At 68.8% G+C, this 51,640-nt stretch carries 48 protein-coding genes, 1 rRNA gene, 5 pseudogenes and 1 riboswitch; of the genes and pseudogenes, 33 read left to right on the top strand and 21 right to left on the bottom strand.

What is annotated here, in order from left to right; translation table 11 throughout:
- The 11 genes from rrf to ACYVO6_RS40765 all read left to right on the top strand — a co-directional run.
- Positions 1 to 76: ribosomal RNA gene (gene rrf, locus ACYVO6_RS40815) — 5S ribosomal RNA — on the top strand; the annotation flags it as partial.
- A 152-nt stretch (positions 77 to 228) separates the two neighbouring features.
- Positions 229 to 837 carry a CDP-alcohol phosphatidyltransferase family protein gene (locus ACYVO6_RS40810; RefSeq protein ID WP_344393326.1) on the top strand — a complete coding sequence of 203 codons (609 nt, stop codon included), beginning with the start codon at positions 229 to 231 and terminating at the stop codon, positions 835 to 837.
- A 116-nt stretch (positions 838 to 953) separates the two neighbouring features.
- Entirely contained in the window at positions 954 to 3,449 is a 2,496-nt protein-coding gene (locus ACYVO6_RS40805) for a sugar phosphate nucleotidyltransferase (RefSeq protein ID WP_461070493.1), read from the top strand.
- Between the two features lie 98 nt (positions 3,450 to 3,547).
- Positions 3,548 to 4,441: a DUF881 domain-containing protein gene (locus ACYVO6_RS40800; protein WP_461070491.1), complete on the top strand. Its 894-nt coding sequence runs from the start codon at positions 3,548 to 3,550 to the stop codon at positions 4,439 to 4,441.
- The gene (locus tag ACYVO6_RS40795; RefSeq protein ID WP_033327114.1) at positions 4,438 to 4,770 is read left to right on the top strand and encodes a small basic family protein; all 333 of its coding nucleotides are present in this window, start codon (positions 4,438 to 4,440) and stop codon (positions 4,768 to 4,770) included. The genes ACYVO6_RS40800 and ACYVO6_RS40795 overlap by 4 nt, the downstream gene beginning before the upstream one ends.
- 5 nt (positions 4,771 to 4,775) lie before the next feature.
- Complete coding sequence (locus ACYVO6_RS40790) at positions 4,776 to 5,687, top strand: DUF881 domain-containing protein (RefSeq protein WP_461070489.1); 912 nt, start codon at positions 4,776 to 4,778, stop codon at positions 5,685 to 5,687.
- Positions 5,688 to 5,835: 148 nt separating this feature from the next.
- Positions 5,836 to 6,720, top strand: coding sequence for an FHA domain-containing protein (locus ACYVO6_RS40785; RefSeq protein WP_461070504.1), 885 nt, complete (start codon positions 5,836 to 5,838; stop codon positions 6,718 to 6,720).
- 42 nt (positions 6,721 to 6,762) lie between these two features.
- Positions 6,763 to 7,491, top strand: coding sequence for a transcriptional regulator FtsR (gene ftsR, locus ACYVO6_RS40780; protein ID WP_461070487.1), 729 nt, complete (start codon positions 6,763 to 6,765; stop codon positions 7,489 to 7,491).
- 85 nt (positions 7,492 to 7,576) lie between these two features.
- Positions 7,577 to 8,050, top strand: coding sequence for a bifunctional nuclease family protein (locus ACYVO6_RS40775; protein WP_033327106.1), 474 nt, complete (start codon positions 7,577 to 7,579; stop codon positions 8,048 to 8,050).
- A gap of 245 nt (positions 8,051 to 8,295) precedes the next feature.
- Positions 8,296 to 8,973 (top strand): MerR family transcriptional regulator, encoded by a 678-nt coding sequence (locus ACYVO6_RS40770; protein WP_461070485.1) that lies wholly within the window; start codon positions 8,296 to 8,298, stop codon positions 8,971 to 8,973.
- Positions 8,974 to 9,064: 91 nt separating this feature from the next.
- Positions 9,065 to 10,423: a DNA polymerase IV gene (locus tag ACYVO6_RS40765; protein ID WP_461070483.1), complete on the top strand. Its 1,359-nt coding sequence runs from the start codon at positions 9,065 to 9,067 to the stop codon at positions 10,421 to 10,423.
- Between the two features lie 205 nt (positions 10,424 to 10,628).
- On the opposite strand, the gene ACYVO6_RS40760 is transcribed toward ACYVO6_RS40765, so the two are convergent.
- Positions 10,629 to 11,000, bottom strand: coding sequence for a PRC-barrel domain-containing protein (locus ACYVO6_RS40760; protein WP_461070481.1), 372 nt, complete (start codon positions 10,998 to 11,000; stop codon positions 10,629 to 10,631).
- Between the two features lie 120 nt (positions 11,001 to 11,120).
- Positions 11,121 to 11,217, top strand: a riboswitch (glycine riboswitch).
- Between the two features lie 180 nt (positions 11,218 to 11,397).
- Here ACYVO6_RS40760 and gcvP point away from each other — a divergent pair.
- Complete coding sequence (gcvP, locus tag ACYVO6_RS40755) at positions 11,398 to 14,283, top strand: aminomethyl-transferring glycine dehydrogenase (protein WP_461070479.1); 2,886 nt, start codon at positions 11,398 to 11,400, stop codon at positions 14,281 to 14,283.
- A gap of 112 nt (positions 14,284 to 14,395) precedes the next feature.
- Here gcvP and ACYVO6_RS40750 read toward each other — a convergent pair whose 3' ends face one another.
- Both ACYVO6_RS40750 and ACYVO6_RS40745 read right to left on the bottom strand, forming a co-directional pair.
- Entirely contained in the window at positions 14,396 to 14,602 is a 207-nt protein-coding gene (locus tag ACYVO6_RS40750; RefSeq protein WP_461070502.1) for a DUF5999 family protein, read from the bottom strand.
- Between the two features lie 350 nt (positions 14,603 to 14,952).
- Entirely contained in the window at positions 14,953 to 15,546 is a 594-nt protein-coding gene (locus ACYVO6_RS40745; protein WP_461070477.1) for a hypothetical protein, read from the bottom strand.
- A 661-nt stretch (positions 15,547 to 16,207) separates the two neighbouring features.
- Between ACYVO6_RS40745 and ACYVO6_RS40740 the strand changes: the two genes are divergently transcribed.
- Both ACYVO6_RS40740 and ACYVO6_RS40735 read left to right on the top strand, forming a co-directional pair.
- Positions 16,208 to 17,728: a glutamate--cysteine ligase gene (locus ACYVO6_RS40740; RefSeq protein ID WP_461070475.1), complete on the top strand. Its 1,521-nt coding sequence runs from the start codon at positions 16,208 to 16,210 to the stop codon at positions 17,726 to 17,728.
- A gap of 245 nt (positions 17,729 to 17,973) precedes the next feature.
- Positions 17,974 to 18,774, top strand: a complete 801-nt coding sequence (locus tag ACYVO6_RS40735) for a CPBP family intramembrane glutamic endopeptidase (RefSeq protein ID WP_461070500.1) — start codon at positions 17,974 to 17,976, stop codon at positions 18,772 to 18,774.
- A 56-nt stretch (positions 18,775 to 18,830) separates the two neighbouring features.
- On the opposite strand, the gene ACYVO6_RS40730 is transcribed toward ACYVO6_RS40735, so the two are convergent.
- A complete protein-coding gene (locus tag ACYVO6_RS40730; protein WP_461070473.1) occupies positions 18,831 to 19,637 on the bottom strand; it encodes a PhzF family phenazine biosynthesis protein in 807 nt (268 codons plus the stop codon).
- 186 nt (positions 19,638 to 19,823) lie between these two features.
- Between ACYVO6_RS40730 and ACYVO6_RS40725 the strand changes: the two genes are divergently transcribed.
- Positions 19,824 to 20,447 carry a PadR family transcriptional regulator gene (locus tag ACYVO6_RS40725; RefSeq protein WP_461070471.1) on the top strand — a complete coding sequence of 208 codons (624 nt, stop codon included), beginning with the start codon at positions 19,824 to 19,826 and terminating at the stop codon, positions 20,445 to 20,447.
- Between the two features lie 107 nt (positions 20,448 to 20,554).
- Here ACYVO6_RS40725 and ACYVO6_RS40720 read toward each other — a convergent pair whose 3' ends face one another.
- Positions 20,555 to 20,986, bottom strand: coding sequence for a type II toxin-antitoxin system Rv0910 family toxin (locus ACYVO6_RS40720; RefSeq protein ID WP_352370741.1), 432 nt, complete (start codon positions 20,984 to 20,986; stop codon positions 20,555 to 20,557).
- 304 nt (positions 20,987 to 21,290) lie between these two features.
- Between ACYVO6_RS40720 and ACYVO6_RS40715 the strand changes: the two genes are divergently transcribed.
- The 3 genes from ACYVO6_RS40715 (at position 21,291) to ACYVO6_RS40705 (ending at position 24,130) form a co-directional block, all read left to right on the top strand.
- Positions 21,291 to 21,824 (top strand): Clp protease N-terminal domain-containing protein, encoded by a 534-nt coding sequence (locus ACYVO6_RS40715; protein WP_461070469.1) that lies wholly within the window; start codon positions 21,291 to 21,293, stop codon positions 21,822 to 21,824.
- Between the two features lie 123 nt (positions 21,825 to 21,947).
- Entirely contained in the window at positions 21,948 to 22,958 is a 1,011-nt protein-coding gene (locus ACYVO6_RS40710) for an EamA family transporter (protein ID WP_461070467.1), read from the top strand.
- A 194-nt stretch (positions 22,959 to 23,152) separates the two neighbouring features.
- A complete protein-coding gene (locus ACYVO6_RS40705; protein ID WP_461070465.1) occupies positions 23,153 to 24,130 on the top strand; it encodes a DMT family transporter in 978 nt (325 codons plus the stop codon).
- On the opposite strand, the gene ACYVO6_RS40700 is transcribed toward ACYVO6_RS40705, so the two are convergent.
- Complete coding sequence (locus ACYVO6_RS40700) at positions 24,112 to 24,786, bottom strand: pyridoxamine 5'-phosphate oxidase family protein (protein ID WP_461070463.1); 675 nt, start codon at positions 24,784 to 24,786, stop codon at positions 24,112 to 24,114. The two genes, ACYVO6_RS40705 and ACYVO6_RS40700, sit on opposite strands and share 19 nt — an antisense overlap.
- A gap of 83 nt (positions 24,787 to 24,869) precedes the next feature.
- Between ACYVO6_RS40700 and ACYVO6_RS40695 the strand changes: the two genes are divergently transcribed.
- Positions 24,870 to 26,201, top strand: a complete 1,332-nt coding sequence (locus tag ACYVO6_RS40695; protein ID WP_461070461.1) for an aminotransferase class I/II-fold pyridoxal phosphate-dependent enzyme — start codon at positions 24,870 to 24,872, stop codon at positions 26,199 to 26,201.
- A 9-nt stretch (positions 26,202 to 26,210) separates the two neighbouring features.
- Here ACYVO6_RS40695 and ACYVO6_RS40690 read toward each other — a convergent pair whose 3' ends face one another.
- The gene (locus tag ACYVO6_RS40690; RefSeq protein WP_461070459.1) at positions 26,211 to 27,155 is read right to left on the bottom strand and encodes a DMT family transporter; all 945 of its coding nucleotides are present in this window, start codon (positions 27,153 to 27,155) and stop codon (positions 26,211 to 26,213) included.
- 74 nt (positions 27,156 to 27,229) lie between these two features.
- Between ACYVO6_RS40690 and ACYVO6_RS40685 the strand changes: the two genes are divergently transcribed.
- Positions 27,230 to 28,126: a LysR family transcriptional regulator gene (locus ACYVO6_RS40685; RefSeq protein ID WP_461070457.1), complete on the top strand. Its 897-nt coding sequence runs from the start codon at positions 27,230 to 27,232 to the stop codon at positions 28,124 to 28,126.
- Between the two features lie 179 nt (positions 28,127 to 28,305).
- Here ACYVO6_RS40685 and ACYVO6_RS40680 read toward each other — a convergent pair whose 3' ends face one another.
- A complete protein-coding gene (locus ACYVO6_RS40680) occupies positions 28,306 to 28,773 on the bottom strand; it encodes a pyridoxamine 5'-phosphate oxidase family protein (RefSeq protein WP_461070455.1) in 468 nt (155 codons plus the stop codon).
- Between the two features lie 83 nt (positions 28,774 to 28,856).
- Between ACYVO6_RS40680 and ACYVO6_RS40675 the strand changes: the two genes are divergently transcribed.
- Positions 28,857 to 29,507, top strand: coding sequence for a cysteine hydrolase family protein (locus ACYVO6_RS40675; RefSeq protein WP_461070453.1), 651 nt, complete (start codon positions 28,857 to 28,859; stop codon positions 29,505 to 29,507).
- On the opposite strand, the gene ACYVO6_RS40670 is transcribed toward ACYVO6_RS40675, so the two are convergent.
- Positions 29,494 to 29,970, bottom strand: a complete 477-nt coding sequence (locus ACYVO6_RS40670) for a Rieske (2Fe-2S) protein (protein ID WP_461070451.1) — start codon at positions 29,968 to 29,970, stop codon at positions 29,494 to 29,496. The two genes, ACYVO6_RS40675 and ACYVO6_RS40670, sit on opposite strands and share 14 nt — an antisense overlap.
- A 95-nt stretch (positions 29,971 to 30,065) precedes the next feature.
- Positions 30,066 to 32,168: a S9 family peptidase gene (locus ACYVO6_RS40665; protein ID WP_461070449.1), complete on the bottom strand. Its 2,103-nt coding sequence runs from the start codon at positions 32,166 to 32,168 to the stop codon at positions 30,066 to 30,068.
- A 52-nt stretch (positions 32,169 to 32,220) separates the two neighbouring features.
- On the opposite strand from ACYVO6_RS40665, the pseudogene ACYVO6_RS40660 reads away from it, so the two are divergent.
- Together ACYVO6_RS40660 and ACYVO6_RS40655 are read left to right on the top strand one after the other, a co-directional pair.
- Positions 32,221 to 32,325 (top strand): annotated as a pseudogene (locus ACYVO6_RS40660) (HipA family kinase); the annotation flags it as partial.
- A gap of 312 nt (positions 32,326 to 32,637) precedes the next feature.
- A complete protein-coding gene (locus tag ACYVO6_RS40655; RefSeq protein WP_461070447.1) occupies positions 32,638 to 33,666 on the top strand; it encodes a hypothetical protein in 1,029 nt (342 codons plus the stop codon).
- Between the two features lie 240 nt (positions 33,667 to 33,906).
- Here the strand turns inward: ACYVO6_RS40655 and ACYVO6_RS40650 are convergent, their stop codons facing one another.
- Positions 33,907 to 34,491: a dihydrofolate reductase family protein gene (locus ACYVO6_RS40650; RefSeq protein WP_461070445.1), complete on the bottom strand. Its 585-nt coding sequence runs from the start codon at positions 34,489 to 34,491 to the stop codon at positions 33,907 to 33,909.
- Between the two features lie 492 nt (positions 34,492 to 34,983).
- Entirely contained in the window at positions 34,984 to 35,676 is a 693-nt protein-coding gene (locus ACYVO6_RS40645; RefSeq protein WP_461070443.1) for a lysophospholipid acyltransferase family protein, read from the bottom strand.
- Positions 35,677 to 36,275: 599 nt separating this feature from the next.
- On the opposite strand from ACYVO6_RS40645, the pseudogene ACYVO6_RS40640 reads away from it, so the two are divergent.
- Positions 36,276 to 37,144 (top strand): annotated as a pseudogene (locus ACYVO6_RS40640) (Tn3 family transposase); the annotation flags it as partial.
- A gap of 28 nt (positions 37,145 to 37,172) precedes the next feature.
- On the opposite strand, the gene ACYVO6_RS40635 reads toward ACYVO6_RS40640, so the two are convergent.
- Positions 37,173 to 38,279 carry an alkene reductase gene (locus tag ACYVO6_RS40635; RefSeq protein WP_461070441.1) on the bottom strand — a complete coding sequence of 369 codons (1,107 nt, stop codon included), beginning with the start codon at positions 38,277 to 38,279 and terminating at the stop codon, positions 37,173 to 37,175.
- 61 nt (positions 38,280 to 38,340) lie between these two features.
- Here ACYVO6_RS40635 and ACYVO6_RS40630 point away from each other — a divergent pair, with 61 nt between their 5' ends.
- Positions 38,341 to 38,742, top strand: coding sequence for a MerR family transcriptional regulator (locus ACYVO6_RS40630; RefSeq protein ID WP_461070439.1), 402 nt, complete (start codon positions 38,341 to 38,343; stop codon positions 38,740 to 38,742).
- Between the two features lie 819 nt (positions 38,743 to 39,561).
- Here ACYVO6_RS40630 and ACYVO6_RS40625 read toward each other — a convergent pair.
- Together ACYVO6_RS40625 and ACYVO6_RS40620 are read right to left on the bottom strand one after the other, a co-directional pair.
- Complete coding sequence (locus ACYVO6_RS40625) at positions 39,562 to 40,299, bottom strand: SAVMC3_10250 family protein (RefSeq protein WP_461070437.1); 738 nt, start codon at positions 40,297 to 40,299, stop codon at positions 39,562 to 39,564.
- Between the two features lie 157 nt (positions 40,300 to 40,456).
- A pseudogene (locus ACYVO6_RS40620) lies at positions 40,457 to 40,741 on the bottom strand (IS110 family transposase); the annotation flags it as partial.
- A gap of 76 nt (positions 40,742 to 40,817) precedes the next feature.
- On the opposite strand from ACYVO6_RS40620, the gene ACYVO6_RS40615 reads away from it, so the two are divergent.
- Complete coding sequence (locus ACYVO6_RS40615; RefSeq protein WP_461070435.1) at positions 40,818 to 40,967, top strand: hypothetical protein; 150 nt, start codon at positions 40,818 to 40,820, stop codon at positions 40,965 to 40,967.
- Positions 40,968 to 41,424: 457 nt separating this feature from the next.
- Positions 41,425 to 42,216, top strand: a pseudogene (locus tag ACYVO6_RS40610) (IS5 family transposase); the annotation flags it as partial.
- Positions 42,217 to 42,341: 125 nt separating this feature from the next.
- Here ACYVO6_RS40610 and ACYVO6_RS40605 read toward each other — a convergent pair.
- Positions 42,342 to 42,812 (bottom strand): hypothetical protein, encoded by a 471-nt coding sequence (locus ACYVO6_RS40605; protein WP_461070433.1) that lies wholly within the window; start codon positions 42,810 to 42,812, stop codon positions 42,342 to 42,344.
- Between the two features lie 125 nt (positions 42,813 to 42,937).
- Here ACYVO6_RS40605 and ACYVO6_RS40600 point away from each other — a divergent pair, with 125 nt between their 5' ends.
- The 5 genes and pseudogenes from ACYVO6_RS40600 (at position 42,938) to ACYVO6_RS40580 (ending at position 45,987) form a co-directional block, all read left to right on the top strand.
- On the top strand, positions 42,938 to 43,084 hold the full coding sequence (locus tag ACYVO6_RS40600) for a hypothetical protein (RefSeq protein WP_461070431.1): 147 nt from the start codon (positions 42,938 to 42,940) through the stop codon (positions 43,082 to 43,084).
- 30 nt (positions 43,085 to 43,114) lie between these two features.
- Positions 43,115 to 43,300, top strand: a pseudogene (locus ACYVO6_RS40595) (IS110 family transposase); the annotation flags it as partial.
- Positions 43,301 to 43,422: 122 nt separating this feature from the next.
- Positions 43,423 to 44,049 (top strand): hypothetical protein, encoded by a 627-nt coding sequence (locus tag ACYVO6_RS40590; protein ID WP_461070429.1) that lies wholly within the window; start codon positions 43,423 to 43,425, stop codon positions 44,047 to 44,049.
- 81 nt (positions 44,050 to 44,130) lie between these two features.
- Complete coding sequence (locus ACYVO6_RS40585) at positions 44,131 to 44,868, top strand: DUF6461 domain-containing protein (RefSeq protein ID WP_461070427.1); 738 nt, start codon at positions 44,131 to 44,133, stop codon at positions 44,866 to 44,868.
- Between the two features lie 612 nt (positions 44,869 to 45,480).
- Positions 45,481 to 45,987: a SigE family RNA polymerase sigma factor gene (locus tag ACYVO6_RS40580; RefSeq protein WP_461070425.1), complete on the top strand. Its 507-nt coding sequence runs from the start codon at positions 45,481 to 45,483 to the stop codon at positions 45,985 to 45,987.
- Between the two features lie 232 nt (positions 45,988 to 46,219).
- Here the strand turns inward: ACYVO6_RS40580 and ACYVO6_RS40575 are convergent, their stop codons facing one another.
- Positions 46,220 to 46,477, bottom strand: a complete 258-nt coding sequence (locus tag ACYVO6_RS40575) for a hypothetical protein (protein ID WP_461070423.1) — start codon at positions 46,475 to 46,477, stop codon at positions 46,220 to 46,222.
- Between the two features lie 154 nt (positions 46,478 to 46,631).
- Between ACYVO6_RS40575 and ACYVO6_RS40570 the strand changes: the two genes are divergently transcribed.
- The gene (locus ACYVO6_RS40570) at positions 46,632 to 48,323 is read left to right on the top strand and encodes a dolichyl-phosphate-mannose--protein mannosyltransferase (protein ID WP_461070498.1); all 1,692 of its coding nucleotides are present in this window, start codon (positions 46,632 to 46,634) and stop codon (positions 48,321 to 48,323) included.
- Positions 48,324 to 48,486: 163 nt separating this feature from the next.
- Here ACYVO6_RS40570 and ACYVO6_RS40565 read toward each other — a convergent pair whose 3' ends face one another.
- From ACYVO6_RS40565 to ACYVO6_RS40550, 4 genes are all read right to left on the bottom strand, one after another.
- Positions 48,487 to 49,542 (bottom strand): hypothetical protein, encoded by a 1,056-nt coding sequence (locus ACYVO6_RS40565; RefSeq protein ID WP_461070421.1) that lies wholly within the window; start codon positions 49,540 to 49,542, stop codon positions 48,487 to 48,489.
- Between the two features lie 178 nt (positions 49,543 to 49,720).
- Entirely contained in the window at positions 49,721 to 49,906 is a 186-nt protein-coding gene (locus ACYVO6_RS40560) for a hypothetical protein (protein WP_461070419.1), read from the bottom strand.
- Between the two features lie 367 nt (positions 49,907 to 50,273).
- Positions 50,274 to 50,924: a VC0807 family protein gene (locus ACYVO6_RS40555; protein ID WP_461070417.1), complete on the bottom strand. Its 651-nt coding sequence runs from the start codon at positions 50,922 to 50,924 to the stop codon at positions 50,274 to 50,276.
- A gap of 2 nt (positions 50,925 to 50,926) precedes the next feature.
- Positions 50,927 to 51,640 (bottom strand): alpha/beta fold hydrolase (locus ACYVO6_RS40550; protein ID WP_461070415.1); only part of this gene is annotated, 714 nt, incomplete at its 5' end.

Here is a 51,640-nt window from a genome sequence, read left to right as displayed (position 1 = left end):
GAACCCGGAAGCTAAGCCTCACAGCGCCGATGGTACTGCAGGGGGGACCCTGTGGGAGAGTAGGACACCGCCGAACTCCCTTTGGAGCTCCGGTCCTCGGACGATAAGTCCGAGGACCGGAGCTTTTTTGTTTCCAGGATGCTTCCCGAACCCCCTCCGCGCCGCAGGGAGATGCCTGCGGGTAAGGTCAGGTCGCAACGTCGGCACGTTCCCACAGGAGGCCCCCGGGTGGAGGTCCAAGAGACCCGCGTCCAGACAGACCGGGTCCTCACCATCCCGAACATCCTCAGCATGGCGCGTCTTGTTGGCGTACCCGTTTTCCTGTGGCTGATCCTTTGGCCTGAGTTCGGCGGGCCCAAGAGCGACGGCTGGGCACTGCTGGTGCTCATGCTGAGCGGGATCAGCGACTATTTGGACGGCAAGCTCGCCCGGCGCTGGAACCAGATCAGCAGTCTCGGCCGGCTACTGGATCCCGCGGCCGACCGACTCTACATTCTGTCGACTTTGGTCGGTCTCACCTGGCGCGAGATTCTGCCGTTGTGGCTGACGGCCGTCCTGTTGGCGCGAGAGCTGGTTCTGCTGGTGATGGTGGGCATCCTCAGGCGCCACGGCTATCCGCCGCCGCAGGTGAACTTCCTTGGGAAGGCAGCTACGTTCAACTTGATGTATGCCTTCCCGTTGCTGTTGCTCAGTGACGGAAGTGGATGGATCGCGTCACTCGCTGCTATTTTCGGATGGGCGTTCGCAGGATGGGGTACAACGCTCTACTGGTGGGCAGGGATCCTCTACGTGGTTCAGGTCCGCCGCCTTGTCCGCGCGGACGCCATGGCCGATTGAGCTCGCCGAATGGGCAGTCGTAGTGGCCTCTGATGGCCCGCAGACCGAATGTGCGGGACAATCTGGACGGGTGAAGTCGGCTAGACCGTCATCTCTTCAAGGAGGACGCTTCCGACATGAAGGCCGTCGTGATGGCCGGAGGCGAAGGCACACGCCTTCGCCCTATGACCTCAAGCATGCCCAAGCCGCTCCTGCCCGTGGCCAATCGCCCAATCATGGAGCATGTGCTGCGGCTGCTCAAGCGGCATGGGCTCAACGAGACCGTCGTAACCGTGCAGTTCTTGGCCTCGCTGGTCAAGAACTACTTCGGCGACGGTGAAGAGCTCGGAATGGAGCTCACCTATGCCAATGAGGAGAAGCCACTCGGTACTGCCGGCAGCGTCAAGAACGCCGAAGAGGCGTTGAAGGACGACGCTTTCCTTGTGATCTCCGGTGATGCTCTGACCGATTTCGATCTCACCGAGTTGATCAATTTCCATAAGGAAAAGGGTGCGCTCGTCACTGTCTGTCTGACGCGGGTCCCCAATCCGCTGGAATTCGGCATCACCATCGTCGACGAAGAAGGCAAGGTCGAGCGCTTCCTCGAGAAGCCGACCTGGGGCCAGGTTTTCTCGGACACCGTGAATACGGGCATCTATGTCATGGAGCCCGAAGTCTTCGACTATGTCGAGGCTGATGTTCCCGTCGACTGGTCCGGTGATGTCTTCCCACAGCTGATGAAGGAGGGCAAGCCAGTCTACGGCTATATCGCCGAGGGGTACTGGGAGGACGTCGGTACACACGAGAGTTATGTGAAGGCGCAGGCCGACGTCCTGGAGGGCAAGGTCGATGTCGAACTCGACGGCTTCGAGATCTCGCCCGGTGTGTGGGTGGCCGAGGGCGCCGAGGTACATCCCGATGCAGTGCTGCGGGGGCCGCTGTACATCGGGGACTACGCCAAGGTCGAGGCCGACGTCGAAATCCGTGAGCACACCGTTGTCGGCTCGAACGTCGTGGTGAAGAGCGGGGCCTTTCTGCACAAGGCCGTTCTTCACGACAACGTGTACATCGGCCAGCACAGCAATCTACGCGGCTGTGTCGTCGGAAAGAACACCGACATCATGCGTGCCGCGCGTATCGAGGACGGCGCCGTCATCGGCGACGAGTGCCTCGTCGGCGAAGAATCGATCGTGCAGGGGAACGTACGCGTCTACCCGTTCAAGACCATCGAGGCGGGCGCCTTCGTCAATACCTCGGTCATCTGGGAGTCCCGCGGTCAGGCACATCTCTTCGGAGCCCGCGGGGTGTCCGGAATTCTCAATGTGGAGATCACGCCGGAGCTCGCCGTCCGCCTGGCGGGGGCTTACGCGACGACGCTCAAGAAGGGCTCCACGGTCACGACCGCCCGCGATCACTCCCGGGGTGCTCGTGCGCTGAAGCGGGCGGTCATTTCGGCGCTGCAGGCCAGCGCCATCGACGTACGGGACCTGGAGAACGTACCGCTGCCGGTGGCGCGGCAGCAGACCGCTCGGGGCAGTGCCGGCGGGATCATGATCCGGACGACGCCGGGGGTTCCGGACTCGGTCGACATCATGTTCTTCGACGGGCGTGGGGCAGATCTGTCGCAGGCGAGTCAGCGCAAGCTGGACCGGGTTTTCGCGCGGCAGGAGTACCGGCGTGCGTTCCCGGGCGAGATCGGAGACCTGCACTTTCCGGCCAGCGTCTTCGACTCGTACACCGGCTCCCTGCTCAGGAATGTCGACACGACCGGGATCGCCGAATCCGGGTTGAAGGTGGTCGTGGATGCCTCGAACGGGAGCGCCGGACTAGTGCTGCCCAGTCTGTTGGGCAAGCTTGGTGTCGACTCGTTGACCATCAATCCCGGTCTCGACGAGTCAAGGCCCACCGAGACGGCAGATGCGCGCAGGTCGGGGCTTGTGCGGCTCGGGGAGATCGTGGCCTCGGCGCGGGCCGCGTTCGGGGTGCGGTTCGACCCGGTTGGTGAGCGGCTCTCGCTCGTCGATGAGAAGGGGCGGATCGTCGAGGACGACCGGGCGCTGCTCGTGATGCTCGACCTGGTGGCTGCCGAGCGGCGCAGCGGGCGGGTGGCACTGCCGGTCACCACCACGAGGATCGCCGAGCAGGTGGCGGCGTACCACGGGACTCAGGTCGACTGGACGACCACCTCGCCGGACGATCTGACGCGGGTCGGGCGCGACGACTCGACGATCTTCGGAGGCGATGGGCGCGGTGGGTTCATCGTGCCGGAGTTCAGCAGTGTCTTCGACGGTACGGCGGCCTTCGTACGGCTCATCGGTCTGGTGGCGCGCACACAGCTCACACTCAGCCAGATCGACGCGCGGATTCCGCGGGCACATGTCCTCAAGCGCGATCTTGCGACTCCCTGGGCTGTCAAGGGCCTGGTGATGCGGCGTGTGGTGGAGGCGGCCGGTGACCGGTTCGTGGACACGACCGACGGCGTACGGGTCGTGGAGACCGACGGGCGCTGGGTGATGGTGCTGCCGGATCCGGCCGAGGCGGTCACGCATCTGTGGGCCGAGGGGCCCGACGACGCTTCCGCCCAGGCGTTGCTCGACGAGTGGTCGTCCGTGGTGGACAGCGCCGGGCGCTGAGCACGCGCGCGTGCCGAACGGTGCCCCCAATGGGGCCCGTTCGGCACGTCGGTGGGGCCGTTCGGAGGTAGCGGTCGCGACGTGCGACGATGTGCGGCATGCCGCAGTACCCCCCTGTCCGGAGCACCCCCACGCGCCCTCCGCGCCCGGACGCCTCCATGTCGCTGCTCACCAACGTCATGGACCACAGCCTGGACGAGGGGTATGCGGAGGCGGCCGCCCGCAAGCAGGCCGAGCACGCTGGCGGCATGCCGAAGACGCTGCGGGCGAAGCTCGGTCTCGCGGCCGGCCTGGTACTCGCGGCCCTGGTGGTCACCGTGGGGGCAGCACAGGCGCGGATAGCGGCTCCGGTCGTCGCCAAGGAGCGCGAGGAACTCATCGACCGTATCGACCGTGAGACCGCGGTGGCCGACAAGATCGAGGACAGTGTCGACGAGTTGCGCGACGACGTGAGTGCTCGGCAGCGCGAGGCTCTGAAGAAACACGGCGGCGACCGGGGCGAACTGGTCGGCATTCTGTCCGGAGCGGTCGAAGTGCACGGTCCCGGCGTGAAGCTGGTCGTGAACGACGCGAAAGAAGCCGATCAGAGCGGTGACTCAGACGCGCGCGAGACGTCGGGCTTCTCCGACACGGGGCGCGTACGGGATCGCGATCTGCAGCGGGTCGTCAACGGCTTGTGGGCATCGGGCGCCGAAGCCGTCTCGATCAACGGGCAGCGGCTGACGGCGCTATCCGCGATCAGGGCGGCGGGTGACGCGATACTGGTCGACAACAAGCCGCTGGTGCCGCCGTACACGGTGCTCGCGGTGGGGGACGGCAAGGGGCTGAGCAGCGAGTTCCAGAGCAGTGCTGACGGGTTGTATCTGCAGGCGCTGCACGAGAACTTCGGGATCCGGACCGCCCTTTCCGTCGAGGATGACGTCCGGCTGCCCGCCGCGCCGAGCGTGATCGTACGAACAGCAGAACCGAGCACAGAGAAGGGCACATCGTGATCGCCGTACTGGGCCTCGTCGTGGGAGTCCTGGCTGGATTGCTGGTTCGGCCGGAAGTTCCGGCGGTGGTCGAGCCGTACCTCCCGATCGCCGTGGTCGCGGCGCTCGACGCCGTGTTCGGCGGGCTGCGCGCGATGCTCGACGGCATCTTCGACGACAAGGTCTTCGTGGTGTCCTTCCTGTCCAACGTCGTGGTGGCCGCGCTGATCGTCTTCCTGGGCGACAAGCTCGGCGTCGGCGCTCAGCTGTCCACGGGCGTCGTGGTCGTCCTCGGCATCCGCATCTTCTCCAACGCCGCGGCGATCCGCCGGCACGTGTTCCGGGCGTGAGGCCGATGAGCAACCAGGACGAGACCTCTGAGAAGGCCCCCAAGTCGGCCCCTGAGAACCCGCTGCGCAAGAAGCTGCCCGAAGAGGTGCCGGCTGAGGTCCCGGAGACACCGAAAACCGAGGCTCCTCAGACGCCGAAAACCGAAGCCTCGGAGGCTCTGGAGACCGAGCCGGAGCAGATCGAGCCGCCCCTGTCCGGTCGCCAGCGGCTGGTGAACGGCCTGTGGCCGCCACGCCTGTCACGTGCGCAGTTCATCGTCGCCCTCCTGCTGTTCGGCCTCGGCTTCGGCCTGGCCGTTCAGGTGGCGTCCAACAGCGACGGCGACGGTGCCCTGCGCGGCGCGCGTCAGGAAGATCTCGTACGCATCCTCGATGAACTGGACGACCGTACTCAGCGTCTGGAAGAGGAGAAACGAGGTCTCGAAGATCAGCGCACCGAGCTGGAGAACAGTTCGGACCAGGCCGAGGAGGCCCGCAAGCAGACGGTCGAGAAGGAGAAGCAGCTCGGCATACTTGCGGGCACGGTGGCGGCGCAGGGACCCGGCATCACGCTGACCATCGACGACACGAAGGGGACGGTCGAGGCCGACATGCTGCTCGACGCGATCCAGGAGCTGCGCGCAGCCGGAGCGGAAGCGATCCAGGTCAATGGCGTACGGGTGGTCGCCAGCACCTATCTGACGGACGCGAGCGGAGGTGGAGTGAGCGTCGACGGGAACAAGATCAGCCCGCCCTATCGTTTCAAGGTCATCGGCAGGCCGCAGGACCTCGAACCGGCGCTCAACATCCCCGGCGGGGTGGTGCAGACTCTGGAGAAGGAGCAGGCCACTGTCACGGTGGAGCGCTCCGACAAGATCGTCGTGGACGCCTTGCGACCAGCGAAGCAGCCTGACTACGCTCGGTCGTCCTCCCCGTGAGGCGGGGGCGCATGCGGGCCGCTCGTCGAGGGCATGACGTTGCGGGGGGTCGACGCACCGAATGGGTGGTGCGTGGTGGAAACTGTCTGGTGGATGCGGACGTTGTGAGGATGTCTGGCTCGACCGCTGTGTGTAATCAGGGTTCGTCCTGCCCCACGGGCGGGTCTGTTTCGGTCAAGGGGAATCGCCCGTGAAGTTGTTTGCGAAGTGGTTTGGCAAGAGCGCGAAAGAGGGCAGCGACAATGCCACTGCCCGACATCGCGCATCGCGCCATGAAGATGCCGAAGGGCAGGGGGAGCGCCCGCTGTTCCGAGATCAGCTCGGTGGCCCAGGTGGTGACATTTCCGGTGGTCAGGGCGCGCCGTCTGTTGACCCTGCCCAGTCCGGCCGCATAGGTTTCGGGGAACCGTCAACCTCAAGTGCGGGTGGAGGGTTCTCCCCCGACCCGTACGCGTCCAATGCCCAGGCAGGACAGCCGCGGCAGGAGGATCCGTCCATGTCGGCCCTGGTGTGCACGAGGTGCGGGAACCGCAACGCGGAGAACAGCCGGTTCTGCTCCAACTGCGGCGCGCCGCTGCGGGCCGGAGCGGCCGCCGAGCGCCCGTCGGAGACCACCTCGACGATCTCCATCTCGGGCCTCGAGGCCTATGACGCCGAGGCCACCGGCCAGACGCAGATGCCCATGCTGTCTCCCGAGGCGCAGGCAGCTGTGGACGCGCTGCCGCTCGGCTCGGCACTTCTGGTGGTGCGCCGCGGCCCCAACTCGGGCAGCCGCTTCCTGCTGGACAGCGACCTGACCACGGCGGGCCGTCATCCGCAGAGCGACATCTTCCTGGACGACGTGACCGTGTCGCGTCGCCATGTGGAGTTCCGTCGGCAGCCGGACGGCACGTTCACGGTGGCGGACGTCGGCAGCCTGAACGGTACGTACGTCAACCGGGAGCGGATCGACTCCGTCCCGCTGTCGAACGGCGACGAGGTGCAGATCGGCAAGTACCGGCTGGTCTTCTACGCGAGCCAGCGGGGAATCTGACCCTCCCCCAGAATCCGTCCGGGGGGACCCCAGGGAAGGGCCATGCTTCAAACACCGAGCGGCGGTGCCGGGAACGGCGCCGCCGCCAGTGGGCTGATGAGTATCGGCACGGTGCTGAACGTACTGCGCGACGAGTTCCCCGAAGTCACCATCTCCAAGATCCGCTTCCTGGAGTCGGAGGGGCTCATCGAGCCGCAGCGGACGCCGTCGGGGTACCGGAAGTTCAGCCCGGAAGATGTCGAGCGCCTGGGCCACGTACTGAGGATGCAGCGGGACCACTATCTGCCCCTGAAGGTGATCCGCGAGCATCTGGATGCCATGGAGCGTGGTGAGGCGGTGCAGTTGCCGTCGCTGGGGCGGCAGCGTGACGGCGAGGCCGTCGACGAGCCGGAGGGACCCACCGCGGCGCGGATCGGGCGGGCCGAGCTGCTGGCCGCGGCCGAGATCGGTGAGCAGGAGCTCGATGAGTGGGAGTCGTACGGGCTCATCATGCCGTTGCCGGACGGGGGTTACGATGCCGAGGCGGTGACCGTGGCCGGCCTTGTCGTGGAGCTCGGGCGCTTCGGAATCGAGCCGCGGCATCTGCGCGCCGTTAAGGCCGCCGCCGACCGTGAGGCCGGGCTCGTGGACCAGGTCGTCGCCCCGCTGCGCCTGCACCGCAATCCGCAGACCCGGGCACACGCGGAGGCGCGGACCAAGGAGCTGGCGGGGCTGGCGGTGAAGCTGCATGCCGCGCTGGTGCAGTCCGCGCTCGGAGTACGGCTGCCCTGAACCCGAGGCATGTGCCGAGGCCGGATCGGCCGCGCGTTCCGTGCTCGACTACCCAAAGATGCCGAGCACGGCCTAGGGTTGCTGTGTGAACGAGCTCGACGTCGTAGGTGTCCGGGTCGAAATGCCCTCCAACCAACCGATCGTGCTCCTGCGTGAAGTGGGAGGCGACCGTTACCTCCCCATCTGGATCGGGCCGGGGGAGGCGACGGCGATCGCCTTCGCACAGCAGGGCATGGCTCCCGCGCGACCGCTGACCCACGACCTGTTCAAGGACGTGCTGGAGGCCGTCGGCCAGGAGCTGACCGAAGTGCGCATCACAGACCTGCGGGACGGTGTGTTCTACGCGGAGCTGGTGTTCGCCAGCGGAGTCGAGGTCAGCGCCCGGCCGTCTGACGCCATAGCGCTGGCGCTGCGCACCGGGACGCCGATCTACGGCAGCGACGGGGTGCTGGACGACGCGGGGATCGCGATTCCGGACGAGCAGGAGGACGAGGTGGAGAAGTTCCGCGAGTTCCTCGACCAGATCTCGCCCGAAGACTTCGGGACCAACAGCCAGTGACCCGGCCTGATCCTCCATAACCAGGGCCCCGGCTTCGGGGCGAATATCCAGTGACCCTCCGGGACCGCCGGACGACAGGGCGTGCGGCGGTCGCGCCGAGAGTATTCGGCTAGCCTTTCCCCGCGGTGGGGCACGGGAAACCACTCCTAGGGTGATTATCACTCGGCGTGCCGAGTGCGGTGGTCGTTGACGCACCCCCGGTGACTGCCTACCGTCGAGAAGGCAGGTCAAGGACGGAGGTCGGCGTGAGAAGCAGCGGCGACGGTACGGCTGGGGGTGCCCCCGGACGCAGTCCGGTGGAGAGCGGCCCGTACCCTCCCCCCAGCTCGCGGCTCCGTTCGAGCAGGGGGTACCCCCATCAGGGCAGCGCGGCCGACCACGCTCCGCAGCAGCGGCCGGCGGCGGTGCCGGACGGTGTCGGGGTGGTGTCCGAGGAGATCGGCTATCGCGGTCCCACGGCCTGCGCGGCAGCAGGCATCACCTACCGGCAACTGGACTACTGGGCCCGCACAGGCCTCGTCGAGCCGAGTGTGCGGCCCGCTTACGGGTCGGGGACGCAGCGGCTGTACAGCTTCCGTGACGTTGTCGTCCTGAAGATCGTCAAGCGGTTTCTCGACACGGGTGTGGCGCTGCAGAACATCCGTACCGCGGTCCAGCACCTGCGGGAGCGCGGATTCCGTGACCTCGAGCGCATGACGTTGATGAGCGACGGTGCGACGGTGTACGAGTGCTCCTCGCCCGACGAGGTCCACGCGCTGCTCCAAGGTGGGCAGGGGATCTTCGGGATCGCCGTGGGTGTGGTCTGGCGGGACGTGGAGAGCGCGCTCTCGCAGTTGCACGGCGAGCGCGTCGACACGGGCGAGACGCTCGTCGGACATCATCCCGCGGACGAGCTGGCGCGGCGCCGCAACCGCGCGGTTTGAGCGAGCGGTCGGAGGGGCGAGGGCCCTACACGCCGGGGCGAGGCTCCTGTGTACGGGGGCGTTGTCAGTGGCGTAGGGCAGCATCGGATATGTGAGAACCGCGCCCACGATCCTGCATCTCGACATGGATGCCTTCTTCGCCTCGGCGGAGCAGGCAGCCAAGCCGAGCCTGCGCGGGAAAGCAGTCATCGTGGGTGGACTCGGGCCGCGGGGTGTCGTCGCGACCTGCTCGTACGAGGCCAGGGTCTTCGGGGTCCATTCCGCGATGCCCATGGCGCAGGCGCGACGGCTGGCGCCGAACGCCGCGTATCTGGTGCCCCGTTTCGGGTTCTACCGCGAGATCAGCGAGCAGGTGATGGGGCTACTGCGGGAGCTGTCGCCGCTGGTGGAGCCGCTGAGCCTGGACGAGGCGTTCGTAGATCTGGAGGCCCGGGGAGCGGCCTGGGACGAGGCTTCGGCGCGGCTGGCGGGGGCGAAGCTGCGTGCGGACATCCGGGCCGTCACCGGGCTGACCGGGTCGGTGGGGCTCGCCGCCTCCAAGATGCTCGCGAAGATCGCTTCCGAGCAGGCCAAGCCCGACGGTCTGGTAGTGATAGAGCCGGGGACGGAGCGGGAACTGCTCGCTCCCATGACGGTGCGCATCTTGCCCGGGGTGGGGCCGGCCACCGGGGACCATTTGCGGCGGGCCGGGATCACGACAGTCGGGGAGATCGCCGAGGCGGGTGAGGACGAGGTCGTGCGGCTCCTCGGGAAGGCCCACGGGATCGCGTTGTACGCCATGGCGCTGGCGCACGACGAGCGGCCCGTGGTGGCCGAGCGGGATACCAAGTCGGTGTCCGTCGAGGACACGTACGACGTGGACATCCACGACCGGGTGCGGGTGCGGATGGAGGTGCAGCGGCTCGCCGACCGGTGTGTGCGGCGGCTGCGCGGCGCGCATCTGTCGGGGCGGACCATTGTCCTCAAGGTGCGGCGGTACGACTTCTCGACGCTGACCCGTTCCGAGACGCTGCGGGGTCCCACGGACGACCCCTCGGTGGTGCGGGAGGCGGCCGCGCGGCTGCTGGAGTCCGTGGACACCACTGGCGGCGTACGGCTGCTGGGGGTCGGGGTGTCGGGGCTCGCCGACTACACGCAGGAGGATCTCTTCGCGCAAGTTCAGGCGCAGGCCGAGGCCCAGGCTCACGCGGATGAGCCGGGACATCAGACGCAGGACGAGGCGGAGGAGTCGGCCGAAGAGCAGGAGGCGCCCGCCGTGCGGCGGTGGTCCGCGGGGCATGACGTACGGCATGCCGAGTTCGGGCACGGGTGGGTGCAGGGCAGTGGCATCGGGCGGGTCACGGTGCGGTTCGAGACGCCCGACTCCGAACCCGGGCGCGTACGCACCTTCCGGATCGACGATCCGGAGCTGGAGTCGGCGGATCCGCTGCCGCTGCGCTCCGCTGGGTAACGCGGGCTGGAATCTGCGGGTCCGTTGTGGCTGGTCGCTCCCCCACTCTCGGCTTCGCCCCACTCTCGGCTTCGCTCGAGCGGGGGGACCCCCATGAGCGGGGGGACCCCCATCGCGGCGGAGCCGCATATGTCACAGCCCCGCGCCCCTAAGAGGCCTGCGGCCTCCGGGGCGCGGGTACCGCACCGGGCTTAGGCAAGCCCGCTTAGGACTCGTCCGAGCCTGCCAGGTGGCCGAAGTCGCGGTCCGGGGGCGGGGGCGGGGGTGTCACGTCGAGGCCGTAGTGGTGGTAGAGCTGGAGTTCCTGCTCCGGGGAGAGGTGGCGGCCGACGCCGAAGTCGGGGGCGTCCTTGATCAGGGCGCGGTCGAAGGGAATCCGCAAGGTTCCCTCGACCAGTTCGCTGGGCTCCAGGGGCACGAAGGCATCTCTGCCGAACAGGCCGGTGCGTATGGCCGCCCACTCCGGAGTACCGGTCGCGTCGTCGAGATAGACCTCGTCGACGGTGCCGATCTTGTGGCCGTTGCGGTCGAACGCCTTGCGGCCGATCAGGTTGCGCGGATCGATGTCGGTCTGCACGGGCCCTCCAGCTGGTCACAACTCATCCGTCAGCACTACGCATCCATAAGCACTACGAAAGAGCACTTTGCGGTGGGCGGCCACTCGGAGGGTGCCCGCTGGTACGCTGTCAACGGCCGCTGACCCCGTGCGGGAGAGTCCTCCAAGGCTTCATTGGAGGCGCCGAAGGAGCAAATCCTCCCCGGAATCTCTCAGGCCCACGTACCGCGCGGACGAGGCCACTCTGGAAAGCAGAGCGGGTGTCGACGGCTTCCGCTCTCACCGACGGTGAAAGCCGGAACGCCGTACAACCGGCGGGCCGGTGAAGCTCTCAGGTTGAGATGACAGAGGGGGAGGCCGTCCGGGCACCGCTCCGTGGTGCCCTCGAAGGTCGTGGCAGACCAGGAGGCCTCCGTAAATGACCGCCCATCGCATTCCGCTTTCCGAGCTCGAACGGGGAATCCCCTTCGAGCAGCGCCACATCGGGCCCGACACCGAGGCCCGGGCCAAGATGCTCGCGCAGGTGGGGTACGGCTCGCTCGAGGAGCTGACGGCCGCCGCGGTGCCGGAGGTGATCAAGGACGCCGAGGCGCTCGCGCTGCCGGCCGCGCGCTCCGAGGCCGAGGTCCTCACCGAGCTGCGCTCCCTCGCGGACCGTAACGAGGTCCTCGACTCGATGATCGGGCTCGGTTACTACGGCACGTTCACGCCGCCGGTGATCCTGCGCAACGTCATGGAGAACCCGGCCTGGTACACCGCGTACACCCCGTACCAGCCGGAGATCTCGCAGGGCCGCCTGGAGGCGCTGCTGAACTTCCAGACCATGGTCGCCGACCTCACGGGTCTGCCGACGTCGGGTGCCTCGCTGCTCGACGAGGGCACCGCCGCCGCCGAGGCCATGGCGCTGTCGCGGCGCGTGGGCAAGGTCAAGAACGGCGTCTTCCTCATCGACGCCGACGCGCTGCCGCAGACCATCGCCGTCATCGAGACGCGCGCCGAGCCGATCGGCGTCGAGGTCGTCGTCGCGGATCTCGGCGAGGGCATTCCGGCCGAGGTCGCCGAGCGCGGCGTGACCGGCGTGCTCCTCCAGTACCCGGGCGCCTCCGGTGCCGTACGGGACATCAAGCCTGTGATCGAGCAGGCGCATGAACTGGGCGCGATCGTCAGTGTCGCCGCCGATCTGCTGGCATTGACGCTGCTCACCTCGCCGGGGGAGCTCGGCGCCGACATCGCGGTCGGCACGACGCAGCGTTTCGGCGTACCGATGGGCTTCGGCGGGCCGCACGCCGGATACATGGCGGTGCGCGAGAAGTTCGCCCGCAACCTGCCGGGCCGTCTCGTCGGTGTCTCGCTGGACGCGGACGGCGACCAGGCATACCGGCTCGCCCTGCAGACGCGGGAGCAGCACATCCGTCGGCAGAAGGCGACCAGCAACATCTGTACGGCTCAGGTGCTGCTCGCCGTGATGGCCGGGATGTACGCGGTCTACCACGGTCCGCAGGGCCTCAGGTCGATCGCGCAGCGCACCCACCGGTACGCCACGATCCTCGCCGCGGGTCTGAAGGCGGGCGGGGTCGAGGTCGTCCACGAGGCGTACTTCGACACGGTCACCGTCCGGGTGCCGGGAAGGGCTGCCGAGATCGTCGCAGCGGCGCGTGAGGGCGGGGTCAACCTGCGTCTCGTCGACGCCGACCAGCTGTCCATCGCCTGCGACGAGACCACCACGCGGACCCAACTGGGCGCCGTCTGGACCGCGTTCGGCGTCGAGGGTGACATCGAGGCGCTGGACGCCTCCGCCGCGGACACGCTGCCCGCCGCGCTGCTGCGCACCGACGAGTACCTCACGCACCCGCTGTTTCACCAGCACCGCTCCGAGACCGCGATGCTGCGCTATCTGCGCCGCCTCGCCGACCGTGACTACGCGCTCGACCGCGGCATGATCCCGCTTGGCTCCTGCACCATGAAGCTCAACGGGACCACCGAGATGGAGCCGGTCACCTGGCCGGAGTTCGGGCAGCTGCACCCCTTCGCGCCCGCCGAACAGGTGCAGGGCTACCTCACGCTCATCCGTGAGCTGGAGGAGCAGCTCGCCGAGGTCACCGGTTACGACAAGGTGTCGCTCCAGCCCAACGCCGGTTCGCAGGGCGAGCTGGCCGGCCTGCTCGCCGTACGCGGATACCACCGCGCGAACGGCGACGAGCAGCGCACGGTCTGCCTCATCCCGTCTTCCGCGCACGGCACGAACGCGGCGAGCGCCGTCATGGCCGGCATGAAGGTCGTCGTCGTGGGCACCGCCGAGGACGGCGAGATCGACGTCGAGGACCTGCGCGCCAAGATCGAGCAGCACCGTGACGAGCTGGCGGTGCTGATGATCACGTACCCCTCGACGCACGGCGTCTTCGAGGAGCACGTCGCCGACATCTGCGCGCAGGTGCATGACGTGGGCGGTCAGGTGTACGTGGACGGAGCCAACCTGAACGCGCTGGTGGGCCTCGCCAAGCCGGGCCGCTTCGGCGGTGATGTCTCGCACCTCAACCTGCACAAGACGTTCTGCATCCCGCACGGCGGCGGCGGTCCGGGCGTCGGCCCGGTCGGTGTACGCGCGCATCTGGCGCCGTATCTGCCGAACCACCCCCTGCAGCCCGCCGCGGGCCCCGAGACGGGCGTCGGCCCGATCTCGGCCGCTCCCTGGGGCTCGGCCGGGATCCTGCCGATCTCCTGGGCGTACGTACGCCTCATGGGCGGCGAGGGGCTCAAGCGGGCCACGCAGGTCGCCGTGCTGAGCGCGAACTACGTGGCCAAGCGGCTGGAGCCGCACTATCCCGTGCTCTACACCGGTCCCGGCGGGCTGGTGGCGCACGAGTGCATCATCGATCTGCGACCGCTGACCAAGACGACCGGCGTGAGCGTCGACGACATCGCCAAGCGACTGATCGACTACGGGTTCCATGCGCCGACGATGTCCTTCCCGGTGGCCGGGACGCTGATGATCGAGCCGACCGAAAGCGAGGATCTGGCCGAACTCGACCGGTTCTGCGAGGCGATGATCGCCATTCGTGCGGAGATCGAGAAGGTCGGCTCGGGGGAGTGGCCGGCGGACGACAACCCGCTGCGGAACGCTCCGCACACGGCGGCCGTGCTCGGCGGCGCGTGGGAGCACGCGTACAGCCGTGAGGAGGCCGTCTTCCCGGCAGGGGTGTCGGCCGCGGACAAGTACTGGCCGCCGGTGCGGCGGATCGACCAGGCGTACGGCGACCGGAACCTGGTCTGCTCCTGCCCTCCGATGGACGTTTACGACGAGTAGCCGGCGTAATCGCTCCCGGGCATACGTCGGGGCCGGTTCCGGGATCTCCCGGGGCCGGCCCCTCATATGTCCGAGCAGCGTGCCTGGCGTCGCCGGTGGTGCGCCGCGCGGCTCAGGCGGCGGTCATCACCTGCGCGCTGATCATCGGTCGGTGCGGGTCGATGATCCGGCCGTCCGGCAGGAGCTCACCGGTGTCCTCGAAGAGCAGGACGCCGTTGCACAGCAGGCTCCATCCCTGCTCCGGGTGGTGCGCCACGAGGAGCGCTGCTTCCCGGTCGGCGGAGTCGGCTGTCGGACACGGTGGCTGGTGCTGGCACATTGATGGGATCTTTCGCTGGGTAGTGAGATCGGTGATCGTCGTGGTGTCTGTCCTGCGGCTCGATGTGGTGTTCATGGCCGCCCCCCGTTTGTCAGTCGGTACGGAACCCAGTGTTGCCCTATAAACGTCCATCCGCAGGGATTTCGCGGTGACGCTTCTCACAGGTTGATGACGCACCACCCGTGCGGATGGTTCATTCCAACTGGGCTGCCCGTTTGGGTGGTTCCAGGGGGTCGGATAGGTCTAGTTCGAACGGGCCGGGCGTGCGCTGTGTCCCCACCGCGTCACTGCGTGCAGCAGTGTGCCCCGTGGCCGGAGTGGGACCACGGGGCACGGAAGCCGAGGTGTGTTCAGGCGGGTGAGCCGAGCAGCGGGGGAGCGGCGGCGGGGGTGAGCCGGTTGGTCAGGACGGGTAGCAGTTCGGCCACGCGGTGCGGGCGGTGCGAAGCGATGCCGGGCGGCGCGGGCGCCAGGGGCACCAGCAGATCGGTGGCGGCGGGATGGCCTTCGGCGCCGTCGGCCGTGCAGTCGCCGTGCAGCCAGAGCGTGAGCATGTAGAGCTCGGGTACGGAGAGCAGGCGGGCCTGGTACGACTGCGTCATGGCCTCCGCCTGGCGCAGCGCGCGCTCGGTGGCGGAGACGTACGGACCCTCGAAGAAGTGGGAGAAGGCCCAGCCGTCGGGGGTCAGCCTGGTCTCGGCAGCCGCTACGGCAGACCCACCGCAGCGGATGAGGAAGCGCCACCCCGCGAGACGGGTGGCCGAGGCGCCCGCCGGCGTGATCCGGTCGAGCACGTGGACGGGCAGCGGGAGGTCGGGTGTGGCGGGCCCCTGGGCGTTGCGCAGGGATGGGGTGGGTGCCTCGCGGACGGCGGTGGGAGAACCGAGGGCCGTGAGGACGGTACGTACAGCGGGCGCGGGAGCCGGAGGGACATGCAGCGGCATGGTGGGTCGCCTCTCATTCGACAGGCACAGGTGGCGCGAGGACGGGGGCGGACGACGCTGTCAGCACTCGGGGGCAGAGGGGCGGGGGTCCCCGGCCTGTGGGTCACCGTGCTGCCTGTCGCGCGGCGTCTGGCGCGTACGCTCGCATCGAGGATCTGCTGTCGCTTTGCGATCGCACGCATCAGACGCTGCGCGGCTCACCTTTCGGTGGATGACGTCACTGTGACGACAGGGCCAACGACCGCGAGCGCCGACTCTCTGCCTCGTTCGCGAAGTTTATACGACCCGTGTTCGGACAGTGTTTCGTCTAGCCGTTGCGTGGATTAAGGGCAAGGCACCATTCGGCCGTCGATAAGTGCCTTTGATCCCGATTCTTCGGAGGTATCAGGCGACGACCTCGGCATTCGTCACCGAAACGGTCGGCTGGATGTCGTCGGCGTTTTTCACGAGACCGCAACTCGTCGGAGGCGAGGTCACTGCTCGGCGAAAAACCGTGCATTGCCTCATGCCGCGTGAATGTGCCTGGATGGCCTGCGTTCAGAGTAGCGCGCAACAGGCTTGTCCAGGACGTTATCGATCGCATTGCCTGGGCATCATCCCCCGTGACCCGGGACGTCAGCGGCCGGTTCGTCGGGCTGCCCAGTCGAGGAGGGACGCTTCGATGGGGGAGAAGGTCGAGGCAGCGTCGTTCGGCCTGTCCGATCGCCAGCGCTACCGAGGCAAGCTCCGGCAGTGCCTGGCGGGGCTTGAGCGGCTGTTGGCGGAGGAGCGGTTCGACCGCCCGAAGAATCTCATGGGTCTGGAGATCGAACTCAATCTCGCGGGCCCGGACGGCATGCCGCGCATGATGAACGCTCAAGTACTTGAACGTATCGCCAGCCGTGATTTCCAAACAGAACTCGCCATGTTCAATCTGGAAGTCAACATTGCCCCACATCGATTGGGAGGCCGGGTATTCGACCGCCTCGCCGAGGAGCTGCGGACCTCACTCGCATATGCCCATCGCAAAGCGAACGAGGTCGACGCGGGCATCGTGATGATCGGCATTCTGCCCACGCTCGCACGCGACGACCTGGTCTCCGCGAACCTCTCCGACGTGGACCGCTACACCCTGCTCAACGACCAGATCGTGGCGGCCCGCGGCGAGGACTTCACACTCGACATCGACGGCGTCGAGCGGCTCAGCTGCACTTCCGCGTCCATCGCGCCCGAAGCCGCCTGCACCTCCGTGCAGCTGCACCTGCAAGTCACGCCCGGCCGTTTCGCCGACGTGTGGAACGCCGCGCAAGCGATCGCCGCCGTACAGGTCGCGGTCGGCGCCAACTCCCCGTTCCTGTTCGGCCGTGAGCTGTGGCGCGAGTCCCGGCCGCCGCTGTTCCTGCAGTCCACCGACACCCGTCCGCCCGAGTTGCAGGCCCAGGGCGTCCGTCCGCGCACCTGGTTCGGAGAGCGGTGGATCTCGTCGGCGTACGACCTCTTCGAGGAGAATCTGCGCTACTTCCCGGCGCTGCTGCCGATCTGCGACGAGGAGGATCCGCAGCGCGTCCTGGACGACGGCGGCATACCCCGGCTCGGCGAACTCGTACTGCACAACGGCACCATCTACCGCTGGAATCGCCCGGTGTACGGCATTGACGACGGCGTCCCGCATCTGCGTGTCGAGAACCGCGTACTGCCCGCCGGTCCCACCGTCACCGACGTCATCGCCAACACGGCCTTCTACTACGGGCTCATACGAGCCCTCGCCGAGGACACCCGGCCCGTGTGGACGCGGCTGCCCTTCGAGGCTGCCGCCGCCAACTTCGACCACGCGTGCCGGTACGGCATCGACGCACACCTTCAGTGGCCGCGGCGTGGCCGGTACGGCGGGACGACGCGGGTGCCGGCGGTGCAGCTGGTGCGGGACGAACTGCTGCCGCTCGCGGAGGCGGGCCTGGACGCGTGGGGCGTCGAGCCGGCCGACCGGGACCTCTACCTCGGTGTGATCGAGGAGAGATGCAGACGGCGGGTGAACGGGGCGGCCTGGCAGTCCAGTACGTTCCACCGGGCGCTGGAGACCGGCATGGACCGGGAGGCGGCGCTGGCCGCCACGACGAAACGTTATTGCGAGCTGATGCACCTCGGTGAGCCGGTGCACACCTGGCCGGTGGGGCTGCCGGAGCCGGCGATTCCGCTGGTGTGAGCTCGCGCCCCCGCTGCCTTCGCGATTTGGTCGACCTCGTCCTCGATCGCCGCCACGGTGCCCCCGACGACGGCGAGAACAAGCGCCGCCGTGCGCGCGGAAGGGGGTCGGCTGTCCTGCCCCCGTGCCGGTCGGGCAAGCTGTGACGTCCCATGCGGTGGTGCCCTCCCCCCTGCTTGATCCGTGAGCCGTACGGCGCGGGGCCAGGATGGGGACGAGACGGGATGACACAACTGGAGGCACATGTGCAGTCGGAGGCGGGGGCGGTGGCCGATTCTTATCCGGCGGAGCGGCCGGCGCGGCGAGTTTTTCGCGATGAGATGCTGCTTGTGCTGGGGGTGTCGCTCGGTGCGAGCGGGGTTTCCGCGCTGATCAGCTTTGTCGGATCGGTGACGAAACCCGGGGGACTGAAGGATCAGGCGGCCAATCTGAACGCCTCGGCAGCGCCCGGGCGGCCATGGCTTGATCTGGCCTGGCAATTGTTCGGGATCACCTCGGCTTTGGTGCCGGTCCTGCTCGTCGCGCACCTTCTGCTCCGCGAGGGGGCAGGGATGCGCACCATCGGCTTCGACCGGAGCCGTCCGTGGCCGGATCTGGGCCGTGGTGCGGCGATCGCGGCGGTGATCGGCAGTACCGGGATCGCCTTCTACTTGGCGACCCGCAGCCTCGGCTTCAACCTCACCGTCGTCCCGGAATCGCTGCCCGATGTGTGGTGGAAGTATCCGGTGCTGGTCCTCTCCGCGGTGCAGAACTCCGTCCTGGAGGAGGTGATCGTCGTCGGGTATCTGCTGCGCCGCCTCGGCCAGTTGGGCTGGACGCCGGGCACCGCGCTGATGGCCAGCTCCGTGCTGCGCGGCTCGTATCACCTCTACCAGGGCATCGGCGGGTTCATCGGGAACATGGTCATGGGCGTTGTCTTCGTGTACCTCTACCGCCGCTGGGGTCGCGTCGGACCGTTGGTGGTCGCCCACTCACTGCTCGACATCGGGGCGTTCGTGGGGTACGCGCTGCTGGCGGGCAAGGTGGGGTGGCTGCCCACTGCATGAGCGCTACGGAGCACAGAAGGGGCGTACGGGGATGTCGTACGCCCCTTCTGTGCTGTTCACGCGTGGAGTTCGCCCTCGATGACGGTGACCGCGCGGCCTGTGAGCAGGGTGCGGTCGCCGTGGAGGTGGGTGTGGACCAGGCCTGAGCGGGCGGAGGCCTGCAGGCCGGTGAGGTTGGGGCGGCCCAGGCGGTCGGACCAGTAGGGGGCCAGGGCCGTGTGGGCGCTGCCGGTGACCGGGTCCTCGTCGATGCCCATGTTCGGGAAGAAGCAGCGCGAGACGAAGTCATAGCCCTGCGAGGGGTCTTCGGCGCGGGCCGTGGCGATGATGCCGCGCTCGGAGTACCGGGAGAGGGCCTTGTGGTCGGGGGCGAGGCCCCGGACGGTCTTCTCGTCGGTGAGTTCGATGAGCAGGTCGCCGACGCTCGGGCCGGTGTCGTGGATGGTCAACGGCTCGGCGCCCAGAGCCTCGGCCACGCCTGACGGGACCTCGACCTGGGTGAGCTGGGCGGTCGGGAAGTCCAGGGTGATGGAGCCGTCGTTGGTGGTGGCGGTGAGTACGCCGCTCCTGGTCGCGAACCGTACGGGCCCCTGGACGGCGTCCGTGGTGGCCAGCACGTGCGCGGTGGCCAGCGTCGCGTGGCCGCACATGGCGACCTCGGTGACCGGCGTGAACCAGCGCAGCGCCCAGTCGGCCTCGCCGTCCTCCGGGAGGGGGTGGGCGAACGCCGTCTCCGCGTGGTTGACCTCCAGGGCCACGTTCTGGAGCCAGGCGTCGTCGGGGAAGGCGTCGAGGAGGAGGACCCCGGCCGGGTTGCCGGCGAAGGGGCGGTCGGTGAAGGCGTCGACGATTCGAATCCGCATGGAGCTGACGCTAGGGCTGGACCGAAGTCGCAGGCCAAGGCCAATTCGGGGTGGGTGGACCGGGAGTGGGCTGGTTCGGGGCGGGGTGCGGGCGTGATCGGTGGCAGGCAGGGGCTTGCCAGGCGAGCTGTTCCGATATATCGTTGACGCATCGCGACCGATCAACGATGGAATGGAGTGATTGCGATGCGTTCCCACGGAGAGGAATTCGGACCGGGCTTTGGACCTGGTCCTGGACGTGGACACGGTGGACCCGGCCCGCATGGCCGGGGAGGCTTCGAAGGGCGCCGCGCCGCCTTCGGGCCCTTCGGGCCGGGCTTCGGTCCGGGGCCCTGGGGTGGCCGCGGAGGTCGGGGCGGTCCGCGGGGCAGGGCGCGGCGCGGCGACGTACGCGCGTCGATCCTGGCTCTGCTGAAGGACCGGCCCATGCACGGCTACGAGATGATCCAAGAGATCGCCGAGCGCAGTGGCGGGGCATGGAAGCCCAGCCCCGGCTCGGTGTACCCCACCCTCCAACTGCTGGAGGACGAAGGCCTGATCACCAGCGCGACCGAGGGCGGCAAGAAGCTGTTTTCGCTCACCGAGTCGGGCCGTACCGCGGCCGACGAGGGTCCCGAAGCGCCCTGGGAAGAGGCCGGGCGCGGGGTCGACTGGGAGGCGCTGAGCGATATCCGGCAGGCCGGTTTCGGTCTGATGGAGGCGTTCGGCCAGGTCTGGAAGACCGGCAGCAAGGAGCAGCGCGAGAAGGCGCTGTCCGTCATCAACGAAGCCCGGAAGAAGCTGTATCTGATTCTCGCCGACGAGGACTGACGGGATGAGGGCTGATGGCCCGACTGCCCGGTGGCTCGCACCAGGGGGTACTTCGGCAGCGAAGTACCCCCTTCGGCATGGAGTGATCAGGTCTGGGGCGACGCGCTCTAGGTCACCAGCCCGCCCAGTTTGCGCAGCGATTCGTTGAGGGCCGCCGTTGCCGAGTCCTTGAGCTTGCCCGCCATCAGTGAGACGGCGGCGCCCGTGAACTCCCCGTCGATACGGACCTTGGTGGCGGCCTCACCCTCAGGCGTGAGTGTGTAGCGCGTGGCGACGGTCACGGACATCGGTCCCTTGCCGCGGATCGCCAGCGTACGGGCGGGCTCCAACTGCTCGATGGTCCAGTCGACTTCAGCGGGGAAACCCATCAGCTTCATGTGTTCCTCGAAGGTGCCGCCGACTTCGAGGGTCTCGGGGCCGCCCTTGGGGAAGCTGGTGTGCGTGGAGTTCCACTCCCCGTAGGAGGAGAAGTCCGTGAGCTGCGCCCAGACCTTCTCGGCCGGCGCCTCGATCCGTGCTTCCGCGCTGACTTCGGCCATGTGACCACCCCTTCGTGTCAGGCGCTGCGCCGGGCGCAGCTACGGTGTCGCGGAACGTAGCCGCCGGGCCCGCAACATTCAATACTGATGAACCGTCAGAAAGTTGGGGCCCCGTGGACGTGCGCCGGAGCAGGGTGGTCGCGCGTGGGGCGTGAGGCAAGGCGGCGCGCGCTCCGTCAGGGGCAAGGGAGTGATGTCATCCGTAAGGAGGAGAATCCGCCTACGCCCACCCAACCTGTGTCGGACGCGAAAATGCTTCCCGCCGAGGATGACTCGGCTCGAAGGGACTGATGGGGTAAGGGGTGTGCAACCCCGTATTCCCCGGCAGCAGGCCGCCGATCGTGGCTTGAAGCGTATGGACATCGAGGCCGGGCTCAGTGAGGAGCTGGCGGCGGTGGTCGCCGGTGCGCGCAGAAGGGCGCTGCGGGACGGGGACCGGCAGATCGACACGGCTCATCTGCTGCATACGCTCCTGGAGTCCGACCCCGAGGTGTATGCGGTCTTCGACGGCGGGCCTCGGATCGCGCGGCTGCTCGGCTATCTCGTACAGCGCAGCATCGGCTACGGCCTGCGCTGGCAGAGCGGCGTGGAGGACTCCGGTGCCGTGCCGACCGTACGGGAGGATGGCTGGTCCCCGGTGGCGGCCGGCGCCATGGAGTACGCGTGCGCGCTCGCCGCACGGCGAGGCGGCGAACTGGCGGACGGCATCGATCTGCTCGCGGCCATCGTCGCCGATCCCGAGTCCCGGGCCGTGGAGGTGCTGGAGCGGGCGGGAGTCGACGTGGCGACGCTACGGGCCCGTCTCGACGCCGCGGTGGAGCCCGGCGTCGAAGCCTGAGGGGCGGCGAACGCTCCAGGGTTGGGCCGCGGGCGGTTTCCGGGGGTACGTCCTAGTCGTGCGCGTCCAGCCGTCGAGACAGGTGTCATTGAGGGTGACGCTCCTGTCGTCGCCTGTCATCATGTGCCGGTGCGTACGTCTGAGAGCAGTCACGGCAACCAGGGAAGAGGCGTTGGGCTGGGCCTTGCGCTCGTGTCGGCGGTCGCCTTCGGGGGATCCGGTGTCGCGGCCAAGCCCTTGATCGACGCGGGCCTCGACCCGCTCCATGTGGTGTGGCTGCGCGTCGCGGGCGCCGCCGTGGTGATGCTGCCGCTCGCCGTCCGCCACCGGGGGCTGCTGCGCACGCGCCCCGCGCTGCTCGCCGGGTTCGGGCTGCTCGCCGTGGCCGGCGTCCAGGCCTGCTACTTCGCAGCGATCTCCCGGATCCCCGTCGGGGTCGCGCTGCTCGTCGAGTACCTCGCACCGGCGCTGGTCCTCGGCTGGGTGCGGTTCGTGCAGCGCCGGCCGGTGACCCGTGCCGCCGCCCTCGGAGTCGTACTCGCCGTCGGCGGGCTCGCCTGCGTCGTCGAGGTGTGGTCGGGGCTGAGCTTCGACCTCCTCGGACTGCTGCTCGCGCTCGGCGCGGCCTGCTGCCAGGTCGGCTACTTCGTCCTGTCCGACCAGGGCGGCGACGCGGGCGACCAGGCCCCGGACCCGCTCGGCGTCATCGCGTACGGCCTGCTCGTCGGAGCGATCGTGCTGACGCTCGTCGCGCGCCCCTGGGGCATGGACTGGTCGGTCCTCGGCGGCGGCGCGGACCTGAACGGCACGACGGTCGCCGCCGGATACCTGCTGGTCTGGATCGTGCTCGTCGCCACCGTCCTCGCGTACGTCACCGGCGTGCTGGCCGTGCGCCGGCTCTCCCCGCAGGTCGCCGGCGTCGTGGCCTGCCTCGAAGCGGTCATCGCGACTGTCCTCGCCTGGATCCTGCTCGGGGAGCACCTGTCGGCGCCGCAGCTCGTGGGCGGCGCGCTGGTGCTGCTCGGCGCGTTCATCGCTCAGTCGTCGACGCCCGCCAAAGGCTCGGACGGGCCGGTGACCAGTGGCGGAGGCGACGCCGAAAAGGAGTTGTCGGCGCGGAGGGGCGCCGCCTAGGCTGCCGATCATGCATTCGGACGCACTCGTTCTTCCTCCCCCCGCCGCCTGAGGCGGGCCCTCCGGAATCCACGTCCGACCGCCGGTCGGGCGGAACGGTGCTGCCCGCAGACGAGTCCGAGGACCTTCCACGCGCCGCTGATCTCTGCGCGTGACGTGGTCCTTTCCGAACTGCGTATCTGCGGAGAGAACACGTGTCGAATGCTGCTTCCGGCCTGCCCATCGGGCGAGGCCTCCTCTATCTGACTGTCGCCGGCGCCGCCTGGGGCACCGCCGGCGCGGCCGCCTCGCTCGTCTACCGGGCGAGCGACATGGGCCCCATCGCCCTCTCGTTCTGGCGCTGTGCGGGCGGACTCCTCCTGCTCCTTGCCGCCCGGCTGCTGCGGTCCCGGCCGCGTCGTACCGAACGGCCGCGCCTTCGTCCTCGTACGACCCTGCTGCGGATTGGGATCACCGGTCTCGGTCTCGCCGTCTTCCAGACCGCGTACTTCGCCGCCGTCGAGGCGACCGGGCTCGCCGTGGCCACCGTCGTCACCCTCGGCGCCGGTCCCGTGCTCATCGCGCTCGGGGCACGGCTGACCATGGGGGAGCGGCTCGGGCGGGGCGGGAGCGCCGCCGTCGTCGGGGCGCTCGCCGGACTCGCGGTGCTGGTGCTGGGCGGCGAGGGTGCGACGGTGCGGCCCTGGGGTGTGGCGCTCGCGCTCGTGTCCGCCGCCGGGTACTCCGTGATGACGCTGCTGACCCGGTGGTGGGGCCGTGACGGCGGGGCCGACGCGTCCTCCACCACCGTGGGCGCGTTCGCCGTCACGACGCTGTGCCTGCTGCCCTTCGGCCTGACCGAGGGCCTGCTGCCGCAGACCGACGAACTCGCCCAAGTCGTGGCCTTGTTGACGTACATCGCCGCCATTCCGACCGCCCTCGCATACGCCCTGTACTTCGCGGGAGCCGCCGTCGTCCGCTCGGCCACCGTCTCCGTGATCATGCTTCTGGAGCCGGTGAGCGCGGCGGTACTGGCCGTGGGGCTGCTCGGCGAGCGGCTCACCGCGGCGACGCTCGTGGGTACGTTGCTGATGCTCGGCTCGGTCGCGGGACTCGCGGTCGCGGAGGCGCGAGACGGCGCGGAGCGTATGCGGGAGGCGCCCGAGGAGGAGCCTCAGAGCGTCGTCAGGTAGTCGGGCAGTTCGACGCCAGGGGCCAGGTCGTCGGCCGGGACGGGGGTGCCGTATCCCTTGTGGAGCGGCACCACTCCGGTCCAGTGCGGGAGGGCCAGGTCCTCGGGTTCGTCATTGGGACCGCCCGTTCGGAGCTTGGCGGAGACCTCGCCGAGGTCGAGCCGGAGTACGGCGGTGGCGGCCAGCTCCTTGCTGTTGGCGGCCCGGGAGTCCTGCGAGCGGCCCGGGACCACCTGGTCCACGAGGGCGTCGAGGGCTGCGCGCTTCTCGTCGGGGTCCGTCACCTGGTGGGCGATGCCGTGCACCACCACGGAGCGGTAGTTGAGCGAGTGATGGAAGGCCGAACGGGCCAGCACCAGACCGTCGACGTGCGTGACGGTGAGGCAGACCGGGAGCCCCGGCTCGGCCTGGCCCGCCATCCGCAGCGGACGCGAACCTGTCGAGCCGTGCACATAGAGCCGCTCACCGATCCGGCCGTACAGCGTGGGCAGCACGACCGGTGCTCCCTCGCGGACGAAGCCCAGATGGCAGACGTACCCCTCGTCGAGTATCGAGTGCACCGTCTCGTGGTCGTACGCGGCACGCTTGCGGGAGCGGGTGGGGACGGTGCGGTCGGTCGGGGTGTAGGCGGCGGGCCGCGGGGCCGTCTGCGTCATGGTGCTCTCCAGCTTTCCGTGTCGTTCGCGTGCTCGCCGTGCACGCTTGCCTGAATATATTGCACTAGTGCATAATCTTCTTTGTGCTAGGAGAGTATCGGATCGAGGGAAGGCGCGCAGCCGAGATTGCGGCCAGCGTGGAGCGCGCGGTGGGCTCCGGAGGCCTGGAGCCTGGTCAACTGCTGCCGGCCATGCGGGAGTTGGCGGCCGATCTTGGCGTGAATCCCAATACCGTCGCGGCCGCGTATCGCACGCTGCGGGAGCGTGGGGTCATCGAGACCGCGGGCCGCCGCGGCAGCCGCGTACGACCCAAGCCGGTCACGACGGCGCGAGAGCTCTCGCGCCTGGATGTGCCGCCAGGGGTCCGGAACCTGTCCGACGGAAACCCGGATCCGGCCCTGCTGCCCGCCCTCACCGAGGCGTTCGCGGCGGCAGCAGCCCACTCGGACCGCGAGCCGGTGCTCTACGGAGAGGCCGCCGTGGAACCGGGGTTGGCGCGACTCGCGCGCGCGGACCTGGACGCGGACGGCGTACCGGACGGGCCCGTCACCGTCACCTCCGGAGCGCTCGACGCCATCGAGCGCGTGCTGGCCGCTCACCTCAGGCCCGGGGACGCGGTCGCCGTCGAGGATCCCGGCTGGCGCAGCGTCCTCGATCTGGCCCCGGCGCTCGGGCTGCGTACGCTCCCGGTCGGCGTCGACGACGAAGGGCCGCTGCCCGACGACGTACGGGGCGCGCTGCGCTCGGGTGCCCGAGCGCTGATCGTCACCGACCGCGCGCAGAACCCGACCGGCGCCGCCGTGAGCGCCACGCGCGCGCGTGCCCTGCGTTCCGTGATCGAGGAGCACCCTCAGGCCCTGCTCATCGAGGACGACCACGGCCATCGCATCGTCGACCTGCCGCTGCACCCGCTGGCCGGCGTCACCCAGCACTGGGCCTTCGTGCGCTCGGTCGCCAAGGCATATGGCCCCGACCTGCGGCTCGCCGTGTTCACCGGCGATCCCGTCACTGCCGACCGCGTCCAGGGGCGGCAGCGGCTGGGTCCGGGCTGGGTGAGCCATCTGCTGCAACGGGCCGTGGTGCGACTGTGGGCGAGCGGTGCGGTGGATGTACGGGCGGTCGCGGCGGCGTACGGGCGGCGGCGTGACGGGCTGATCGGCGCGCTCGGGGAGCGCGGCATTGAAGCGTACGGACGCAGCGGGATGAACGTATGGGTGCCCGTGCCGGACGAGACCGGGGCCGTCGCACGGCTGCTGCATTCCGGTTGGGCCGTCGCTCCGGGCGCCGGCTTCCGGGTGAACTCGCCGCCCGGCCTGCGGATCACCGTCTCGACGCTCGCCCCGCACGACATCGGGCCGCTGGCGGACGCGGTCGCCTCCGCCATCGGCCCGGCGCCCGCGCGTCGTTACGTCTGAACTCGCCCCCTAGGCCCCCGACTTGGGCCTGGACTGGGTGAGTGCCGCGCCCGCCAGCACGATGGCCGCGCCCACCGGTGTCGACCAGGTCAGCGACTCGCCGAGGATCGCGACGCCTGCGGTCGTGGCGATGACCGGGATGAAGTACGTGACCATCTGGGCCGTCGTCGGGCCGACCTCGGCGACCAGGCCGTACTGGACCAGCATGGCGACGCCCGTGCCCAGCGCGCCGAGCGCGACGATCGCGAACAGCGGCAGGACCGCGAACCGGTTCGGCAAGGTGGTGAACAGCGGCGTGACCACGGCCAACTGGACGGTCGCCAGCAGTAGTTGGGCGCCGGTCAGCGAGAGGTTGGAGTGGCTGGAGCCGGCCAGGGTGCGCCGGAGGTAGATCCAGCCGATCGGGTAGCTGAGCGAGGCCAGCAGGGCCATCGCCGTGCCCGTGGCGTCCAGGCCCTGGAAGCCCTGCCAGGCGCCGAGCACAGTGAGCACACCGAGGAAGCCGATGCCGAGACCGGCGACCCGGCGGCGGGTGGGCCGGTCCTCGGAGAGGGCGACCAGCGACAGGGCCATGCCCCACAGCGGCGAGGTCGCGTTGCATATCCCCGCGAGCGTGGACGGGATCGTCAGCTCGGCGTACGCGAACAGGGAGAACGGCAGGGCGTTGAGAAGGAACGCCGCGACCGTCAGATGCCCCCAGGTCCGCGTCCCGCGCGGCAGCCGCTCCCGCTTCCAGGCCATCGCGGTCGCGAGCACCAGGGTGCCGAACACCAGCCGTCCCAGCGTCACTTGGAAAGGTGCGTACCCTTCCGTACCGACCTTGATCAGCAGGAAGCTGAAGCCCCAGATGAGGGAGAGGACGCCGAAGCGGATGCGCCAGTCGAGGGTTCGGCGCTTCGATGCGGCGACGACGGGTTGGGCCGTACGGGCGCGGGGTGGGGTGACGCTGCTCATGTCGGCCACGATGGCGGAGATGATCTCGTAGCACAAGCGAGATTTTTCTCCCTGTATCTCGTAGAATTGCTTACATGTTGAACCTGGAGCGCCTACGTACCCTCGACGCCCTCGCCCGGCACGGCTCGGTCAGTCGTGCGGCCGAGGGGCTGCATGTCACTACCTCGGCCGTGTCCCAGCAGATGTCCAAGCTGGAGCGGGAGGTGGGGCAGCGGCTCGTCGCCAAGAACGGGCGGGGGGTGCGGCTCACCGATGCCGGGCGGTTGCTCGCCGAGCATGCCGCGCGGATTCTGTCCCAGGTCGAGCTTGCGCAGTCCGATCTGGAGGCGCAGCGGGGGCAGGTGGTGGGGGAGTTGCGGCTTTCCGCGTTCCCGACGGCCGCGCGTGGGCTGTTCCCCGCGGCGCTTGCCGCGCTGCGGGCCGAACATCCTGGACTACGGGTTCGCTCGCAGGAGCTGGAGCCCCAAGAAGGCGTTTTCGCGGTGGTTCGGGGCGATGTCGACATGGCGGTCGTGCTCGACTGGTACAACAAACCGTTGCCTGTGCCGGAGGGGCTGGTCAAGGCTTCGCTTCTTGACGATGCCGCCGATGTGGCGATGCCCGCCGGGCATCCGCTTGCCGAGCGGGACGAAGTGGATCTCGAGGAGTTCGCCGACGACGAGTGGATTGCCTGGCCCGAGGGGGAGTTCTGCCACGAGTGGCTGTTCTTCACGCTCCGTGCCAAGGGGATTGAGCCGGTTGTCGCGCACCGGGCGGAGGAGCACCACACGCAGCTTGCGCTGGTTGCTGCGGGGCTCGGCGTGTGCGTCGCGCCTCGCCTCGGGCGCGGGGCGGTGCCGGCCGGGGTGCGTACGGTGCCGGTTCGCCAGCGCGTCACCCGGCATGTGTACGCGGTGTGGCGTGCCGATGGGGATCGGCGGCCGTCTGTTCGGGCGGCTGTGGAGGCGTTGCGGGTGGCGGGGGGTTCGTAGGGGGTTCTTTCCCCAAGCCCGCCCCTTCCCGAAACGGGGGGCTGCGCCCCCAGACCCCCCACAAGAGGGGCATGTTGCGTCTCGGCTGCGGGTTCGTTGTGGCTGGTCGCGCAGTTCCCCGCGCCCCTGAAGGGGCGCTCCCGGAGCCGCCAGCTCCCATCGGAGCCGTTGAACCTACGTCACAGCGAGGCGAGTTTGCGGAAGTCCCAGGACTTCACCGCCTCCGGCGTCAGCCGTATCCATGCGTGCCTGCCGTCGTGCGGCATCTCGTCCAGGCCGAAGTTCTTGCGCGCGAACAAGGGCTCCACGGCGTCGAGTTCGGGACACGGCTCGCCCGTGCGCGGGGCCTCGCCGATGAACTCGACGGTGCCTGACAGCTCCACGCCTCGCAGCTCCCCGTACTCCTCACCCGTGTCGACCACCACGGCCACACGGGGGTCGCGTCGTAGGTCGGACCAGCGTTTGCTGCGGGTGATCGAGTACAGCCAGAGGGAGGTGTCGTCCCAGGCGTACCAGAGGGCGCTGAGATGGGGGGCGCCGTCCGCTGAGACGGTTGCGACTCGGCAGGTGCGTTGGGTTCTCAGGAACTCGTCCAGCTCGTCGGGGGTCATCATGATCTTTCGGCCCCGGCGCTGAGTGGCGGTCATACGGTTCCCTCTCCTCCGGCTCGGCGTCAGGAAAGCATGAGCCGTCTTCCGTCCGCATGCAATGGCCGTTACGCTCGCCCGCCATGCCGTCGTACGAAGAGCTCAGTGAACTCCTCGACCCCGCGACCACGGTCCTGCTGACCGTCGAGTGCCAGCAGGGTGTCGTCGGCCAGGACAGCGCGCTGCCCGAACTCGCCAAGGAGGCACGTGCGTCGGGTGTCCTGACCCGCATCGCCCAGCTGGTCGCCGGGGCGCACGAGAGCGGAGTACAGGTGATCCACGCGATCGCCGAGCGTCGCCCCGACGGGCGCGGCGCCAATCACAACGCCCGGCTGTTCCGGGCCGCCGAGCGGCTGCCGGTGCAGCAGCTGTCGGGGACGATGGCGGTACGCGTCGCACCGCCCATCGAGGTCGCCGACGAGGATCTCGTCGTACGCCGACTGCATGGACTGTCACCGATCGCGGGCACCGACGTCGACCCGCTGCTGCGCAACCTGGGCTGCCGCACGCTGATCGTGACCGGCGTCTCGGCCAACGTGGCCATACCCAACGCAGTGTTCGACGCCGTCAACCGCGGCTACACCGCCGTCGTGCCCAGGGACGCCATCGCGGGGGTGCCTTCCGACTACACCCCCGCGATGGTCCGCAACACGCTCGCCCTGGTGGCCACCATCACCACCACGGACGAGGTGCTGGCCTGCTTCAGGCGTCCGCGCAGGATCACGCGAGCATGATCGAGTCTCCCTCGACGGTGATGTTCGCGGTGGCCAGCGCACTGGTCGCGGGCCCCTTCTCGACACTGCCGTCCGTGACGCTGAACTGGCTGCCGTGAGCGGGGCAGGTGATCAGGCCGTTGTCAACGGCGTTGACTTGCTGCTGCTGGTGCGGGCATGTCGTCGAGAAAGCCTTGAACTCGCCGGCCGTCGGCTGGGTGACGACCACCTTCTGGTCGGCGAAAACCTTGCCGCCGCCCTCCGGGATCTCGCTGGTCTTGGCCAGCGCATCACCGCCGCCGCCCGAGCCGGAGCCGGCGGAACTGGATGATTCGGATGCGCCCGATGAGCCGGACGAACTGTCGTCGGAGCCTCCGCACGCGGTCAACGCGGCGGCGGCACCGGCCGCGCCGAGTGCCGCAAGGATCGTGCGACGGCAGATTGCAGGGGCAGGTTGGGCAGACTGAAGCGATTCGCTGGACATGTGGCGGTCCCTTCCACAGATGTACAGATGTGCTTTGGATCAACGCGGAATGCGCTGATCCACACCAAGGTGTACGCGGACGTCACCAAGGTCGTTCACAAAGTACTTGAGTTCTTGATGAAATCGAGATCAAGCCGGAGCAGGGTGTCTACCACGCCCTCCTGTGTGACCAAGTGGGTCGAACCGGGCAGCGGCAGCACGCTGTGCGGACGGCCCGCCGCAAGCAGCGCCGCCGAGAAGCGCAGCATGTGCGCGGGCGCCACGTTGTCGTCGGCCATTCCGTGGACGAGCATCAGGGGACGCATGAGCTTGTGCGCGTGCGCCACCAGGGAGCAGCGCTCGTAATTCTCCGGCTGGACGTCCGGATGTCCAAGGAAGCGCTCCTTCCAGTGCGTGTCGTACAGGCGCAGATCGGTCGGTGCCGCGCCCGCGACGGCCGCGTGGAAGACATCGGGCCGGTGCAGCACGGCGCCCGCCGCGAGATAGCCGCCGAAGGACCAGCCGCGGATCGCCACCCGGCTCGTGTCCAGCTCCGGGAAGAGCTCCGCCGCCGCGCCCACGGCGTCCGCCTGGTCCTCCACCACGGGCGTCAACTGGTCGCCGTGGATGGCCGTTTCCCACGCCCGGTCACGCCCCGGCGTGCCCCGCCCGTCGACGGTCAGCACGGCGAAGCCCTGCTCGGCGAACCACTGGTTCACCGCGTGCCACCAGGCCGCCGCCTTCACGACGGTCTGCATGCCGGGCCCCGAGTACGAGTGCACGATCACGGGCAGCCGACGTGTCCCCGGCTCGTACGACTCCGGCAAATAGAGCGCCGCTCGCAGCTCCCGCTCGCCGAGCGTCAGGAAGCGGGGCCGCGGCTCGATCATGGGCCGCTCGGCCAGCACCCGGATCCTCCCGGCCGGCCTGCCGTCCCGCAGCACCGTCACGGTCTGCCCGTCGAGCGTCCTGCTGTCGAGGACGACCGTCCCGCCTCCGACGGCGGCACTGTGCACGCCCGGCTCGTCGGTCAGCCGCACAAGGCCGCCGACCGGGTCGTACGACCAGACGTGGAACTCGGTCGGCTCCTCACTGGCGACGAAGAAGATCCGCTCACCGACCACGCCGACCAGATCATGGACGTACATGTCCTCGGGCGTACACATTCCGGTCGCAGGCATCCACAGTCCGCGGATCACGTCCTGCGTGGTGAGGACAGGACCGGCGGCGGTATGGACCGGCGTTCCGGGCACGAACTCCAGCCAGGCGGCGTCGCGTTGGTAGTGCAGCGTCTCGGTCGCACCCGACCACGGATCGATCCGGAGCAGATACGCCGAGCGCTGGTCCCTGGTCTGTACGACGGCGAAGGGGCCCGCATCGCCCCAGCCCGCCTCCACGACGTACTCGAAGGCCGCGTCGGTCCACTCGCCCGCCGGATGCGCCTCGGCGGCCTCCTTGGGGAGCCGTACCTCGACACGGTCGCCGTCGAGTCCCACCACGTGCAGCGACAGGTCCGCGTTGGCGGTGCCCGCCGCCGGGTACCGGACCGCGCGCGGCGGGCGCGTGGGATCCGACGGATCGCTGATGTACCACCGCTGGACGGGCGAGTTGTCGGCCCGCACCACCAGTAGCTCCTCCCCGTCCGGCGACCACCAGAAGGACCGCGTACGGTGCAGCGACTCGGCAGAGACGTGGTCGGCGAGTCCGTACGTCACCTGCGGGTTCTCCGGCCTGGCCAGCGCGCGGTCGGCCGTGCCGTCGATGCGTATGACGCGGAGGGCGCCGTCACTCACGTACGCGATGCGGGAGCCGTCAGGGCTGGGGCGCGGGGCGACGACCGGGCCCGCCGTGGGGATCCGGCGCGGTACGCCCTCGTCGGTGCGCACGGTCCAGAGGGCGCCCGAGAGGGCGAACACGACCAGGCGGACGGCCTCGTCGGTGGTGTACGAGACGATTCCGCCGGTCGTCTCGCGTGCCCGCTCCCGGCGGATCCGCTCGGCCTCCGGTACCTCGCCGCCGTCGCCGAGCGCGAGCGGGTCCGCGAGCAGGCGCTCCTCGCCGTCCTCGTACAGCCACAGGCAGCCGGCCGTGGAGCGGCCGCTCGTGGTGCGCAGGAAGAGCACACGGTCGCCGTCGGGGGAGACGATGAAGGCGCGGGGCACGCCGAGTGAGAAGCGTTTCGTGCGGGCGAGTTGAAGGGGGAGGTCTTCGGCGGTCACAGTGATCCTTTCGTGCGGGTGGAAAACAGGAACGCCCCAGTAGCCTGGGGCGATGCTCAAGGAAGTCAGTGCGACCCGTTACATCACGCCGCTGCGTGAGGGCGGCTCGCTGCCGGGGCTCGTCGAGGCCGATGACCTCGGAACGTACGTCATAAAGTCCTCTACCAGGTGGCCCTGACCTGCGGCAATGCGGTCGATCAGGTCTCTGACCTGCGCTGATCCTTCTTTCGCGTTCTTTCAAGCTCGTGCCCGGTTAGACAGTCGATTCTCCCCACGCGCTCCCCACAGCCGCCCATACTCCCCAGATCCTCTTCATCAGGCGATACCTGGGCGGCGAGGCGACCGCCGGCAGGATCGCACACGAGCTGGCCCGGCACTTCGCGGCCCAGTACCGCAACCCGCTGGGCTTCGCCTACGGGCTGCACGGCGGCATGGACGCTCGCCTGGAACGGACAAGCGGAGGTGAAGCGTGAGCCGTGCTGCCGCGGTCGCGGCCGTCGACCTGGATGAGAGCGGCTGGCTGCTCGATTCCGCCACGGGTGAGCCGGTGCCTGACCACCGATTGCGCAACTACTTCACGGAGCACCTCGCCCCGCCCGCCTGGGCGACGGACATCTTCGTCTACGTGCATGGCTGGCAGACGTCCCCCGACGCCGCCCATCGCACTGCCGAACGGCTGCTGAACCTCGTGCACGCCAACTGGGAGGCGGCCCCGGACAGGTATCCGGCCCTAGCGGCCGAGGGCTTCAGCCCGTGGTGTGTCGTGGTGCGCTGGCCGTCGTCCAGCCCGATCACCCCGACCGGCTACCGCAGGATCCGGGACCGCGCACACGCAATGGGCGCGCGTGACGGCTACGGACATGCCGCGTACATCCTGGGCCAGCTGCTCGGCTATCTGGACGCCGAGCGTGCCGACCCCGGGGCGGCACCGGTGCTGGCCAACCGTGACGGGCAGCACCTCCACCTGGTCGGACACTCCTTCGGCTGCCGGCTCCTGTGCGAGGCGGTGCAGTGGACGGCGGATGCCCGGCTCGAAGACACCCTCGGCTGGACGGCGGCAGCCCGTTCACCGTCTCGGCCGTTCACCGCGGACAGCATGCTGCTGTTCCAGATGGCTGCGCGGCGTGACGCGTTCCTTTCACTCTTTCCCTGCATCCTGCCGAGCGACGGGCACGACGGCGCCCCGCTGAGGGGTCCGGTCGTGGCCACGTACTCCCGCCACGACCGGGCGACAGGGTTCTGGCACCTGCGGGCAGAGCGTCAGCCAGGCATTGGGCACTCCGGGATCGGTCCGGCCCCTGCTCCAATGTTCACTACACGGCTGCTGCCACTGGACGAGCGGTATCCGCTCTCCGCACTCGACCATCGCTTCGTCAACGTCGATGCCTCCGACGTGTACGTGCGCGGTCGCCGTCTCAGCCCGGCGGGGGCCCACTCCGACCACGTGCGCCCGGAGTCGGCCCACCTGGTGCTTACCCTCGCGGACTATTCGCGCTGAGCGGCCCGCGCCAGCAGAACCTAGACGGCTCCGCGATCTCCATCGAACGGTGCTCAGTAGCGCCACGTACGTACCCGACACACCATCGCGGAGCAATGATCAGAACCTGTGGATGGCCCTCGGCGGGGACGTGAAGGAGCGCACCCTCCCGAGGGCGGCCAAGAGACCGGTCGGCATGTCGGTCAGCGGGAACTTCCGGTCAGGTTCGGCTGCTTGACGGGGTGGGGTGCATGGACGGACTCAGCCATGCAGGGTGGGCCGGTAGATGAGCTCTTGGATGTGGCCGTCGAGCGTCCGGCGCTCGATCAGCTCGAGGTCGAAGTCGGCCGCACCCTGGAAGATCGGCTCCACCCCGGTCTGACCGGTGATCACAGGGAAGAGCGTCACCTGGACGCGGTCGACCAGACCGGCGGCCATCAGCGCCCGGTTCACCGACAGGCTGCCGTGCGAGCGCAACGGCACCTCGGACTCCTCCTTGAGCCGCGCGACGACGTCGACGGCGTCACCGCTCACGAGGGTCGCGTCCGGCCAGTCGAGGGGTCCTTCCAGTGTGGTCGACACCACCGTTGCCGGCAGGCTCCTCATCCGCGTGACCCATGGGTCACGCACCTCGGACTCCTCGGTGCTCGAGGCCAGCATCCGTGCGAACGCCCGATACGTGTTGGCCCCGAAGACCATCCGCTGTTCCTGGTCGTACAGGGCGAGGCGGTGGTCGAGGAGCTCGGGGCCCTGCTTGCCCCAGTAGCCGCCCCAGTCGCCGTCGGGGCCGTAGGAGCCGTAGCCATCGAGGCTGGAAAAGACGTCGAAGGTGTAGGTAGCGGTCATGATGCTCTCCTTGAGTGCGGTTGATCGCCTGTTGGGGATACAGACTGGCAACCACGGCGAGACTCATCGCCCTTGGACTCCTGGAGTCCGGCCGCCCCGGATGCGGCCCCAGGGGCTGTACCCCGGCCAAGAAGGGGGAAAGTCAGCGTGATCGGCGACACGGCGGGCGAGAAGAAGAGCGTGGCACGCCGATCCACAGGTCTTCCGACGAGAAGCGCGCGAGAACGCGGAAATCTCCCGAAACTCTCACGTCAGACGATCTACACCGCCGACACCCGCCCACCACCAGTGCGAGCACCGGACCGTCGCCTCACACCAGCCCCGTGACCAGCAACTTCAGCTTGAACAAAGCCCATTCAACTCCCCGCCGTAGATCGAACACCTGCGGCTCATCGAGAGAGCGCCGGATGTGACCGCCACCGGGGTGCGCATGAGCGGAGACGAGTTCTACGGCGGCCGTTCGGACCGGATCGCACCCAAGTGCGGCGGACGTCAGCCCCGCCGCGCCGTCGCCTGTTTGGCCTTCACGTCGGCCGCGTACCGATCCACGTACTCCTGGCCCGACAGCCGCAAGATCGCGTACGTGATCTCGTCGGCGACGGCCCGCAGCACCGTCCTCTGGTGCGCCATCCCCGTAAAGCGTGAGAAGTCCAGCGGTTCCCCGAAACGGATCGTGACCGGCTGGCGTCTCGGCAGGACATATCCCGGAGGCCAGATCCGGAACGTCCCCACCATCGCGCACGGAATCACCGGTACCTGCGCGGCCAGCGCCAGCACCGCCACCCCGACCTTGCCCTTGTACAGCCGGCCGTCGGGGGAACGCGTGCCCTCCGGATAGATCGCCAGCAGTTCTCCCTTCGCCAGTACCCCCAGCCCCTTTCGGAGCGCCGCCTGCCCCGCGGCCCTGCCTGACCTGTCCACCGGAATCTGCCCGGCACCGCGGAGAACGAGCGCGATCAGTCGGCCCCTCAGGCCCGGCGCCGTGAAGTACTCCGCCTTGGCCAGGAAGGTGATGCGCCGTTTCAGGACCGCGGGCATGAGGAGGGGGTCCGCGAAGGACAGGTGATTCCCGGCGACGATCGCCGCGCCCTCCGCCGGAACATGCTTGAGCCCCTCGACCCGCGGCCGGAACAGCAGCCGCAGCAGCGGCCCCAGAAGGACGTATTTGAGCATGTAGTAGAACACGGCGGCACCCCGCTGCCGAATCGGCCCCCCGGTACCTCTGAGTCGGTTTGACAGGTCAGGTCCTCCCACCCCGGAACCGGTGGGTGCACTCAGGCAAGCCATCTGGCGGACCGGGCGAGCGAAGGCGCTGCGGTTGAACCCGCGCGGCCACTCGCCCGCGCCCCGCCATCCAGCCTGCCTCGCCCGCACCCGTCACCCGGATCGCCGTCCCCGACGTCTTCACCGGCTACCTCATGCAGTCGGCCGACCACAACAAGACGCAGAACGCGGGACGAGCCCTCCACGAAGCCATGAGTCACCGGTGACCGGTTCAGTCCTGGTCGAATTGCCGCCCACAACAAGGGGGCCAATCCTGAGGGGGGAGCCGCGCCGGGCGTCCGACCGAGGCCCGTTAATGGCGACAGCGAGGGCGTTTTACGTGGAAACATCTTCGTTCAATGATTGGGCGCTTGGCTGGGCGATCAGGGCCAGGAAGGTCTCGCACGGCGAGGTTGTAGCTGGACTTTTGGTGGATCTTGCGGCTGACCCCCGCGACGCGCAGAGCGCCCCGACAGTGGTCTTCCCGTTGGATCCCGCCGCCCGGGCCCTCGGGGTCCCGTCAGGTCGCCGGGATCGGTGCGATGGTCGTGCGCGGCACCCCGCGCGACAGCCTCTACACTCTGGACAGCCTGCTGAACCTGGACGGCGGGGTGAAGCCGGAGATGGTGGCGACCGACAACGCCTCGTACTCCGACATGGCCTTCGGTCTGTACAAGATGCTCGGCTTCCGCTTCGCCCGCGCTTCCGAGACCTGGCCGACCAGAGGTTCTGTCGGGCCGACCTGCTCGGCGGCGAGGAGCCGGCCGCCGGGTACGGGCCGCTGGAGGCCGTGGCCTGCAACAAGGTGAATCTCAAGCGGATCGCCACGCACTGGCCGGACATGCTCCGGGTCGCCGGATCGCTCATCACCAACCAGGTCCGGGCCTACGACCTGTCGCGGATGTTCGGACGCGAGGGCCACCCCATCCCACTCGGTGCCGCGTTCGCCGAGTACGGGCGGATCGACAAGACCATGCACCTGCTCGCTCTGGTCGACCCGATGGACGACACCTACCGGCGCTTGATGAACCGGCAGCTCACTGTCCAGGAGTCCCGCCATCGGCTTGCCCGCGCGATCTGCCACGGCGGCCGGGGCCAGATCCGCCAGGCGTATCGCGAGGGCCAGGAAGACCAGCTCGCCAGTCTGGGTCTTGTCCTCAACGCCGTGGTTTTGTGGAACACCCGCTACCTGGATGCCGCCGTGGCCCGGCTCCGCGCCGAGGGCCACGACATCAAGGACGAGGACGTCGCTCGCCTCTCCCCGCTCAAGGACCGGCACATCAACTTCCTGGGCCGCTACCTGTTCAACATCCAGGCCAGCGGCCCCGGCCAGGGCCTGCGTCCCTTCCGCGACCCGGAGGGCGAGGAGGACGATGAGGCCCTGGGTTGATCGGTCAACTGCCGGCCAGGGGCCTGGGTCAGTTGTGGGTGAGCAGGGTGGGGTAGTCGGTGTAGCCGGTGGGTCCGCCGGTGTACATCGCGTACTTGGCGCGGACGGCGTTGATCGGGGCGCCGGTGCGGATCCGCTGGACGAGGTCGGGGTTGGCCAGGAACGGGCGGCCCAGCGCGATGAGGTCGGCGCCCGTGGCCAGGAGGCGTTCGGCGGCTTCCCGTCCGCCGTCGGCGGGGATCTGGTCGGCGGGCAGGACCGGGTTGGCGATCAGAGTGCTGGTCCAGATCTCACGCAGCCGGGCGAACAGCGACTGCGCGGGGTCGGCGAAGGCGACGTGCAGGTAGACCAGCCCTTTGCCCGCGTTGGCCTTCACCAGGGAGGGGTACAGCTCGTCGGCGTCGCTGTCGGTGATGCCGTTGACGGTGTTCCCTGGGGAGATGCGCAGGCCGGTGCGCTCCGCGCCGATCGCGTCGACGACGGCGTCGACGACCTCGGTGGTGAAGCGGATGCGGTTCTCGACGCTGCCGCCGTAGGCGTCGGTGCGCTGGTTGGTGTTGGGCGCGAGGAACTGGTGGAGCAGGTAGCCGTTGGCGCTGTGGACCTCGACCCCGGCGAAGCCCGCGTCGACGGCCCGGCGGGCGGCAGCGGCGAAGTCGGCGATGGTCTGCCGGATGTCGTCGGACGTCATCTCGCGCGGGGTGACCGCCGCTTGGAAGCCGACCGGGGTGTAAATGGGCTCGGGCAGCGGGATCGGCGAGGGGGCGATCGGGGTGAGGCCGCTGTTGTCGGGGTGGCCGACGCGTCCGCCGTGCTGGATCTGGAGGAACACCGGTCCGCCGCCGGCGGCCTGGACAGCCTTGGTGACCTGGCGCCATCCGGCGGTGTGGGCGTCGGTGTGCAGGGCGGTGATGTTCGGGTAGGTCTGGCCGACCGCGTTCGGGGTGGATGCCTCGGCGATGATCGCCCCGGCCGTGGCGCGCTGCGCGTAGTACTCGGCCATCAGCGGGGTGGGCGTGCCGTCGCTCTCGGCGCGGTTGCGCGTCATGGGGGCGATGACCAGGCGGTTCGCCAGTTCGTGCGTACCGAGGCGAGCGGGGGTCAGGAGGGGCGAAGTCGTCGTTTCGTGAGTCATGTGGTTACCGTAGAAGTTGACACAAATGTGAGAATCAAGCGGAAATGATGTGATCTGCGTCATGCGAATTGGTGAGCTGGCCCGGCGTACGGGAGTCAGCGAGCGCTCGTTGCGCTATTACGAGCAGGAGGGCCTGCTGTCCGCCGAGCGGACACCGGGCGGGCACCGGGAGTACGCCGAGGCGGCGGTGGACCGGGTGCGGCGGATCCAGGAACTGTACGCCGCCGGCCTGTGCAGCTCGAAGATCGTGAAGCTGCTGCCCTGCATGCGTGACAGCGACGGCGGCCCGGCGGAGACAGCCGACGACTTCCTCGTGGAGGAGCTGACGGTGGAGCGGGCCCGCATCGACCGGATGATCGAGGACCTGCAGCGCTCCCGCTCCCTGCTGGACACCGTCATCAACAGCGCCGCCGCACCGCGCCAGGAGAACCAGCAGGAGACGGGCCCGGCTCCGCGGTCCTGACGCCCCTGTGCCTCCTGGGTGGCCCGCGCGGTGTGGATCATGTCGTCGAGCAGGCTGCGGGAGCGCCGAAGCTGGACGAGCGTGTGGTCGATGCGGGCGCAGTCGTCGGCCAGTTCGGCGGCGAGGGCCAGCCCCGCGGACGCGGACGGCCCTTCGCCGATAGCCGGTGCGCAGGAGAGCACCCGGGCGATCTTCGCTGCGTCGAAGCCCGCGCTGAGCAGCTCCCGGATCTTGGGCCCCGCAGTGCCCTGGGAGGTGTGCAGACCCGAGGAGAGCCCTGACAGAAGACCGGCGGGCAGTGTCTCGGTCATGATGACGATGAATGTGGTGCTGGCCATCGCCAGCAGTGCTCCCCAGGGGAGCCGAGCAGCAGCCGGGCGGGCGTGCGCTGCCGCCGGGCGTTCCGTGATGGTGGTGGATCAGCGCAGACCACGTCGAGCAGCCGCGGATCGATTCTCATAAATGACCAGTTACGAGAGTTCTGCGAACGCCCCGGGGCCGATCACGAATCCACAGGTCACCGTTCGCAGAACCCCTCTCAAAACCGACACGTTTTGCAAGGCAGTTCTGACAGACTGCCGAGGTGGACCTGACGCCCGATCAATGTCAGTGTCCGAAGTCGATTGCGCGGATGACTGAAGCCGCCTGCACGCGGTAGTGGGCGAGGTCGCGTTGGTGTCCGGACAGGTTGTTCCGACAATGCTTGGCCGTGAGCGTTGAGGAGAAGGGGAGGGACTGGCACGCGAGGATTACCCACCTGCGCGTCGCACTCCGCTTCCTGGTGGCCAGTAATGGGATGGTCGGGCAGAAGCCGATCGATCAGGCGTCGTCGGGTGCGTATTCGATGTAGAGAGGAGTGGCGAGGACGGCACGCCCCCAGGTGTCGTCGTTCGGCGCCGCCAGGACCCGAGCGTGTCCCCTGAGCATCACCGGCCCCGCCGCCCAACCGGAATGCGTTCGGACCGATCCGGCGACGGGAGTCAGGTAACGGAGCGCTTGCGGCAGGTGGTGGCCACTGTAGGACGGACCGGTGAACTCGCTCTGTGCGGCCTCGTCCGGCAGTTCGGCAAGACGCGCCGCGTACGCGCGCACAGCCTCCATGTAGTACGTGCCCACTGTCGTGACATGGGAGTCCGGCGGCTGCCAGCGGTCCAGGACGTTCACGGACGAGCCCACCAGGACGAAGGGTGTTCCCTTGGGGAACCGCTGGGCAGCGAGGTACACCAGGCCGGTGACCACCGTCTTGTCGGATGATTGCGGCCCAGCAGGCGCCGCGTCACCGTAAAAGAACTCGTCCTCGAACTGGATCCAGTCCCCCACCTGCAGGGCCTCGTCCGTGAACCACTTGACCTTTCGCTCCTGCTCGATCATCTCGATGACCGGTTCGAGCATGGCAGCCGATGGCTGGGGGGAGTCACCGGGGAGAGTAGTGGTCTTGAAGGAAGCAAGTCCGACGTTGACCCCGGCCTCGAAGCCGGCCTTCTTCCACAGCTTCTGCGGGACCTGCGGGCTTAAGACCTGCATCTTGTTTTCGGAGAGGTACAGGAGATCGCGCATCAATTCTGCTCCTACTGGATTGCCAGGTAGCGATGCAGGGACGTCTTAGAAGCTTTCCGCTTACCGATCAGCGGAGTTGGTGGGTCGAACAGGAGTCCTGATCGGGTGATCGCGCGGGCGTGGGCGCATGAAGACAGACACCTCACGATCCAGCGCGTCAAGCTGCAGCGACGAGTGCGGCGGGGAACGCGATGTGTTCGTCGAACAGCTTGCGGTGCTGGAGGCAGTGGTAGAGCTGGCCGATCATGCGGTTGAACATGCGCTGGGCGGCTGCGTGCCAGTCGCCGACCTCGCGTCGGCGCCGGTAGTGGGCCCCGGCCCCGGGTGAATGGCGCAGGGCGGAGAAGGCCCAGAGATAACCGGCGTGGTTGAGGCGGTCGTTCTTCACCCACCGGCGGGTGATGGCCGACTTCTTTCCGGAGGCATGGGTGATGGGCGAGGAGCGTTCGGGCGGAGATTTCTGTGTCCTCCGCCTCAACGAGTGGTCAGTACATACTCGCCCAGATGACTTTGCGGTCATGGACGACGACATTGACGCGCTTGCGGTTGAGGTCGTCGTGGCCGTCGGCGCACACGCCGTTCTCGCCCAGAACGCGGATGTCATGGCCGGACGCCGTCTCGGCGGCCCTCGCATCGCTCAGGGAGCGCCCGACGAGGTCCTCTCGTGAGCGTGCGTACCGGGAGGTCGTCGACGGGATGCAGTCTGAGCGATGTCCCTGTCCCTGTGCTTTCGCGGCCGTATGCACGGCACTTGGCGGCTTGTCCACCGGATCCGTCCCGCTGTTGGCGCAACTCGCGAGGAGCCCGACACCGAGTAGAAGCAGCGCGGCGACACGCACTCGCATGATTCGTCTCATGTACCTCAGACGCCGCGGGTACGTGTTCCGTTCGATCCCTACGGGTCCCAACGGCTGCGGCGCCGCAACGTGGAAAGACCTTGCCGGACGCGTCAGCCCCTGGACGTCTACCTTGCCCGACTCACCCGTGACCAGGTTCAGAAGCCTTCCACTTTGATCAGTCGAACAGGGTTCCTGTTCGGGTGATCCCACGGTGGTCGGGGCATAACGGCAGGGCCTCCTGGTAGCTCGGGGTTGCGATCCCGACCGAGCAGTACCAGGAGGCCCTGTGTCGCAGTCTTTCGTGCTCGCGTCCGTGGAGTCCAACGCGCCGTCTCCGGAGTGTGACTGTCTCGCGCACAGGTTCGGCAACGCGGCCGACGGGCCGGACCGCGTGCGGTGTTACCGCTCCGACCTGACGGAGGCGGAGTGGCAGGTCATCCGGCCGTTGCTGCCAGTGCCCGCGTGGCTTCAGGGGCGGGGTGGACGGCCGGAGGGCTACTGCCATCGCGTGATGCTGGACGCGGTCCGCTATGTAGTCGACAACGGCGTCAAGTGGGCCAACCTGCCCCGTGACTTCCCGCCGTACCGGAGGGTGCACGCGTTCGCCCGCCGCTGGCAGGTGACGGGCTTGCTCGCCGAGCTGCACGACCGGCTGCGCGACAAGGTGCGCCAGAAGGAGGGCCGCGAGGTGGACCCGACGGCCGCCATCGTGGACTCGCAGTCCGTGCGGGCGGCTGCGAACATCCCGCGCGCCACGACCGGCTGGGACGGCGGGAAGAAGGTGGGCGGACGCAAGAGGCACCTGGTGGTGGACTGCCTCGGCCTGGTCCTGGCCGTGGCGGTGACCGCGGCGAACGTGCAGGACCGCGACGCTGCCGTTCCACTGCTCGAAAGGCTGCGCAGGCTGTACTTCTCCGTCCGGCTCGTCTGGGCGGACGGCGGCTATGCGGGCCGGCTCGTCGGCTGGGCGGCCGAGAAACTCCAGCTCACTGTCGACATCGTCAAACGCACCGACGACACCAGGGGGTTCGTGGTGCTGCCGCGCAGGTGGGTGGTGGAGAGAACGCTGAGCTGGCTGATGCGCTCGCGTCGTCTGGCGCGCGACTACGAGACGCTGCCCGCCATCCATGCACGAGGCCATGGTGCTGTGGTCCATGACCATGCTCATGAGTCGCCGCCTGGCCGGGCGCCGGCCCTGTGCCTTCAGCCGGCCGGCGCCGGGAGCGGGCTGTACACCCCCGGCCGCACCTGGAGCGCCCACCCCCGCTCCACCAGGCGTTTCGCCTTCGACCGCAGCCCCTCGACCTTCGCCGGCACCGCCTGAAGGCCCAGGGTCGCGGCCAGCTGCTGGCACCGCATGCCCTCCCGGCCCGCTTCCGACTCCAGCACGGACATGATCCGCTGGTAGTCCGCGGGCAGGGCGGACGCTGCCATCCCCCCGACCCGTCGCGGCACCACCGACCCCGCCACCGCGCTTGCCACCGGCTCCGCGACTGCGGAAGGCGGCTCGGCCAGCACCTCGGCCACCGTCATCCGGGCATCGGCCAGCCGCGCCAGTCTGCTCTCCGCCTCGGCGAGCGCCCCCCGCACCCGCTCGGCCTCCTCCCGCAACCACGCAACCTCTTCCCGGACCTTCTTCTCCCGGGCCTCCAGCAGACCGAGCACCGACGGCACCAGCCACCTCCACGAGCGAGACGAACGGACGAACCACGCCCATCTCTCCCGCCGCAAATCGGAGTTCATGCCACCCAACCTGAACCAAACGATCACGTTCGGAAAGCGGATGGCGTCTGAGCGATGTGAGGGCCGCCGAGACGGCGTCCGGCCATGACATCCGCGTTCTGGGCGAGAACGGCGTGTGCGCCGACGGCCACGACGACCTCAACCGCAAGCGCGTCAATGTCGTCGTCCATGACGGCAAAGTCATCTGGGCGAGTATGTACTGACCACTCGTTGAGGCGGAGGACACAGAAATCTCCGCCCTGCGCCATTCACCCGGGGCCGGAGCCCACTACCGGCGCCGACGCGAGGTCGGCGACTGGCACGCAGCCGCCCAGCGCATGTTCAACCGCATGATCGGCCAGCTCTACCACTGCCTCCAGCACCGCAAGCTGTTCGACGAACACATCGCGTTCCCCGCCGCACTCGTCGCTGCAGCTTGACGCGCTGGATCGTGAGGTGTCTGTCTTCATGCGCCCACGCCCGCGCGATCACCCGATCAGGACTCCTGTTCGACCCACCAACTCCGCTGATCGGTAAGCGGAAAGCTCCTTACACCAGCCCCGTGGCCTCCGGTACACGGGACAGCTTCCAGACCCAGTACCACATGTACGTCACCACCACGGGCAGCATCCCCACCCAACCGAACGTCAACTGGGACAGTCCGGTCCAGGCGAAGATCCGCTGCGATGCGGAGCTCACCACGGCCGGCTGTGTCATACCCGAGCGGCGGGCCGACCTGGAGTACTCGCTCTCCGACCCGAAGCACGGTTCGGCCGCCGCCGCTTACAGCTTCGCTCAGGGATACCTGCGTGACTGGGCCCCGCTGAGCCGGGCGGACGGCCTCTCCGACGCCAACCGGGCACGCACGTGCGGTTCCCAGAGCAGCGACCCGTTCGTGCCCATGCCCGATTACGTTCCCAACGACTCATGCGACGAGTTCCCCTTCGCCGGCTCATTCGAGGGGGGAACCGATGGTGCCCAGTGCGCTGACATCCTCCCGCTGTATGAGAACGGCCAGTGGATGATCTACGAGGCCCGCGCTGACAAACCGGTCACCTACAACGAGCCGTGCGTGCGTGGCCACGTTGCCCTGGACGCCAACGAGTCCGCCGGCGGAAAGTACGGTTCGCTCGTGAAGAATCAGCGCATCCTCGACACCGAGAAGTACAACGTCAACATCATCGCCTGACCCCGGACACAGCATCACCGCGCCGGGGCCCCGGGGATTTCGGGGCCCCGGCCCCGCTCGTCGAAGCGAAGGGAGACGCAGGTGGAAGACAGCACGACCGGGCCGTGGGAATGGGCGAGGGATCCGCGCGCCGGAATGTGGTGCGTGACCTTCACCCACGGCATCGCACCAGAAGATGTACTCACCCGGTACGGGGCCGACACCTCATCCGCCCAGTTCCTCACCCGGCAACAGGCGGCTCGTCTCGACGACAGCAGCCTGCCGGAGGGATCGGTGCTGCGTGCCGGGTCGCTGGATGACTGGTCGTTCTGCTTTGAAGACTTCGGGGTCATGGGTGCGATGCCTGGCCCTCTGTCCGCGCTGTCCCAGGGCACGGAGTCCTTGAGTGTCCTGCGGGGCGGGGATGGCATGAACCGCTTCGCCCACTGGCGTGACGGGCAGTGCACGGAGCAGTTCGAGCCGGGCTTCACCCACACCAAACCAGATCCACCGCACCTGTGGTGGGACACGGTGCAAGAACGGCTTGACGCATCAGGCGAGGATTATCCCGGCCCGGTACCGGTGCTGGAAGCGGTCGCCCACCGCACCGGGGCCGTGCTCGACACGGCAACCCTGGACGGCTCGCTGCTCACTCTGCGGCTCGAAGACGGCAGCCGGACACCCGACCCGCCACTCCGCCCGCACCCCGCAGCTCCCCGCCCGCCAGGGCGCCGGCTTGGCCGCCTCGCTCCACCTGGGACGTCTCCGCCGCCTGCCACGCGGCGCGCCCTCAACCTCCCCACCACTCGCGACACATACGGCACCCAGACGGAGGAGTGAGGGAGGCGAGACACGCTCGCCCCGCCCAGGGCGCGGGACTCGGGTGCGAACCTGCAAGCGGTACCCGGACAGATCGGTGGTCTGTCCGCTGTCCGGGTTGGCGATGTGCAACCTGGGTTCGACGTAATTCGGTGGCCTGGGGTGGCTGATCGCCCACGGCCCCCAGCGGTTCCGTACCGGCGGCAACGGCGGCCTCGACCTGGGCCTGTCCATCGCCACCGGACAGGCCGGAGTGATCGGGGCCCGCCTGAGCTGGCGCAACCCGCCCGAGGGCGGCGCCGTCGCCACCATCACCCTCCCGCGACACACCCCCTAGCTCATGGCGAGGCGGAACCTCCCGTACGCGGCGATGTCTGGCCGGCACCGGCCTCGCTTCTGGATCAAAACGGGCGGGAAGTCAAGGCGTGGCGAGGCGAGGCAGACCGGCGTTTGAGCCGGTGGCAGTCAGGCTCCGACGGCGACCCAGGGGGAGGGTGGGCAGGCACGTCGCGTCGTGAGCACCGCCAGGGTGGGCCTGTGTGAGCCACACCACATGTCGGGGGTGCATAGCGGGGTAGGGGCCAGTGCCTTTATTAAAGGTGTAGGGGCGTACGGGGGTAAGGGACAACGCTGATGGGGCAGTTGCGGGCCGATGAATTCGACCGGTTCGTGGCGGCTCGGTGGTCGGCGTTGCTTCACCTGGCGCGGCTGCTCACCGGCGGAGACCGGCACCGGGCCGAGGATCTGCTGCAGGAGGCGCTGGTCAAGCTGTGGTTTGCCTGGCCGAAGGTGGCCGAGCAGGCGCCCGAGGCGTATGTGCGCAGGGTCCTGGCCCGTGCCGCGGCGCGCTCGGCACGGCGTCGCTGGTGGGGCGAGCACCCCGTGGACCAGCTGCCCGACCCGCCCGGGGTGGGGGATGAGACCGCCGCCGTGGATGAACGGACCCGGTTGGAGGCCGTGCTGGCGTTGCTGCCGGCCCGGCAGCGGGCCGCGGTGGTGCTGCGCTACTACCAGGACCTGCCCGAGCGGCACGTCGCTGAGGTGCTGGGGTGTCCGGTGGGTACCGCCCGTTCCCTCACGGCACGCGGCGTTGCACGGTTACGGCAGCTTCTGGCTGAGGCAGTCGAGCCGGTGGAGTGAAGAAGGGAGCCATGGATCACTTCGAGCAGGAGCTGGCACGGATGATGCGTGACAGCCAGGACGACATGCCCTATGAGGACCGGCACCGACACCGGCTGCAAGCCGGCGTTCGCGCCCGACGGCGGGCCCGGACGGCCTGGATGGTCACCGGATCCGTGCTGACCATTGCCGGACTTGGAGTCGGCCTGATGGTCCTGCCGAGCTCTTTCGCTCAGGGCGGGCCTGCCGGCCCTCAGCCCCGGCCCGTCACCTCTGCCGAGTCGGCCTCGATGCCGTCGACGGCCCGCCCCGCCTCCACCGCCAAGGAGGTGCCGACGTCGACCTGCACGTCAGCCACCGGGCCGGTGCCGATGCCCTCGACCGCCCGCTCCGCCTCCATGGCCAAGGAGGTGCCGATGCCGACCTGCACGTCAACTACCAGGCCGGCGCCGATGCCGTACCGCCCCTCAACCCCCGAGACGGTCCCGATGCCGACACGGACCTCAACCACCAGGTAGCGCCTCGGCCAGATGTACACGGTCCCGATGGGCGGGGCTGTCTGAGCCGGCGTGACGACCGCCGGGCAGCTGATCCCCGCTCGTCCCGCTCTCCACGAGTTGAAAGCTCACCACGTGATCCGTGAGAACGCGCCCGCGTCTGCCGACATGCCGCACAAGGCGGCAAATCACCGGCCGACCTCCTGGGAGCGGCGGCTGCGCCGCTTCGGGTACGTCGAGCGGCCGCGAACGTCCGTGCGCGACCGCCTGGTGGTGCCGTTTCCCGAGCCCGGGTCACGGCTGTGGCGCACACTCGGGCTGTCCCCGGCAGCGGCGGGCCGACTGACGCGCTGGTCAGGGTGGGGCGGGCCGCTCCTGGTGGCACTCCTTGCCGGGCTGCCGCGCTTTTGGCGTCTGGGCAGCCCGCACGACTTCGTCTTCGACGAGACCTACTACGCCAAGGACGCCTGGGCCCTGCTGCGGCTCGGCTACGAGGGCACCTGGCCGGACCGCAAGATCGCCGACCCGCAGATCCTGGCCGACCCTCAGGTGATCCCGCTCTCCGACACCGGGTCCTTTGTCGCGCACCCGCCGACGGGCAAGTGGGTGATCGCCGTCGGCGAGGGGATGTTCGGCCTCAACCCGTTCGGCTGGCGCTTCATGACGGCGGTCCTGGGCACGCTGTCGGTGCTGATGCTGTGCCGGATAGGCCGCCGCCTGTTCCGCTCGACGGTGCTGGGCTGCCTGGCCGGCGCGCTGATGGCGGTGGACGGTCTGCACTACGTGATGAGCCGCACCGCTCTGCTCGACCTCGTCGTCATGTTCTTCGTCCTGGCGGCGTTCGGCTGCCTGCTCCTCGACCGGGACCGGGCGCGGGCCCGGCTCGCGGCAGCCTTACCGGTGGCTGAGGACGGTCACCTACGCCCGGACCGGGACACCGGCGACCGCACCGGGACGGGAGCGCGTCCATGGAGGCTCGCAGCCGGCTTCTTCCTGGGACTGGCGGCCTCCACCAAATGGAACGGCCTGTATTTCCTGGCCTTCTTCCTCGTCCTGACCCTGCTGTGGGACGTCGGCGCCCGCCGTATCGCAGGGACACGCCACCCGTACCGTGCGGTGCTGCGCAAGGACCTCGGCTGGTCGGTGCTGTCCCTCGTTCCGGTCGCTGTGGTGACGTATCTGACGACGTGGACCGGCTGGTTCCTGTCCGACGACGGCTACGGGCGGCACTGGGCGGACGGCCGCGGCGGCACCTGGTCGTGGATCCCGGCCCCGCTGCGCAGCCTGTGGCACTACGAGTACAGCGTCTACCAGTTCAACGTAGGACTGCACACCCCGCACAAGTACGAGTCCAACCCATGGAGCTGGCTGGTCCTCGGCCGCCCCGTGCTGTTCCACTACCAGTCGCCGAAACCCGGCAAGGACGGCTGCCACGCGGCGGCCGACTGCTCTCAGACGGTCCTCGCCCTGGGCACGCCGTTGCTGTGGTGGTCGGCATGCTGCGCCCTGGTGTATCTGCTCTTCCGGTGGGCGCTGCGCCGCGACTGGCGCGCGGGCGCCGTCCTGTGCGCTGTGGGTGCCGGTTATCTTCCCTGGTTCCTGTACCAGGACCGAACGATCTTCTCCTTCTACGCCGTCGTCTTCGTGCCGTACCTGTGCCTGGCCGTGGCGATGATGCTGGGCGCGCTGCTGGGCCCGCCGGGCATGAATGACAAACGCCGCACACGGGGTGCGGTGGCGGCAGGCACGCTTGTCCTGCTGATCGCCTGGAACTTCATCTACTTCTTCCCGATCTACACGGGTCTGACGATCCCGTACCCCAGCTGGCACACCCGAATGTGGCTCGACACCTGGATCTGAACTCCATCCTCACGGTCGTGGTGTCGCACCGTAGCTCACCCGGACGGGACGGACAGGGCCGTGGCCGCGCCCCCACACAACGCCGGAGACTGGTCCCAGCCGTCTCCGACATCGACACGCGCCTTCACGGACATCGGCACCGGATCAACGTCCCTGGGGCGCATCACTTGGTGGGCCGCGCAACTCGTCTCACCTGCTCGGCCAGGTCCGCGAACACCTCGCACCCTGAGACCAGTGCCGTGAACGTCTCCTGTGTGTGCCGATCCGTGAACGGGTTCAGTGCGAAGCGCACCGTGGGTGTCCGACTGCGGGTGCTGACCGTCATGCCTCCAACGGCGAGGAACTCATCGCTGGGCTGCCAAACGGCCTGGAACGCCTCCGGCCAGCAGCGAAGATCCGGAAGATCCGTCCCGCTGAGGTCGACGACCAGGACAGTCGGCATCAGCTTGGCCTGGCGCAGCTTTCGCTTCTCCCGCAGCACGCCGGTTGCCACGTCCTGAGCCATGGCGATCACGTGGGGGCTGTTGAACGGCGCTGACGTGTGCATATAGCCCTCGTGACGACCAACCCGAATGGACAGCCACGAGGCCGGAATGCCGTCCTCGGGCCTCTCGGGGGAAGCCTGGACTCGCAGAGAAGAGACCCCAGGACTGCCGTCAGCCGGCAGAAACGCTTCAATGATCGCATATCGGACACTCGACCTGATGGTCACCGGCGGGATCGGGTCGGTCGAGATGCTCACGGCCGCTGGCAGACCACGCTCGCGGAGCCCTTGGCTCAGGGTGCGGCTCAGGTCCGACAGGCTCTTGGGGCGCCGGGATCCGATCTCGATGCCGAAGGTCTCCTGCCCGCTGCGGAGCAGGAGATCCGGGCCTTCGCCCGTGTTGAAGCTGAACGGGATGCCTGCCTCGCCCAGGTGGGAGGCGACGGTCAGTTCCGAGAGGTGAGTCCGGAACCGCTCCGTGCCCACCGCGCTCATGCTCTTGAACGCGCGAAAGTCCCCGCGTTTGCCCTCCAGCCCCTCGGGCGCCGCAGCCTCCAGGATGGTCAGCGTCTGCTCGACCGCCACGAGGATGGGGTTCCGCCACCAGGCGTAGGTGACGCTCGGGTGCAAGCCCGGCCGACGGGATTCGAAGTACCAGAGCAGTGGGTGCTCTTTCAGGCCGCCGAGCCACCTGCGAAGGACTGGAAGATCGCCACGGCCGTTCTGGGTGTTCACGCTCTGATGCTAGGGACGGTAGGGCTGCTGCAGCCAATAGAGTTATCTGCGGGACTGTCTGACGGAAGCCCAGTTGGCGGCCGCGCACACGCACCATCGGGCAGAGGAGTTGTTGCACGGACGGGGCGCGGACCGGCCGCCGGGACACAAGAGTCAGAGCGCCTCAGGTGGTTGGCCGTCAGCCGAAGGCGGCGAGCTGGATCAGTAGCTGCATGATCTGGGCGTCGCCGCCCCATTTGCCTTTCTGCTGGGCGTCGTTGAGGCGCTGGCCGAGGTCGCGGGCCTTTTCGGCGGCCTTGCCCGTTTCACCCTGCTGGATTTTCTGGTCGGTCTCGGCGGCGTCGCGGTACAGGTCGGGTGTCATGTTGCCGGACTATGCAGCAGGCTCTTCTGTGCCTCGCGCACCTGGAGGCCCCTCACCCAGCGCCAGGCTGGAGACGTCCTTGCGGGCCAAGTCCCGCCCGTCGGCCCGCAGCGTGAAGCCGCTGGGGCAGGACGGTATGGGGCACCCGCTGGTCGGGCTGATCGCGGTCGGCCCCAGTGCTGTAGCAGTGACGGGCGGTATCGGCCCTATCGCGCCTATCGTGCCGTGTCATGAGCGCTGTGGGTCAGTGTCGGGTGAACCTGCGGTAATCGATGAGGGCTGCTGCAGATACTCGTGGGCGATGTGCCGTCCGAGTATCAGCACCTCGACCAGGGCCAGTACGTTGCTCGTGTCCTTGCGTAAGGGCTCACGATGGCGACGAGGTTGTCCGGGTGGTGATCGTGTGGCGGGCTTGGACGTGGTTGGCGTACCACATCGTCCAGGCGGACAGGGCTCCGATGGCGACCAGCAGCAGTACTACGGACAGGCCGGCCATCAGGTCGGCGGGCAGGAGGTAGACCAGCGGGACGCGCAGGATCGATTCCAGCAGCATTCCCAGGCCCCACACCGCGGTCATCAGGACGAACGCGCGCCGGAAGGGCGGCACTTCGTCGTAGAGGCGGTCGATCTCGTCGCGCTTGGCCTGGTTCGAGCCGGCCCGGACCGCCACGAGCACCAGCGGGCTCCGGCCGGCGCAGCTCGCGAGCAGGATCAGCGCGGCCGCCGCGGTGCCGAAGGATTCCTTGACCAGGATGAACCGGGTGTCGCCCGTGACCGTCGACAGAACGAGCCCGATGGCCAACACCGCTGCGAGCAGGGCGGCGAACCCGTCGAACGACCGTGTCCGCACAGCGACCCAGACCATCCGTACCGCTGCCAGGACCGCGCCGGCGAGGAGCGCGATCTGCTCGCTCTGTCCCACCGTGCGCAGGATGTAGTAGGCGGCCAGCGGTACACCGGCGTCCCACAGCAGCAACCCGATGAGAGGGCTGCTCGATGGCTTTTCCCTGTCGGCCACGGTTACCCCGCTTGTTCGATCTCGTCCAGGAAGTTCAGGACGCGGGCGTTGACGTCGTCGGCGGATTCGCCCGCGATGGCGTGGGTCGCCGAGGGCCACAGTTCGGCCCGTACATCCGGGATCAGGTCGCGGGCGCGGGCGACGGCGCGCTTCGGGTTGTGCATGACGCTGCGGCCTGCGATGAGTGCGAGTACCGGAACGGGGATCGACCGCAGTTGCGCGTCGGTGAACACCTTCGGAGTGGGCAGTGCGAACCGGTAGGCGCGCATACCTTCGTCGATGACGTTCGCGACCGGGTCGTCGGTGTCGACCTCGGCGTGGTCGGAGACCCAGCGCAGGAAGGACTCGCGTGCCCAGTCACGGATGCCGGGCACCAAGGTCAGCGCCGTGCGCACCAGCAACGGGACGGGGAACTGGGCGAAAGTCTGGACCGGGTCGATGAGCGTCAGTGAGGTCAGGCGCTTCGGCCGGCGCACGGCGAGGTTGGCGGCGAGCCAGCCGCCGAAGGAGTAGCCGACCAGATGTGCGGCGGGCAGTTCCAGCCCGTCCAGCACGGTCTCCAGCCAGGCGGCCTGGTCGGCGCCGTCGCGGATCGGCGCGGTCTGCTCGCTGCGGCCGGGCTCGCCGATCAGGTCCAGTGCGTACGCCGGGCGGTGCGCGACGAGTGCGGCGAGGTTCGGTTCCCACATCACGACCGTGCCGGCCCGGCCGGGCAG

This window comes from Streptomyces pseudoechinosporeus, assembly GCF_054783935.1.
The sequence above is the reverse complement of the archived record's forward strand: the minus strand, read 5'-3'. Positions and strand labels throughout refer to the sequence as shown.

Coding starts and splice junctions, on each gene's coding strand:
- ACYVO6_RS40805 (WP_461070493.1), top strand. CDS start 954: ATGAAGGCCGTCGTGATGGCCGGAGGCGAAGGCACACGCCTTCGCCCT.
- ACYVO6_RS40800 (WP_461070491.1), top strand. CDS start 3,548: ATGCCGCAGTACCCCCCTGTCCGGAGCACCCCCACGCGCCCTCCGCGC.
- ACYVO6_RS40790 (WP_461070489.1), top strand. CDS start 4,776: ATGAGCAACCAGGACGAGACCTCTGAGAAGGCCCCCAAGTCGGCCCCT.
- ftsR (WP_461070487.1), top strand. CDS start 6,763: ATGCTTCAAACACCGAGCGGCGGTGCCGGGAACGGCGCCGCCGCCAGT.
- gcvP (WP_461070479.1), top strand. CDS start 11,398: ATGACCGCCCATCGCATTCCGCTTTCCGAGCTCGAACGGGGAATCCCC.
- ACYVO6_RS40750 (WP_461070502.1), bottom strand. CDS start 14,602: ATGTGCCAGCACCAGCCACCGTGTCCGACAGCCGACTCCGCCGACCGG.
- ACYVO6_RS40745 (WP_461070477.1), bottom strand. CDS start 15,546: ATGCCGCTGCATGTCCCTCCGGCTCCCGCGCCCGCTGTACGTACCGTC.
- ACYVO6_RS40740 (WP_461070475.1), top strand. CDS start 16,208: ATGGGGGAGAAGGTCGAGGCAGCGTCGTTCGGCCTGTCCGATCGCCAG.
- ACYVO6_RS40730 (WP_461070473.1), bottom strand. CDS start 19,637: ATGCGGATTCGAATCGTCGACGCCTTCACCGACCGCCCCTTCGCCGGC.
- ACYVO6_RS40725 (WP_461070471.1), top strand. CDS start 19,824: ATGCGTTCCCACGGAGAGGAATTCGGACCGGGCTTTGGACCTGGTCCT.
- ACYVO6_RS40720 (WP_352370741.1), bottom strand. CDS start 20,986: ATGGCCGAAGTCAGCGCGGAAGCACGGATCGAGGCGCCGGCCGAGAAG.
- ACYVO6_RS40700 (WP_461070463.1), bottom strand. CDS start 24,786: ATGACGCAGACGGCCCCGCGGCCCGCCGCCTACACCCCGACCGACCGC.
- ACYVO6_RS40690 (WP_461070459.1), bottom strand. CDS start 27,155: ATGAGCAGCGTCACCCCACCCCGCGCCCGTACGGCCCAACCCGTCGTC.
- ACYVO6_RS40685 (WP_461070457.1), top strand. CDS start 27,230: ATGTTGAACCTGGAGCGCCTACGTACCCTCGACGCCCTCGCCCGGCAC.
- ACYVO6_RS40680 (WP_461070455.1), bottom strand. CDS start 28,773: ATGACCGCCACTCAGCGCCGGGGCCGAAAGATCATGATGACCCCCGAC.
- ACYVO6_RS40675 (WP_461070453.1), top strand. CDS start 28,857: ATGCCGTCGTACGAAGAGCTCAGTGAACTCCTCGACCCCGCGACCACG.
- ACYVO6_RS40670 (WP_461070451.1), bottom strand. CDS start 29,970: ATGTCCAGCGAATCGCTTCAGTCTGCCCAACCTGCCCCTGCAATCTGC.
- ACYVO6_RS40650 (WP_461070445.1), bottom strand. CDS start 34,491: ATGACCGCTACCTACACCTTCGACGTCTTTTCCAGCCTCGATGGCTAC.
- ACYVO6_RS40635 (WP_461070441.1), bottom strand. CDS start 38,279: ATGACTCACGAAACGACGACTTCGCCCCTCCTGACCCCCGCTCGCCTC.
- ACYVO6_RS40630 (WP_461070439.1), top strand. CDS start 38,341: ATGCGAATTGGTGAGCTGGCCCGGCGTACGGGAGTCAGCGAGCGCTCG.
- ACYVO6_RS40625 (WP_461070437.1), bottom strand. CDS start 40,299: ATGCGCGATCTCCTGTACCTCTCCGAAAACAAGATGCAGGTCTTAAGC.
- ACYVO6_RS40615 (WP_461070435.1), top strand. CDS start 40,818: ATGGACGACGACATTGACGCGCTTGCGGTTGAGGTCGTCGTGGCCGTC.
- ACYVO6_RS40580 (WP_461070425.1), top strand. CDS start 45,481: ATGGGGCAGTTGCGGGCCGATGAATTCGACCGGTTCGTGGCGGCTCGG.
- ACYVO6_RS40570 (WP_461070498.1), top strand. CDS start 46,632: ATGCCGCACAAGGCGGCAAATCACCGGCCGACCTCCTGGGAGCGGCGG.
- ACYVO6_RS40560 (WP_461070419.1), bottom strand. CDS start 49,906: ATGACACCCGACCTGTACCGCGACGCCGCCGAGACCGACCAGAAAATC.